Genomic DNA, 56,058 nt, shown 5'->3' with positions numbered 1-56,058 from the left:
CTCCGGAGGAGTCGCGCGCAGACGCCTAGACTGTGACCGCCTCGGCGGCCGCCGGCTCTTGCTGACTGCGGCGCTTCCTGCTGCGGGCTATGCAGACGGCGGCCAGCACCAGGCAGATGGTGGCCGGAACGATCAGGGCGTGGCCCCCGATGCGCGCGCCGGCCAGCAATCCGGCCACCGCGCCCGTCAGGAACAGCAACAGCGTGGCGGACAGGATTGCGGCCTTCCATTTGTCGATGCCCTCTTGGCGGCTGCGGCCGAGCATCAGCCCGAGATCCGTCACGGTGCCGGTGAAGTGCGTGGTGCGCACTGCCATCCCGCGGAAACTCGACGTCAGCCCGTTCTGCAGACCGAGCGCGGAGGCGGCCAGCAGCGCCTGCACTGCGGTCTCCTCGATGCCGGAGCCGAGGATCAGGGATTTGAGGTCGGATTCTTCGATGCCGGCGGCGGCGAGCAGGAGCAAGGTCGCCTGAATTGCCAACACCGCGGCGTGGCGGGTGCCGATCGGGACGCGCTTGGACACCAGCAGTGCTCCGGCCAGGGCCGCGCCGACGAGGAAGCCAACCAGGATGGCCAACAGGACGTGACTTTCGTAGCGCCAGGGGTGTGCCCGGTCCATGCCGATCTGGGTAGTGATGCCCGTGAGATTGCCCACCGGAACGGCCATGATCAGGATGGCCACCGCGTTCACCCATCCGGCATTCATCGCGAGAAGTGAACTGTAGGCGAGCATGCGGCTTTGCGCGGACATGATTGATCGCTTCCCCCAAAGCTGATTCTTCGCCGAAGTCTAACAATCAGGTCACGATGCGAAACGCGGCTTCTAGCCGCTTTCATAGAGAACGCAGGGCCCCCGGGAACAAAGTGGGAGACCGTGCCGTTAGCATGATCGACAAGTTGAGTGAAACAGACTCAAGTCTGGGTTGACATCTTAGGGTCTGCCGGAGCAGTCTTGAGCGGGGTTCACTCAGCATAGTGCAACACAGAAGCTCTACACATTCAGGAGGAATCACTATGGCTCGTGCGGTCGGCATCGACCTCGGGACCACCAACTCCGTCGTCTCGGTTCTGGAGGGTGGCGACCCCGTCGTCGTCGCTAACTCCGAGGGCTCGAGGACGACTCCTTCCGTCGTGGCGTTCGCGCGCAACGGCGAAGTGCTGGTTGGGCAGCCCGCCAAGAACCAGGCGGTCACCAACGTTGACCGCACCATTCGCTCGGTCAAGCGGCACATGGGCACGGACTGGTCCGTGGACATCGACGACAAGAAGTACTCGGCGCCTGAGATCAGCGCCCGGGTGCTGCAGAAGCTGAAGCGCGACGCGGAGGCCTACCTCGGTGAGGACATCGCCGATGCGGTCATCACCGTGCCCGCCTACTTCAATGACGCTCAGCGTCAGGCGACCAAGGACGCCGGTCAGATCGCCGGCCTCAACGTGCTGCGCATCGTCAACGAGCCGACCGCGGCCGCGCTGGCCTACGGTCTGGACAAGGGCGAGAAGGAACAGACCATTCTGGTCTTCGACCTCGGCGGCGGTACCTTCGACGTCTCGCTGCTCGAGATCGGCGAAGGTGTGGTCGAGGTGCGTGCCACCAGCGGTGACAACCACCTCGGTGGCGACGACTGGGACGAGCGCGTTGTGCAGTGGCTGGTCGACAAGTTCAAGGCAACCAGCGGCATCGACCTGACCAAGGACAAGATGGCGATGCAGCGGCTGCGGGAAGCGGCCGAGAAGGCCAAGATCGAACTGTCCTCGTCGGGCAGCACGTCGATCAACCTGCCCTACATCACCGTTGACGCCGACAAGAACCCGCTGTTCCTCGACGAGCAGCTGACCCGCGCGGAGTTCCAGAAAATCACGCAGGACCTCCTGGACCGCACCCGTCAGCCGTTCCAGTCGGTGATCAAGGACGCGGGTATCTCGGTGGGTGACATCGACCACGTGGTGCTCGTCGGCGGTTCGACCCGTATGCCTGCGGTTACCGAGCTGGTCAAGGAGATGACCGGCGGCAAGGAGCCCAACAAGGGCGTCAATCCGGACGAGGTCGTCGCCGTGGGCGCCGCACTGCAGGCCGGTGTCCTCAAGGGCGAGGTGAAAGACGTTCTGCTGCTTGACGTTACGCCGCTGAGCCTGGGTATCGAGACCAAGGGTGGCGTGATGACCAAGCTCATCGAGCGCAACACCACCATTCCGACCAAGCGGTCGGAGACCTTCACCACGGCCGACGACAACCAGCCGTCGGTGCAGATTCAGGTCTACCAGGGTGAGCGCGAGATGGCCTCGGCCAACAAGCTGCTCGGCAGCTTCGAGCTGACCGGTATCGCCCCGGCTCCACGCGGTGTTCCCCAGATCGAGGTCACGTTCGACATCGACGCCAACGGCATCGTGCACGTCACGGCCAAGGACAAGGGCACCGGCAAGGAGAACACGATCCGCATCCAGGAGGGCTCCGGCATCTCCAAGGAAGAGATCGACCGGATGATCAAGGAGGCCGAGGCGCACGCGGACGAGGACCGCAAGCGTCGCGAGGAGGCCGACGTCCGCAACCAGGCCGAGACGCTGGTCTACCAGACGGAGAAGTTCGTCAAGGAACAGCGCGAGGCCGAGGGCGGTTCGAAGGTTCCCGAGGACACCCTGAGCAAGGTGGAAGCCGCGGTGGCCGAAGCCAAGACGGCTCTGGGCGGCGACGACATCAGCGCGATCAAGTCGGCGATGGAGAAGCTGGGCCAAGAGTCCCAGGCGCTCGGACAGGCGATCTACGAGGCCGCACAGGCCGAAGGCGCCGCCGCCGGTGGCGGTCAGCCCGGAGGCGGGTTCGACCAGGGCGGCTCGGATGACGTCGTGGACGCGGAGGTGGTCGACGACGACCGGGAGTCCAAGTGACGGACGAATTCCCACAGGAGCCGGTGACGGTCACCGACAAACGGCGGATCGATCCCGAGACTGGTGAAGTACGGCACGACTCTCCCGGCGCTTCGGCGCCGGGAGAGCCCGGTCGGCCTGCCGGTGGTGCCGGTTCGCCGGATGCCAGTTCGTCTGCCAAAGTGGCGGAGCTGACCGCCGACCTGCAGCGGGTGCAGGCGGACTTCGCCAACTACCGCAAGCGGGCGATGCGCGACCAGCAGGCCGCGGCCGATCGGGCCAGAGCCGCGGTGGTCGGTGAGCTGCTGCATGCGGTGGACGACATCGAGCGGGCACGCAAGCACGGCGATCTGGAATCCGGTCCGCTCAAGGCCGTGGCCGACAAGCTGATGAACGTGTTGACCGGCCTGGGGCTCAAGCCTTTCGGTGAAGAAGGCGAGGACTTCGATCCCGTCCTGCACGAGGCCGTGCAACACGAAGGCGGCGGCGGTCCGGACTCCAAGCCGGTTATCGGCACCGTGATGCGGCAGGGCTACCAGCTCGGCGAGCACGTGCTGCGCAACGCATTGGTGGCGGTTGTCGACACCGTCGGCGACGGATCCGCCGAGCCGGCGCGGGCCGATGCGAACGAAGACACGACCGATAACACCGACGGCTCCGGTGACTAATTCCACTTTCAGGGCACAGAATCAACGAGGAAGGTAAGGAGGTGACGCGGTATGGCTCAGCGTGAGTGGGTTGAAAAAGACTTCTACAAAGAGCTCGGCGTCCCCTCCGATGCCGACGCCAAGCAGATCAAGACCGCCTATCGCAAGCTGGCCTCCGATCTGCACCCGGACAAGAACCCCGCGGGGGCCGAACGGTTCAAGGCCGTCTCTGAGGCGTACAGCGTCTTGTCTGACGAAGCGAAACGCAAAGAGTACGACGAAACCCGCCGGCTTTTCGCCGGCGGCGGCTTTGGCGGCCGTCGGTTCGATGCGGGTAACTTCGGCGGCTTCGGCGGAGGTGGTGATGGCGCCGAGTTCAACCTGAACGACTTGTTCGACGCCGCCGGCCGGTCCGGCGGCGCCAACATCGGCGACCTGTTCGGCGGTCTGTTCGGGCGGGGTGGCACCACCCGGCCCAGCCGGCCGCGCCGCGGCAACGACCTGGAGACCGAGACGGAACTGGATTTCGTCGAGGCCGCCAAGGGCGTCGCGATGCCACTGCGGCTGACCAGCCCGGCGCCGTGCACCAATTGCCATGGCAGCGGTGCGCGTCCGGGCACCAGCCCGAAGGTGTGTCCCAACTGCAACGGCGCGGGTGTGATCAGCCGCAACCAGGGGGCATTCGGATTCTCCGAGCCGTGCACCGAATGCCGGGGCAGCGGCTCGATCATCGAGCATCCGTGCGAGGAGTGCGGTGGCAACGGCGCCACCACCCGTACCCGGACCATCAACGTGCGGATCCCGCCGGGCGTCGAGGACGGCCAGCGGATCAGGCTGGCCGGGCAGGGTGAGGCCGGATTGCGTGGCGCACCCTCGGGTGACCTGTACGTGACCGTCCATGTGCGCCCGGACAAGGTTTTCGGCCGCGACGGCGACGACCTCACCGTGACCGTACCGGTCAGCTTCACCGAATTAGCTTTGGGCTCAACGCTTTCGGTGCCCACGCTGGACGGCAAGGTGGGTGTCCGGGTGCCCAAGGGCACGGCGGACGGCCGCATCCTGCGGGTACGCGGCCGGGGTGTGCCCAAACGCAGCGGTGGCAGCGGCGACCTGCTCGTCACCGTCAAGGTCGCGGTCCCGCCGAACCTTGAGGGTCCTGCCCAGGAGGCGCTGGAAGCCTACGCGGCGGCCGAGCGGGCCAGTGGATTCGACCCCCGGGCGGGATGGGCAGGTAATCGCTGATGGCCTCCAAAAAAGAGGAATCACGGACCTTCCTGATCTCAGTGGCCGCCGAGCTGGCCGGGATGCATGCGCAGACCCTGCGCACGTACGACCGGCTCGGCCTGGTCAGCCCGGAGCGCACCGCCGGAGGTGGCCGCCGGTACTCCGAGCACGACGTGAACCTGCTGCGCGAGGTGCAGCGCCTGTCTCAGGACGAGGGCGTGAACCTCGCCGGCATCAAGCGCATCATCGAGCTGACCAATCAGGTCGAGGCGCTGCAGTCCAGGCTCAAGGAGATGGCCGAGGAACTCGCGGTGCTGCGCGCCAACCAGCGTCGCGAGGTCGCCGTCGTGCCCAAGAGCACGGCGCTGGTCGTGTGGCAGCCGCGCTCGCGCCGCTGAGTCCGGGCTTCAGACCCGGATCGAAAATGCGGTGCCTGCGGCCTCGCCCGGGACCGCTGATCGGTAGCCCCCGCGGCGCAACGCATCGGTCGGTGCGGCCATGGGCTCGAAGCAGATCACGTCCTCACCAGGGGGTGCGAAGATCTGCGCCGCTGGGTAACCCCGTTCGAAACGCACCTCGATGCGCCGGCCGCCGGCGCTGATCGCAAAGACGGCCCCGTCCTCGACCCCGTCGTAGGCGTCGTCGAAGGTGTCCGAGCCCAGTCGCTGCGAACTGGCCGGTTGATCGACGGCCTGCCCGGTCGGCAGGCCGCGTTCGTCGAGAGCCAGATGGCGCAGCGGCGGCGTGTCGATCACCCATTCGGCGCGGTCGGTACCGGGCAACTGCAGGTACGGGTGATAGCCGAAGCACAACGGCACGGCGCGATCCCCCGTCGGCGTCACGGTGGTGCGGACCGTCAGCGTCCGCTCGGCCAGGCGCACCGTCATGGCGAGCAGATGCGGGTAGGGGAAGCTGGCCAGCAGTCGCTCGTCGGCGCCGAAATCCAGCTCGGCGCTGACTTCGTCGGATGACTCTGATGTCACACGCCAACCCGGGTATGCGGCCAGGACGCCGTGGATCGGCAACCCCGCGGGGTCGGTTCGCACCCCATTCTCGCCGGGCCGCAGCGTCACGGACACGCCTTCGGCCTCATAGGTGTTGGCGCTCAACCGGTTCGCCCACGGATACAGCACGGGAATGCCCATCGTCTTGCCATCGGCAAGGTAGGCCTGCAGGCCGCGGCGCTGGCCGAGCAACTCCACGCCCTCGTCGGTCAACGAGGTGCCGATCATCCCGGCGCCGGGCACGAATTGAGCCGCCACCGATGACGATGGGTCGCGCAGCGTGACGACGTGCACCGGGTCCTCCTCGGGAACTAACGCGACAGCGGGTCGTGCTGAATAAGTTCGGGCGGGGCGCCCTTGGCGATGAGCGCGGCCTTCGTCGCGCGGACCATCTGGGGGCCGCCGCAGATCAGAATCTGCCGGTCACCCCAGGCGCCGTACCTGGTGACCACATCCGGCAACCGTCCCGTCTGGCGCACGTGCAGCCCACGCGGTGGCGAGACGTCGGGATAGTCGGCGGCCCAGGCCGGATCGTTGTTGTATTCCGATACCGGCGAGACCGACAACCACGGATTGTGCGCCGCCACCTGCCACAGCGTGCGCAGGTCGTAGAGCTCGCAGCGGTAACGTGCACCGAAGAACAGATGCACCCGCGGGTTCACCCCGAAGCGGCTCAGGTCCATGATCAGCGTCCGCAACGGAGCCAGGCCGGTGCTGCCCGCGACCATCAGCACGTCCCCGCCGTCGCGGTCGACTCGCAGTCCGCCGTGCGGGCCGGACAGCCGCCACCGGTCGCCGGGCCGGGTTTCGCCGACGATCGCGTTACTCACCAGGCCGCCGGGCACGACACGGACGTGGAACTCGATGCCGCCGCTTGGGTCGGCAGGAATGGCGGGGGACAGGTATCGCCAGCGGCGCGGGCATTGCGGAATCTGCACGTTGACGTACTGCCCGGGGTGGTAGTGCAGCGGGCGGTCCAGATGCAGCCGGACAACCGCCAGGTCGCGGGACACCCGGTTGTGTTCGATGACCGTGCCGTCCACCCAGGCGGGCGCGTCGTCGGAGTCGGCGGCGCCGCTCATCACCCCGGCGAACAGGTTCAGCGACTGGTCGGCGGCCTCCTGGACCGCGTCGGTCCAGAAGCTGCCGAGGTGGCTGCGCAACGTGGAATACAGCGCGCGTCGCAGTGTCTGATAGTGCGCCGGCAGTACACCGTACTTGCGGTGATCGCGGCCCAGCTGGGCCAGGAAGGCCACCGGCTCGTCGGCCCGCTGGGCCACGAGCTCGCCGTACAGCCAGTGCATGGCCTGGGCGAAAGCCGCTCGCTGGCCACTCATCTCGGGCGGGAACAGGTCGCGGACCGAGGTGTCCAGGGCGAACCAGTGGTCGTAGAAGCGGTGGACGAGCTCGGTGCCGCCGGGTGCGAAGGCGTCCCGCAGCACCTGCAACGCATCCCGGTCCTCGAGCCCCACGGACGCCGATTCTAAGCCGAGGGCTCGCCTGGTGCGGCCGACTGAATGCGGCCCGGACTGAGTTCCGGCGAGGCTTATGCGGGTCCGCCGTTACCGCCGGCGCCGCCAGAGCCGGGCGTCGGACTGGAGGCAACGGTCCCAGGCTGGCCGTCGGTGCCGGGTCCGCCGGTACCGTTGCCGCCGTTGCCTCCATTGCCGCCGTTGCCACCGTTCTGGGGAAAACTACCCGCCCCGTTGTTACCGCCGTTGCCGCCGCGGCCGCCGTTTCCGCCGGCGCCACTGCCATTGCCGTTGCCGCCGTTGCCACCGGCCCCCGCGTTGCCCCCACGGCCGGAGGCGCCGCCTTGGCCGCCGGCGCCGCCGGCGCCGCCGTTACCGCCGGGTCCACTGTCGGCCTCACCGCCGTTGCCGCCCAGACCACCGTTGCCCCCATTTTCCGCAAGTGGGATCTGGGCGCCGCTGGGCGCAGCCGCCGCCACACCGCCGTAGCCGCCGGTTCCGCCCGCGCCACCCGCGCCGCCCGCAGCGGTGCCTGATCCGCCGGCACCGCCGTTGCCGGCGGCCCCGCCGTGGGCAGCGGTGTTACTTCGGTTGCCGTAGCCACCGTCGCCGCCACGCCCTCCGGTACCGCCGAGGTAACCCGAGCCACCCGACCCGCCATTGCCACCATTGCCGCCGTTAGCTGAGGCGGTGTAGTTGTTCAAGAAAGTGGCGTCGCCGGCGGCTCCGCCCGAGCCCCCGGCTCCCCCGGTTCCCCCTTTACCACTAGTGAGGGGGGCGTTACCGCCCGCGCCACCCGCCCCGCCCGTGCCACCGTTGACATTGCTGTTTCCATTAGTGCCGGCGCCACCAGTGCCTCCGGTACCGCCGGTGCCGGCAGTCCCGGCAGCGCCTCCTGCTCCCGGGGTGCCAACGGCGCCACCAGTTCCGCCGGTGCCGCCGGTGCCGGCCGCGGCCGAGGAGGTTGCCGCTGCACCGGTGCCGCCGGTACCGCCGGTACCGCCGGTACCGGCCGTGCCGCCATCGCCGGCCTTGGCGCCGACGCCGCCCGCCGCACCACCTTGGCCTCCCTGGCCACCCTGCCCGCCTACGCCGCCGAGGCCACCCTGGCCACTGTTTCCGCCGCCGGCGGGTGTAGTTCCGTGCGCGCCGACGCCGCCCGCACCCCCGGTGCCTCCGGTCCCGCCCTGCCCGCCTTGGCCCCCGTCACCATTGACGGCGCCCACCCCTCCCGTGCCGCCTTGACCGCCCAAACCGCCGCCGAGTCCGTTGCCGCCCGTGCCGCCGGGCGTGGTGCCCGTGCTCCCGGTGGCGCCAGTGCCGCCTTGGCCGCCCTGCCCGCCAGTGCCCCCTGCTCCGGCGTTGCCAGGCGCGGCACCGGATCCGGCGGTGCCGGCAATGCCGCCAGATCCACCAGTGCCACCCGTCCCTGGGCCCTCGGTCGTCGTGCCGGTCGCCCCCTGACCCCCGGTTCCGCCTGCTCCTCCGGTGCCGGCGTTGCCGCCGTTGCCGATCTTGCCGGCTCCGCCTGCACCAGTGCCGGCTTGCCCGCCCTGCCCACCTTGCCCGCCGACTCCACCGGTGCCGCCTTGGCCGCCCTGTCCGGAGGTTCCGCCGCCCGCCGGGATTGTCCCGAACGCGCCACCGCCGCCGAAGCCGCCTTGGCCGCCTTGGCCGCCTTGGCCGCCTTGGCCGCCGTCGCCGTTGGTGCCGCCGAGGCCTGCCGAGCCGCCCGTGCCACCGGTGCCGCCCACTCCACCTTGTGACCCTGTGCCGCCCGCGCCGCCCGGGGCGGTGCCGGTGCTTCCGAGGGCGCCCTGGCCGCCTTGGCCGCCCTGGCCTCCGGTGCCGCCGGCGCCTGCATTGCCAATGGTGGATCCGGTACCAGCTGTGCCAGCCGCACCGCCGGTACCGCCCGCGCCACCAACGCCGGGACCCTTGGTGCTGTTCCCGGTGGCTCCCTGGCCGCCGGTACCTCCGGTGCCGCCAGTGCCGGCCGTGCCGCCTTGACCGCTGTTGCCGGTTGTGCCTGCGCCGGCGCCGGATTGGCCACCCTGGCCGCCCTGTCCTCCGATGCCGCCCTCGCCGCCCTGGCCACCTTGACCGGCGCCACCCCCGACGGGGGTGATTGCTTGCGAGCCCTGGCCGCCGGTTCCGCCGGTTCCGCCGGTTCCGCCCTGCCCGCCTTGGCCTCCGTCGCCATTGGTTCCGCCGACGCCCGCGGTGCCTCCGGTGCCACCTATGCCGCCGACGCCGCCTTGGGAGCCGGTGCCTCCGGTGGTGCCGAAGGCGAAGGGACCGGCGTCCACTCCAGCGCTGCCGGCGCCGCCCTGACCACCTTGTCCGCCGGTACCACCCTTGCCCCCACCGCCCGGGGTGGCGCCGACACCGGCTTGGCCGGCGCTGCCCCCGGTGCCGCCGGTGCCGCCAGTACCCGGACCGTCTGTGGCTGTGGCGGCTGCCCCTAGGCCGCCGGCGCCTCCCGTCCCCCCGGTGCCAGCGGTGCCGCCGCCGCCGACGTTGCCCATTGCGCCGGCGCCGGTGCCTGCTTGTCCGCCCTCCCCGCCTTGGCCGCCGCTACCACCCTGACCGCCTTGCCCGCCCTGACCGCTGGCACCACCGGCAGCGGGGGCCGTTCCTTGGAGACCGGCGCCGGCGACGCCGCCGGTGCCGCCCGTTCCGCCCTGGCCGCCCGAGCCGCCGTCACCGTTAGTGCCGCCGAGCCCTGCGGTGCCGCCGGCGCCGCCCTTGCCGCCCTTGCCGCCGTTGTGGCCGGTCCCGCCGGTTGCTGCGGCGGTCGTGGTGTCGGCGCCGCTTGCACCGTCGCCGCCTTGGCCGCCGGTGCCGCCGGTGCCGCCGGTGCCTGCCGCGCCGGTGGTGCCGGTGGCGCCTTGTCCTTGTCCGGCGCTGCCGCCGGCGCCGGCTGCGCCGCCGGTGCCGCCCGTGCCTCCAGTGCCGCCGTCGCTGTTGGTGCCGGTGATGCCGGTGCCGCCCGTGCCGCCGGTGCCGCCGCTGCCGCCTTGGCCGCCGGCGCCGTTGGCGCCGCCCATTCCGGCCGTGCCGCCTTGGCCGCCTTGGCCGCCGGCACCGCCGGAGTAACCGGTGGCGTCGCTGCCGTCGGCCAGAGTGGCGAAGGGGCCGCTTGCACCATCGCCGCCTTGGCCGCCGGTGCCTCCGGTGCCGCCGGTGCCTGCCGCGCCGGTGGTGCCGGCGGCGCCTTGTCCTTGTCCGGCGTTGCCGCCGGCGCCGGCTGCGCCGCCGGCACCCCCGGTGCCGCCGGTGCCGCCGTCGCTGTTGGTGCCGGTGATGCCGGTGCCGCCTTGCCCGCCGTCACCGCCTTTGCCGCCGGTGCCGCCGGTGCCGTTGAGGCCGCCGGGTCCGGCGGTGCCGCCTTGGCCGCCTTGGCCGCCGGCGCCGCCGGCGTAGCCGGTCGCGTCGCTGCCGTCGGCGAGGGTGGCGTTGGGACCGGCGGCGCCGGAGCCCCCGTCACCACCGCGACCCCCGGTGCCACCGGAGCCGGCCGCGCCGGCGGTCCCCGCGGCACCGGCGCCAGTGCCTGCCGCGCCGCCGGCTCCGGCGCCGCCACCGGCCCCGCCCGCGCCACCTTGGCCCCCGACGCCGGTGGTGCTGGCACTGCCGCTGCCGCCGTCACCGCCGAGGCCACCAGTGCCGCCCTGCCCACCGCGTCCATTGGTTCCGCCCGCGAACGCCGAGCCGCCCTGGCCACCCTGCCCGCCTTGGCCGCCGGCGGTTCCCGCGCCGCCCGTACCGCCGTCGCCGGTGGCCGCCGAACCGTTGTGGCCGGCCCCGCCCTCACCCCCCTGGCCGCCGGTCCCGCCGTCGCCGGCGACACCTCTGACACCCGCGTGCCCGCCCGGTCCGCCCGCCGCGCCGCCCGCGCCGGCCGCCCCGCCGTGCCCTCCGTTCCCGCCGACGCCGCCGGCGCCGGCGGCCGAGGTTGCGGTGGCCGCTGCGCCGGCACCACCTGTTCCGCCGATTCCGCCGACACCGCCGGATCCGCCGACGCCGCCGTCGCCCGCGACGCCGAGGAAGAGAGCGCCGGTGCCACCTGTCCCGCCCCTGCCGCCGGTTCCACCGGCAAATCCGGTGTCCCCTTGCTGAGCCGCCAAGCCGTTGGCCCCGGCTGAGCCTGCTCCGCCGGCGCCACCGGCCCCCCCGTGCCCGCCGTTGCCCATCAGTGTCCCGCCGAACCCGCCGGGACCGCCGCCGCCGCCATGCCCCCCGGAGCCGATGCCGGAGGCCCCGCCGGCCAGGCCGGCGCCGCCGGTCCCGCCGGTCCCGCCATTGCCGAAGAGGGCGGCGCCGTGGCCGCCGGCCCCGCCGACACCACCGTTGCCGGTGCCGTTGGCGCCCATTCCACCGGCTCCGCCGTGGCCGCCATTGCCATACAGGAATCCTGCACTTCCGCCGGTGCCCCCGCCGGCGCCAAGGCCGCCCGCTCCGCCGGCACCGCCGCTTCCGATCAGCAGTCCACCGCGGCCGCCATTGCCGCCTGAGGCACCGATTCCGCCGGCCCCGCCCTGGCCGCCGCTGCCCAACAAGCCGGCCGGCCCGCCGGCACCGCCGGCTTGTCCGGCTGCCCCTGGTGCGCCATTGCCGCCATTGCCCAGCAGGATTCCGCCGGCCCCGCCGTTACCACCGGCCGTCGTCGCGTTGGCGCCATCACCTATCAGGGGGCGACCGAACAAGGCCTCGCTGGGGCCGTTCACCATGTCCAAAAGGCCGCGCAGCGGCGCGATGTTGGCCGACTCGGCACTCCCGTAGGCCGCGCCGGCAGCGGTCAGAGCTTGGACGAACTGGTCATGGAACACAGCGGCCTGGGCACTCAGTGCCTGGTACTCCTTGCCGAACGTCCCGAATAACGCCGCGACCGCCGCCGAAACCTCATCGAGACCGGCCGCCGCCACCACCGTGGTGGGTAGCGCCATCAATCCGTGTGCGGTGCGTAGCGAATTTCCGATCCCACTGAGGTCCGACGCGGCGACTGCCAGGCCGTCCGCTGAAAATAACAACGCCATATCGAAAACCCTCCGACGGCAAGGAATCCGGCAAAGCACGGAGCGAAATTAACGGACACGTTACCTATGTCGTGAACCGATGAGTGCAGTTTCCGCAAACACTCATATCGGAGCATGAGCTCCTCGGCCGCGGGCTGTGCGGCGTCGCGTGCCGGGGGCTCGCGCGCACCCCTCAAAAAAGTTAGAGTTGAGCGGAACAGACTCAACCTTGACGGCGTTGACCTACGCGAGAAGATTTTTACCTACGCACGAGAACGGAGGGGTCGTGGACTCTTTTAACCCGACAACTAAGACGCAGGCGGCCCTGACGTCGGCTCTGCAGGCTGCTTCGGCGGCCGGCAACCCCGAAATCAGGCCCGCGCATCTGCTGATGGCTCTGCTGACGCAGAACGACGGGATCGCCGCACCACTGCTGGAGGCTGTCGGGGTCGACCCCGCCGTCATCCGCACGGAGGCACAGCGCCTGCTGGACAAGCTGCCCCAGATCAGCGGTTCCAGTTCGCAGCCGCAACTGTCCCGCGAGTCGCTGGCGGCCATCACCGCCGCTCAGCAACTGGCCACCGAGATGGACGACGAGTTCGTCTCCACTGAGCACCTGATGGTCGGGTTGGCCACGGGCGACTCCGAGGTCGCCAAGGTGCTGACCGGCCACGGCGCGTCGCCGCAGGCACTGCGGGAGGCGTTCGTCAAGGTGCGCGGCAGCGCTCGGGTGACCAGTGCCGACCCGGAAGCCACCTACCAGGCGCTGGAGAAGTACTCCACGGACCTGACCGCGCGCGCCAAGGAAGGCAAGCTCGACCCGGTCATCGGACGTGACAACGAGATCCGCCGAGTGGTGCAGGTACTTTCCCGGCGCACCAAGAACAACCCGGTGCTCATCGGTGAGCCCGGCGTCGGCAAGACGGCGATCGTGGAGGGCCTGGCCCAGCGCATCATTGCCGGGGACGTGCCGGAAAGCCTGCGCGACAAGACGGTCATCTCGCTGGACCTGGGGTCCATGGTGGCCGGCGCCAAATACCGCGGTGAGTTCGAGGAACGGCTCAAGGCCGTGCTCGACGACATCAAGAACTCGGCTGGGCAGATCATCACGTTCATCGACGAGCTGCACACCATCGTGGGCGCCGGCGCGACCGGTGAGTCGGCGATGGACGCGGGCAACATGATCAAGCCGATGCTCGCCCGCGGCGAACTGCGCCTGGTGGGCGCCACCACACTCGACGAGTACCGCAAGTACATCGAGAAGGACGCCGCGCTGGAGCGGCGCTTCCAGCAGGTGTTCGTCGGCGAACCCTCGGTGGAGGACACCGTCGGCATCCTGCGCGGTCTCAAGGACCGCTACGAGGTGCACCACGGTGTGCGCATCACCGACTCCGCCCTGGTGGCCGCGGCCACGTTGAGCGACCGCTACATCACCGCCCGCTTCCTGCCGGACAAGGCCATCGACCTGGTCGACGAGTCCGCGAGCCGGCTGCGGATGGAGATCGACTCGCGTCCCGTCGAGATCGACGAGGTCGAGCGCCTGGTGCGCCGGCTGGAAATCGAGGAGATGGCGCTCGAGAAGGAAGAGGACGCCGCCTCCAAGGAGCGGCTGGAGAAGCTGCGCGCCGAGCTGGCCGACAAGAAGGAAGAGCTGGCCGAGCTGACGACCCGGTGGCAGAACGAGAAGAACGCCATCGACATCGTCCGCGAGCTCAAGGAACAGCTCGAGGAACTGCGCGGGGAGTCCGAGCGCGCCGAGCGCGACGGTGACCTGGCCAAGGCCGCCGAGCTGCGTTACGGCCGCATCCCCGAGGTCGAGAAGAAACTCGACGCCGCGGTTCCGCAGGCCGAGGCCCGCGAGAACGTGATGCTCAAGGAAGAGGTCGGTCCCGACGACATCGCCGACGTGGTGTCGGCGTGGACGGGCATCCCGGCCGGCCGACTGCTGGAAGGCGAGACCGCCAAGCTGTTGCGCATGGAGGACGAGCTCGGTAAACGCGTCGTCGGTCAGAAGAAGGCCGTGCAGGCAGTCTCTGACGCCGTGCGCCGCAGTAGGGCCGGCGTCGCCGACCCGAACCGGCCGACCGGATCGTTCATGTTCCTCGGCCCCACCGGTGTGGGTAAGACGGAGCTGGCAAAGGCGTTGGCGGACTTCCTGTTCGACGACGACCGCGCCATGGTCCGCATCGACATGAGCGAGTACGGCGAGAAGCACTCGGTGGCCCGGCTGGTCGGCGCGCCTCCCGGCTACATCGGTTACGACCAGGGTGGTCAGCTGACCGAGGCGGTGCGGCGTCGCCCGTACACGGTGATCCTGTTCGACGAGATCGAGAAGGCCCACCCGGACGTGTTCGACGTGCTGTTGCAGGTCCTCGACGAGGGCCGGCTCACCGACGGTCAGGGCCGCACGGTGGACTTCCGCAACACCATTTTGATCCTGACCTCCAACCTGGGATCGGGTGGCACCGAGGAGCAGGTGCTGGCCGCCGTGCGGTCGGCGTTCAAGCCGGAGTTCATCAACCGGCTCGACGACGTGATCATCTTCCACGGTCTCGAGCCCGGCGAGCTGGTGCAGATCGTCGACATCCAGCTGGCCCAGCTGGACAAGCGGTTGGCGCAGCGGCGGCTGCAACTCGAGGTGTCACTGCCGGCCAAGCAGTGGCTGGCGCAGCGGGGCTTCGACCCGGTGTACGGCGCCCGGCCGTTGCGCCGGTTGGTGCAGCAGGCGATCGGCGACCAGTTGGCCAAGCTGCTGCTGGCCGGCGAGGTGCACGACGGCGACGTGGTGCCCGTCAACGTCAGCCCGGACGGCGACTCGCTGATCTTGGGCTGATCCAGGGCTAATCAGGTTGTCGGAGGCCGGTGCCCAGCTCGAATTCTCGGGTCTGGGCGCCGGCCTCGATGACTGTCTGCAGCAGTTTGCGCGCCGCCGGTTCCGCCAGGGTCTGGCGGAACAGTTGGTCCTCGACCCGCAGGCCGGCCTCGAAACCGGGGCCGGCCGCATCTATGGCGCGTTTGGCGGCTGCGATCGCCGTTACCGGAGCAGCCGCGATGCGCCGGGCCAATTTATCGACGAACCGCCTGAGCTGGTCAGGGGGCAGCGCGCGGTCGACGTACCCCCAGGCTTCCGCGGTCGCCGCGTCGACGTCCATGCCGCCGAGGATCACCTCGAGGGCCCGGCCGCGGCCGATCAGCCGGGGCAGGCGCTGCGTGCCGCCGCCGCCGGGGATGATTCCGAGCGCGACCTCCGGCTGGCCGAACACCGCTCTGCCGAGCGCGGCGTAGCGCATGTCAAACGCCGCCGCCCACTCGCTGCCGCCGCCGCGGCAGATCCCTTCGATGACGGCGATGGTGGCCTTGGGCAGGGTGCGAAAACCTTCCATGGCGCCGTGGAAGGGGCTGAGCTCGTCGTGCAGTCCGATGTCGTCGGTCGGGAGATCCAGGATCATGCCGACGTCCGCGTGTGCGATGAAGAACTCGGGATCGGCCGAATCGACTATCAGCACCCGCACCTCGTCGTCGGCCGCCACCTCCCGGGTGAGCCGGATGATCTCGTGCATCAACGGGATGTCCAGCAGGTTGATCGGTGGGTTGTCGATGGTGGCGCGGCATATTCCGTCCGCGCTGGCGACCCGGATCAGCCCGTATCCCTGATACGTCATGCTTCTGAGATTTTCACAAAGCCCTGCTGCACCAGTTGGGTGAGTCTCGCCATCGCGTTGCGATTGATCTTGATACCGGGAATCAGATCGGCGTTGCCCCAGCCCATGGCCCGTGCGGTCGCTCCGCACAATTCGATCTGGGCGCCCTTGGCGATAAGTCCCTCGATTACCGCTTTATAGGGATTGCCCGTCGCGACGTGCCGATTTGCGTCGTAGGTCTGGTCGTCCAGGGTGACGTGGCCGGCGTTCGTGTGGAACACGACGACGACGTCCGGTTGGACCTTCCAGGCCGCGGCGTCGGCGACGACGATGCCGGCGTGGAACAGCACGGCCGGCATATCGCCCTCGAATGTCAGCGAGGCCACACTGAACACGACCTTCACCTCGTCGAGCTCGACCGGCACGTCGATGTGCAGCGAATGACCTGAATCGGACACGGGGGCTCCTTTTCGACGCCGTCCTGCGCAAGTGAGAATAGACGTCTGGATTCGAGCCGCGAATTCGATGTGTAGCGTCCTGTGATTCTGTTGTGACCTGGTCGGATTCTCTGTTCGGCTATTCCAGCAGATACTCTGTTGGGGATGGTCCCGCTCTGGTTCACGCTCTCCGCACTGTGCTTCGTCGGTGCGGCGGTGTTGTTGTACGTCGATATCGATCGACGTCGCGGCCGCAGCCGACGGCGCAGGTCGTGGGCACGCTCGCACGGCTTCGACTACGAACGCGAATCGACCGACATCCTGCACCGCTGGAAGCGCGGTGTGATGTCGACGGTGGGCGACGTCCCGGCCCATAACGTCGTGTTGGGCCAGATCCGCGGTGAGGCCGTCTACATCTTCGACCTCGAGGAGGTCGCGACGGTGATCGCGCTGCACCGCAAGGTGGGCACCAACGTCGTCGTGGACCTGCGACTGAAGGGGCTCAAGGAGCCGCGCGAGAGCGACATCTGGCTGCTGGGCGCGATCGGACCCCGCATGGTGTACTCCACCAATCTCGACGCCGCCCGACGGGCCTGCGACCGGCGCATGGTCACCTTCGCACACACCGCGCCCGACTGCGCGGAGATCATGTGGAACGAGCAGAACTGGACGCTGGTCGCCATGCCGATCGCCAGTACGCGCGCGCAGTGGGACGAAGGGCTGCGCACCGTGCGCCAGTTCAACGACCTGCTCCGGGTGCTGCCGCCGCTTCCTGCCGAAACGCCGCAGGAGGAAGGCGAGTCCGAGGGCCGGCGCAACGCCGCGCCGGGGCGTCCGCTGGCCCCGGCGGCCCGCGCCGAGCTGCCGCAACGTCGCTCTCAACCGGACCCGGCCGCCGGGGTGATCCCCGATCCGGCCCGGCGGGCATCCGAGCCCGTTGCTCGCGAAGAGAGCCGCACCGAAGGCGTCCGCCGTCCGCCGCGGTCCGGACGCAATGGCCAGCAGGCCAGCAACTACCAGCACTGAGAGCACATGCCTCGACCTGTTGCGCTGATCACTGGGCCCACGTCCGGCATCGGTGCCGGATACGCCCGCCGCTACGCCCGCGACGGCTATGACCTCGTCCTGGTCGCCCGCGATGCGCAGCGGCTCGAGGAATTGGCCGCCGAGTTGCAGTCCGAGGCCGGCAGTGTCGAGATCCTGCCCGCGGACCTGGCGGACGCCGCGGACCGCGACAAAGTGGCCGACCGGTTGGCCGCCGGCGTCCGGGTGCTGGTCAACAACGCCGGCTTCGGCATGTCCGGTGAGTTCTGGGCGACCGATCCCGCCGACCTGCAGCGCCAACTCGACGTCAACGTCGCCGCGGTGATGCACCTGACCCGCGCCGCGCTGCCGGCCATGATGAACGCGGGTACCGGCACCGTCATCAACATCGCCAGCGTCGCCGGGCTGTTGCCAGGCCGGGGATCGACTTACTCGGCGTCCAAGGCGTGGGTGATTTCGTTCAGCGAAGGACTCGCAAACGGGTTGCAGGGCACCGGAGTTGGCGTGCACGCGGTGTGCCCGGGCTACGTGCACACCGAATTCCACAGCCGCGCTGGTTTGGACATGGCCCAGGTGCCGTCCTTCATGTGGCTCGAGGTCGACGACGTCGTCCGCGAAAGCCTCGCCGACATCGCCCGCGGCAAGGTCGTCATCGTCCCGGGCGCGCAATACAAATTCCTGGTCACCACGGGCCGGGCCATGCCGCGCCGGCTCGCGATGCTGTTCACCAAACGATTCGGTGGTGGTCGTGGCCGGACCTGATCCGCAGGCGAAAGCCGAACTGGCCGAACTCGTGCGCCGACTGTCGGTGGTGCACGGGCGGGTCACCCTGTCCTCCGGCAAGGAGGCCGACTATTACGTCGATCTGCGCCGGGCCACCCTGCACCATCGGGCCTCCGCGTTGATCGGCCGGTTGATGCGGGAGATCACGCAGGACTGGGACTACGCGCTCGTCGGTGGCCTGACGCTGGGGGCGGACCCGGTGGCGACCGCGATCATGCATGCCCCGGGTCGACCGATCGACGCCTTCGTCGTCCGCAAATCGGTGAAAACCCATGGGATGCAACGACTTATCGAGGGGTCCGAGGTGTCCGGCCAGCGCGTGCTGGTAGTCGAGGACACCAGCACCACGGGCGGTTCCGCGCTGACGGCGGTACGCGCCGTCCGCGACGCGGGTGGCGAGGTGATCGGCGTGGCGACCGTGGTGGACCGCGCCACCGGCGCGGCCGAGGCGATCGAAGCCGAGGGCGTGCCCTATCGCAGCGTGCTGGGCCTCGCCGATCTGGGGCTGGGCTAGTCCCCGTGCGCGTTCGGGTTGCGCTGGTCTTTGTGCTGACCGTGTGCGCCCTGGCGGGTTGCTCGGGCTCGGACAGGCCCGGCCCGATCTTCGGGGCCCCGAGCGCCCACGTCGGCGAGTCACTGGCGGTGCTGGGCTGGAACATGTCGGTGTCGAATCTGCGGTGGGCTCAGGACTATGTGCTGGTCGACGTCGACGCTTCGCCCGCCGATCCGAAAGCGCCGCGCACCAAAGCCGAGGACGTCCGCTTCGGTCTCTACGGGGCGCTGTCGCATCCGATGGAAGTCAATGCGCTGGGCAGTTGCGACGACGCGGTGACGAAGGTGCCCGACATCAGCTCGCCTCTCAAGGCGCCCCCGGACCGATTGACCGGCACGGTCTGCTTGGGTCCGCTGAAGGAACGCAGCGCGGTGCGGGGCGTCTATTCCTACTCGCCCCATGATCGGATCGCGGGTACCTCTGCTGCCTATGCGGCCGCTTTTCCGGTGGGGCTGCCGCCGACCAACGTCAACGACACCGGGCTGGTGGTCAAGTCCACCAACGCCTCGGGTTGGCGGGCCGACGGCCAGCCGATCAGCAAGGCGCAGTTGAGCGACCCGACGGCGTTCACTGGCAACGGCTACATGCTGCTGAATCTGGAGGCCGGCGCCATCGGGGCGCAGTACCGTGACGAATCCGCCCGCCGCGGTGGGCCTTTGATGCTGGTCGCCGCCCCCAGCCTGCCGGGCCGCGGGCTCACCCCGGCCTGCGCGGCCTATGGCTCGTCGGTGCTGATCCTGCCGGACGCGTCGCGTGACTCGGTACAGGTCAACGCATCGCTGTGCACGCAGGGCGAGATCAGCCAGGCGCTGCTGTACGCGACGGTCTCGATCGAAGGCACCCACGCCGCGGTGTGGACTTCCAAGTGAGCGGGCCCGAGCCGGGGCCGACCGAGTGGGGTGTCCCGGCCGCCGGCGTCGGGCCCTGGCCCGGCGCGGTGCCCGATGATCCCCGTTATGACCCGGATCTGTTGCGCGACGGCGACACTCGCAACGTCGTCGACGCCTACCGGTACTGGACCCGGGACGCCATCATCGCCGACATCGACCGCCGCCGGCACCCGCTGCACATCGCGATCGAGAACTTCGGGCACGATGCCAACATCGGCTCGGTGGTGCGAACCGCGAACGCGTTCGCCGTGGACACCGTGCACATCGTCGGCCGGCGGCGGTGGAACCGCCGCGGCGCCATGGTGACCGACCGTTACCAGCGGTTGTGCCACCACGACAGCACCGCCGAGTTGATGGAGTTCGCGGCCGGAGCCAAACTGGCGGTGGTCGCCGTCGACAACGTCCCCGGCGCGGCCCGGCTGGAAGAGACTTCGCTGCCGCGGGAATGCCTGCTGGTGTTCGGCCAGGAGGGTCCCGGCATCACCGACGACACCCGCACGGGTGCGTCCATCACCGTGTCGATCGCCCAGTTCGGCTCGACGCGCAGCATCAATGCCGGTGTGGCAGCGGGCATCGCGATGCATGCCTGGATCAGGCAGCACGGCGACCTGACCCGCGCCTGGTGAGCTAGTGCGGCCTGGCCGGTCTCATCTTGAACGAGACCTCGAGCTTGATGCGGTAGGTGATCTTGCCGCTGGCGTCCACGGACAGATCCTGCTCGATGACCCGGGCCACCCGGATGTCATCGACGCTCTCCCGTGCCCGCTCCACCGCCTCGGTTGCCGCCTGCTCCCATGACGTGGGGCTGGTCCCGATGATGTCGATCACCTTGTACACGCTCATGGGGATAGAGCGTATAGCTACTTCCTGCCGTTATAGCTGCATCGGGTGTGCGCGCGCGGAATTGAATGTGCGAAGGCGTCGCGAATTCGGCGATTTCGCCCCGTGGACGCACAGGCGAAGCCGCCACTGCACACTCGACGCGGCTAACTCCACAACGTGACATGCACCTTCGGCCGGAACCGCGTCACGCCCACCCCGCTGCCGCGGATCATCGCCTGGATGCACCTGGGTGTGGTGATGAAACGGACCAGCTCAGAGACGGCGGGCTGGCGGGCCGAGGGCGCCAGCGTCATCGCGCACCACTCGCCGGCCTTGTCCAATCCCGGCCCGGTCACGTGCGTCAACCGGCCGGCGGCCAGGTCTTTGGCCACCGCGAAGCCGATGGTCAGCGTCGCGCCTCCGACACGCAGTACCTCTTCCAGGGCGGCGGCGTCGCTCTGAAAGATGCGTTGTTGTGACTCCGGAATTGCCAAGCTGCCCAACATGTTTGCGATCTCACCGTCCACACTGCCGGCCGACGGCCCGAGCATCCACTGCTGCTGGCGCAACAGCGTGGGGGATGGAATGCCCACCGCGAGAGGGCTTTTGGGCGCCACCACAGTGATGATCTGATACTTCAGGAACGGTCGCACGAACAGATCAGCGCCGGCCGAGCTCTCGCTGGCCGGCCCGATCGCGATGTCCACCGCCCTCGAGCAGATCAGGTCGCGGAACTGGCTCGTCGGATGCACGCTCAACTCCACCGAGAGGTCGTCGGCCCGGGACGAGAACAGCTCGATGAGCCCGGGCGCGGCGTGTTCGGCGAAGGTGCTCGAAGCGGCGATGCGCAGCAGCCGGCGGCCGTGGGCGGCCTCGGTGACCTCGATGGCCGTTTGTTGTTGCAGGCCCAGGATTTCCACCGCCCGGCTCGCCAGCCGCAATCCGCCGGGGGTGAAAGCCAGCCCGGCGCCGGTCCGGGTGAACAACGGGTCGTCCAGTTCCTTGCGCAGCGCGGTGACGTGCATCGAGATTCCGGCGTCGGACATACCCAGTTCGGCGGCCGCGGCTCGCACCGAGCCCAGCCGCACCACGGCCGAATAGGCCCGAAGTTGAGCCGGGGTCATGCGTTGAGCCTACGTTGAGAGCATGCGTGACGTGCTTGCCGATCTGATGTCGACCTGGCGCGCGGGAGACACCGCCGGGTTGGCGACCGTGGTGCGGACCATGCGCTCGGCTCCCAGACAGCCGGGTGCCGCGATGGTGGTGGCACCGGACGGGTCGGTCAGTGGGTCCGTCTCGGGCGGCTGCGTGGAGGGCGCGGTGTACGAACTGGCCAGCGAGGTCGCCGCCACCGGCGAGCCGCGGTTGGAGCGTTACGGGATCAGTGACGACGACGCGTTCGCGGTCGGCCTCACCTGCGGCGGTGTCATCGACATCTTCGTAGAGGCGGTGTCGCAGGCCAGGTTTCCCGAACTCGGCGCGGTGGCCGGGGCCATCGACGCACACCGGCCGGTTGCGGTCGCGACGGTCATCGCCCATCCTGACTCGTCATCGGTGGGCCGGCGGATCGTTGTCACACCCGACGGCACCGCGGGCTCGCTGGGATCGGCAAGGGCGGACGCCGCCGTCACCGACGACGCCCGCGGCCTGCTCGCGCTGAGCCGAACCGGGGTCTTGGAGTACGGGCCGGACGGGCAGCGTCGCGGCGAAGGCATGCAGGTCTTCGTCTCCTGCTTCGCGCCGCGCCCGCGGATGCTGGTCTTCGGCGCGATCGACTTCGCCGCCGCCGTGGCCCGACAGGGCAGTTTCCTCGGCTATCGAGTCACCGTGTGCGACGCGCGCCGAGTCTTCGCCACCCCCGCCCGCTTTCCGACCGCCGACGAGGTCGTCGTCGACTGGCCGCACCGCTATCTCGCCGCGCAGGCCCAGACCGGAACCCTGGACCGGCGGACGGTGATCTGTGTGCTGACCCATGACCCGAAGTTCGATGTGCCGGTGCTGGAGATCGCGCTGCGCCTGGACGTCGGGTACGTGGGGGCGATGGGGTCGCGCCGGACGCACGACGACCGCATGGAACGGTTGCGCGCAGTCGGTCTCACCGAGGCCGAACTGGCGCGGTTGTCCAGTCCCATCGGGCTGGACCTGGGTGCGCGAACCCCGGAGGAGACCGCGGTCTCCATCGCGGCGGACATCATCGCGCGACGGTGGGGCGGCGGTGGGCGGCCGCTGGCCGAGGTCGCCGGCCGGATCCATCACGACACCGCGGACGTGCAGGTCGAGGGCGAGTTAACCGATCACTTAACTCGACATTGACGCCCCTGGGCGGCGGGCAGACACTTTCGGCATGCAAGTACCAGGGCCCTTCGAATACGAGCGTGCGACGAGCGTCGATCACGCCATCGGACTATTGGACCGGCTGGGGGAGGAGGCGCGCGTGGTGGCCGGCGGACACAGCCTGCTGCCGATGATGAAGCTGCGCATCGCCAACCCCGAATACCTCATCGACATCAACGACCTGGCACCCGAGCTGGGCTACGTGATCACCGATCCGACGCTGGTCCGGATCGGCGCGATGACCCGCCACCGCGAGATCCTGGAATCCGACACGCTGGCCGCGGTGTGCCCGATCTTCCGCGACGCCGAACGCGTGATCGCCGACCCGGTGGTACGCAACCGCGGCACCCTGGGTGGCTCGCTGTGCCAGGCGGACCCGGCCGAGGACCTGTCCACCGTATGCGAAGTGCTGGACGCGGTGTGCCTGGTGCGGGGCCCGTCCGGGGAACGCGAGATCGCGATCGACGATTTTCTCGTCGGCCCCTACGAGACCGCGGTGGCGCCCAACGAGATCCTGATCGAGACGCGTATCCCGGTCCGGCACAACACCTCCAGCGCGTACGCCAAGGTGGAACGGCGGGTCGGCGACTGGGCGGTCACGGCCGCCGGGTCGGCCGTGACATTGGACGGGGACTCCATCGCCGCCGCCCGGGTGGGGCTGACCGCGGTGAACCCGGACCGGGCCGCGCTGGCGGAACTGGCGGCGGCGCTGGTGGGCCGGCCGGCCACCGAGGAGACGTTCGCCGAGGCGGCCCGGCTGGCCGGGCAGGCCTGTGAACCGGTGACCGATGTCCGCGGCACCGCCGACTACAAGCGGCACCTGGCCGGCGAACTCACCATCCGGACCCTGCGCAGCGCGGTGCGGCGCGTGCGCAATCAGCCTCAGCCAGAAGGGAACTGACCGTGCAGGTGAACATGATCGTCAACGGCGAGCCGGTCAGCGCCGACGTCGAACCGCGGATGCTGCTGGTGCACTTCCTGCGAGACCAGTTGCGGCTGACCGGAACCCACTGGGGATGCGACACCAGCAACTGCGGAACCTGCGTGGTCGACGTCGACGGTGTGCCGGTCAAGTCGTGCACCATGCTGGCCGTCATGGCGTCCGGACACAGCGTGCGCACCGTAGAGGGGCTGGCAGGACCGGACGGCGCCCTGGACCCCGTGCAGGAAGGCTTCATGCGGTGCCACGGACTCCAATGTGGTTTCTGCACACCGGGCATGATGATCACCGCCCGTGCCCTGCTGGACCGCAACCCCGATCCCGACGAGGAAACCATCCGGGAAGCGATCTCCGGGCAGATCTGCCGCTGCACCGGATACACCACGATCGTGCGGTCCATCCAGTGGGCGGCCGAGCACTCCACGACTGAGGCGACGACATCATGACGACGATCGAATCCCGGCCACCTTCCCCCGAAGACACCGCGGACAACGACCAGAAGCCCTGTGGCTACGGCCGGATGCTGCGCAAGGAAGACCCACGGTTCATCCGGGGCCGGGGCCGGTATGTGGACGACATCGCGCTGCCGGGCATGTTGCACCTGGCGATCCTGCGGTCACCGTTCGCGCACGCGAACATCGTCAGCATCGATGTGACTGCGGCGCAGGCACATCCGAAGGTCAAGGCGGTGGTAACCGGTGCCGACCTGGCCGCGAAGGGCCTGGCCTGGATGCCGACGCTGTCCAACGATGTGCAGGCCGTGCTGGCCACCGACCGAGTGCGGTTCCAGGGTCAGGAGGTGGCGTTCGTCGTCGCCGAGGACCGTTACTCGGCCCGCGACGCGCTGGAATTGATTGACGTCGAGTACGACCCTCTGGACCCCGTCGTCGACGTCCGCAAGGCGCTCGATCCCTCAGCGGAGGTGATCCGCACCGACCTGGAGGGCAAGACCGACAATCACTGCTTCGACTGGGAGACCGGTGACGCGGCCGCCACCGAGGCGGCGTTCGCCAGGGCCGACGTGGTGGTCAAACAGGAGATCGTCTACCCGCGGGTGCACCCGGCACCGATGGAAACCTGTGGCGCCGTAGCCGATCTGGACCCAGTGACCGGGAAGCTGACGCTGTGGACCACCAGCCAGGCGCCGCACGCGCACCGCACGCTGTATGCGTTGGTCGCGGGCCTGCCCGAACACAAGATCCAGGTGATCTCGCCCGACATCGGTGGCGGGTTCGGCAACAAGGTGCCGATCTACCCGGGTTACGTCTGTGCCATCGTCGCCTCGCTGGTGCTGGGCAAGCCGGTGAAGTGGATGGAGGACCGCAGCGAGAACCTGACCTCGACCGGGTTCGCGCGCGACTACATCATGGTCGGCGAGATCGCGGCCACGGGCGACGGCAAGATCCTGGCCATCCGGACCAACGTGCTCGCTGACCACGGAGCGTTCAACGGCACCGCGGCGCCGGTCAAGTACCCGGCCGGCTTCTTCGGGGTCTTCACCGGCAGCTACGACCTCGAAGCCGCCTACTGCCACATGACGGCGGTGTACACCAACAAGGCACCGGGCGGGGTGGCCTATGCGTGCTCGTTCCGCATCACCGAGGCGGTGTACCTGGTGGAGCGGCTGGTGGACTGCCTGGCCTTCGACCTGAAGATGGACCCGGCCGAACTGCGACTGCGAAACCTGTTGCGGCCGAACCAGTTCCCGTACACCAGCAAGACCGGCTGGGTGTACGACTCGGGTGACTATGAGACCACCATGCGCAAGGCCATGGACATGATCGGCTATGACGCGCTTCGCGCCGAGCAGGCCGCCAAGCGGGAGCGCGGCGAACTGATGGGCATCGGCATGTCCTTCTTCACCGAGGCGGTCGGCGCCGGACCGCGCAAGGACATGGACATCCTGGGTCTCGGCATGGCCGACGGCTGCGAATTGCGGGTGCACCCGACCGGCAAAGCGGTGGTGCGTCTTTCGGTGCAGACCCAGGGCCAAGGGCACGAGACGACCTTCGCCCAGATCGTGGCCGAGGAGCTGGGCATCCCGCCCGAGGACATCGACGTGGTGCACGGCGACACCGATCAGACACCGTTCGGGCTGGGCACCTACGGCAGCCGGTCCACGCCGGTGTCCGGAGCGGCGGCGGCGCTGGTGGCGCGCAAGGTCCGGGACAAGGCGAAGATCATCGCGTCGGGCATGCTCGAAGTATCGGTGGCCGACCTGGAATGGGAGAAGGGCAAATTCCATGTCAAGGGCGACCCGGGCGCGGCGGTGACCATCCAGGACATCGCGATGCGCGCGCACGGCGCCGGTGATCTGCCCGAGGGTATCGAGGGTGGCCTGGACGCGCAGATCTGCTACAACCCGTCGAACCTGACCTATCCGTACGGCGCGTATTTCTGTGTGGTGGACGTGGATCCGGGCACCGCCGTGGTGAAGGTGCGGCGCTTCCTGGCGGTCGACGACTGTGGCACCCGCATCAACCCGATGATCATCGAGGGTCAGGTGCACGGCGGGATCGTGGACGGCATCGGGATGGCGCTGATGGAGATGATCGCCTTCGACGAAGACGGGAACTGCCTGGGCGGTTCACTGATGGACTACCTGATTCCCACCGCGCAGGAGGTGCCGCACCTCGAGACCGGTTTCACCGTGACTCCCTCGCCCCATCACCCGATCGGCGCCAAGGGCATCGGCGAATCGGCCACCGTCGGCTCACCGCCGGCCGTCGTCAATGCGGTGGTGGACGCGCTGGCTCCGTTCGGGGTTCGGCATGCCGACATGCCGCTGACGCCGTCGCGGGTGTGGGAGGCCATGCAGGGCCGGGCCAGGCCGCCGATTTAAATGGGAATCCGGGAACGGGCACAACAACTCCGGGCGTCACGAACACCATTCGTGCACGCTACGGTGGTGCGCGCCGAGCAGCCGACCTCGGCAAGCGCGGGTGATGAGGCAATTTTGTTGGCGGACGGCACCATTGAGGGATTCGTCGGCGGCCAGTGCGCGCAGAACTCGGTCCGCAAGGCCGCACTCGGCGTGCTGCAGGCCGGCGAGAGCGTGCTGCTGCGGGTGCTGCCCGACGGAGACGTGCACTTCCCGGAGGCGCCCGGCGCCTGCGTGGTGGTCAACCCGTGTCTGTCCGGAGGATCGCTGGAGATCTTCCTGACGCCGCAACTACCGGCCCCGCTGATCCGGATCTACGGTGAGACACCCATCGCCGACGCACTCACGCAACTCTGCGGTGTCCTTGGCTACGACGCGAGGCGGGAGGCCGATCTGTCCGACGCCAGCGCCGTGGTGATCGCCAGCCACGGCGGTCCGGAGGCCGAAACCATCCGCACCGCACTCGATCACGGAGTCGGCTACATCGGGTTGGTGGCCAGCAAGGTGCGCGGAGCCTCCATCCTGAGCGGGCTCGCGCTCACCGATGACGAACTCGCCCGCGTCCACACCCCGGTCGGGATGCCGATCGGTGCCAAGACACCCCCGGAGATCGCGGTGGCCATCGCCGCGGAACTCATTGCGGCGCTACGTGGCGGCGGCCTGGCGCGGGCTGTGCCGGGACCGCACCTCCCGCTCGCGACGGACGATGGTCACCACGGCTGCCATGCGCATGCCGGTGGGGACGGTGGGTGACCGTGCCCGGTGTCACCGGTGTGGTACTGGCGGCGGGCGGGTCCCGGCGGTTGGGCAGGCCGAAACAGGTTCTGCCGTACCGTGATACGACGGTGCTGGGTGCCACCCTGGAGGTGGCCCGCGCCGTGGGCTTCGGCCAGGTGATCGTCACCCTGGGCGGCGCTGCGCAAGCCGTACGCGATCAGGTGTCGCTGGACGGGCTCGACGTCGTGACTGTCGACGACTTCGGCGCGGGGTGTTCGGCATCGCTGCGGGTGGCGCTGGAAAGGGTGGACCCGCGCTCGGTGGGTGTCGTGCTGATGCTCGGCGATCAGCCGGGGATCGACCCGGCCGATGTAAGGCGCATCATCGACGCGCCACCGGCCGACATCACGGTGTGCCGCTACACCGACGGGGTCGGGCACCCATTCTGGTTCAGCCGCAGCATGTTCGGCGAACTCTCCCGGTTGCACGGCGACAAGGGCGTCTGGAAGCTGATCGAGTCCGGCCGCCACGCGGTCGGCGAACTGCGGGTCGACCGTGCCGTTCCGCTCGACGTGGACACCTGGGAGGACTACCAACGACTTCTGGCGACCGCGACATGACACTGGGCAACCCCGGCGAGGTGGCCCGTCTGTTCGACGAGAAGGACTACCTGCTGGACACCGGCACCGCGTCGGCGATCTACCTGGCGGTCCAGCTCGGCAGGCCGCTGCTGCTGGAGGGAGAACCCGGCGTCGGCAAGACGACGGCGGCGAAAACGCTTGCAGCGGTGTTGAAGACGGAGCTGATCCGACTGCAGTGTTACGAGGGCCTGACCGCGAGCGAGGCGCTCTACGACTGGAACTACCAGCGGCAGCTGCTGTCCATCCGGCTCGCCGAGGCCGGCGGCGCCGGCATGACCGAGGATGAGCTCTATACCGAGGCCTACCTGGTCGACCGGCCCATCCTGCAGGCGGTGCGTCACAGCGGGCCGATTCCGCCGGTACTGCTGATCGACGAAATCGATCGCGCCGACGATGAATTCGAGGCACTGCTGCTGGAGTTTCTCGGGGAGTCCGCGGTCACCGTACCGGAACTGGGCACGTTCGTCGCGGCCCGGCCGCCGATCGCCGTGCTCACCTCCAACCGCAGCCGAGACCTGCACGACGCGCTGCGCCGCCGGTGCCTGTACCACTGGATCGACTACCCCGAACCGGCGCGGGCCGCCGCGATCGTGCGCCGCGCCGTGCCCGGCGCCACCGCTCCCCTGATCGAACATGCCACCCAATTCGTCAGTACCGCAAGAGGACTCGATCTGGACAAACCGCCGGGGGTGGCCGAGACCGTCGACTGGGTCGCCGCCCTGGTAACCCTCGGGGTTGCCGATCTGGTCGACGAGTCGGCGATGATCAGCCTGGGTGCGCTGGCCAAGACACCCGACGACCGCACTGCCATCCGCGATGCGCTGGTGGAATACAGCCGAACATGAGAGGACACACCCGATGAAGATCGCCAACCAGTTCACCGTCAGCGCGCCCATCGAGGAGGCGTGGGACGTGCTCTGCGACCTGGAGAGGGTGATCCCGCTGATGCCGGGGGCGCAACTGGTCGGTCACGAGGGCGAGGACTATCTGGGCAAGGTCAAGGTCAAAGTTGGACCGGTCACCAGTGAATTCACCGGCAAGGTGCACTTCATCGAGCAGGACCGTGACCAGCATCGAGCGGTCTTCGACGCCAAAGGAAAAGAGGCGCGGGGAACGGGGAACGCGGCGGCCACCGTGACCGCCCAGCTACAGGCGGCGGGCGAGCGCACCAACGTCACCGTCGACACCGACCTCAAGATCGTCGGCAAGCTGGCGCAGTTCGGCAGCGGAATGCTGCAACAGGTTTCGGAGAAGCTGCTGGGCCAGTTCGTGGAGTCCCTGGAAGCCGAACTCGGCGCCGGCGCCGAAGAGCCCATTCCGGCGTGGCCGGCCAATCCCGTCCCGGGCACTCGCCAGGAACCCGAACCTGAGCCCATCGACCTGCTCGAACTGGCCGGCGGCGACCAACTCAAGAAGTACGGTGCGGTGGCAGCCGCCGTGCTCGCCGTGCTGGCCCTGATCTGGCTGCTGCGCCGGCGCACCCGCGAGTGAGCACCCGCGCCCCGGCCCTGCTGCCCGGCGTCGACCTGGCGGCGTTCGCGGCCGCCCTGGTGGCGCGGCTGCGCGGTGCGGGAGTCTCGGTATCGGCCGGCGGCCAAACGACTTTCGTGCAGGCCCTGCAGCACCTGACGCCCCACGATCGGTCGTCACTGTACTGGGCCGCGCGGCTGAGCCTGGTCAACCGGATGGACGAGCTGAGCGCCTTCGACGCGGTGTTCGCCGCGGTGTTCGGCACCGGCGCGCCCGACGGACGTGACAGCCCGTCGCTGCCGTTGCCGGGTCCGCGCACTCCGGCGGCCGGGATCGTGCACCGCGGTGGCAGCCGGTCCGGTGCGCCGACGCAGACCCTGCCCTGGGCGACTGGGACCGCCGGTGAGTCCGGCGGCGACGCCGACGTCCGATTGCCCGAGTTCGTGCCCAGCCGCATCGCCGCGCTGACCGACGAACCGTTCGACCGGTTCGACCCCGACGATCTGCGGCTGCTCGGCGACTGGCTGCGGGAAGTGCTGCCGCGCTGGCCCACCAGGCGCAGCCTGCGAACTCAACTCAGCCCGCACGGCAAGCGAATCGACCTGCGGGCGACCATCAACGCGTCACGCTCGACCGGTTGGGAAACGATCACCCTGGCCCGGACCCGGCCACGCCGCCGGCCCCGGCGGGTGGTGCTGGTCTGCGACGTGAGTCGGTCGATGCAACCCTTCGCGACCGTCTACCTGCATCTGATGCGGGCGGTGATGTTGCGCCAGATGGCGATCCGGCCCGAGGTTTTCGCGTTCTCGACGTCGCTGACCCGGCTGACCGCGGTGCTGTCGCACCGATCCGCGGAGGCCGCGCTGGACCGCGCCAATGCCAGGGTGACCGACCGCTACGGCGGCACGTTCATCGGCCGCAGCATCAATGCGCTGCTGACGCCCGCACATGGCAATGCGCTGCGCGGCGCCGTCGTGATCATCGCCTCCGACGGCTGGGACAGCGACCCGCCCGAGGTGCTCGAACACGCGCTGGCCCGGCTGCGCCGTCGCACCCACCGGCTGGTGTGGCTCAATCCCCGTGCCGCACAACCCGATTACCAACCACTGACCGGTTCGATGGCGGCGGCGCTGCCGTTCTGCGACCTGTTCTTGCCGGGGCACACGTTGACCGCGCTGCAAGAGGTTCTGGCGATGCTTACCCGGCCAGTCGCTCGTCCGGCGCGCTGGTGACCAGCCGGTGCCGGCTGTAAAGGCCGAAGTACAACAGGAAGCCGCAGAACACCGCCAGACAACATACGGCCGCCACACCGTCGACCAGAAACGTGGAGATCAGTGCCAGTGCCGCTACCAAAAGGGCGAAGCCGGTGGTGACCCGGCCACCGGGGGTCCGGTACGGACGGTCCAGTTCGGGTGCCCGGCTGCGCAGCACGATGTGGCTCACCATGATCAGCACGTAGCTGAGCGTGGCGCCGAAGACCGCCATGTTCAGCAACAGATCGCCTTTGCCGGTCATCGACAACGCGAAGCCGATCGCGCCGGGGACGACGAGCGCCAGGGTAGGAGCCTTTCGCGAATTGGTCACCGACAGCGCCGTGGGCAGGTAGCCCGCCCGGGACAGCGCGAACAGTTGCCGCGAATAGGCGTAGATGATCGAGAAGAAGCTGGCGACCAGCCCGGCCAGCCCGATGTAGTTGACCGCCCGGGCCGCGCCGGTCGGCCCCAGCGCCGCCACCAGCGGGTTGCCCGACGTCGACATTGCCTGCGCGCCACCGGAACCGGTGGTCAGCAACAGCACCAGCACACACGTCACCAGCAGCACGACGAAGGCCGCGGTGATACCGCGCGGTACGTTGCGGGCCGGATGCGCGGTTTCCTCGGCGGCCAGCGGCACTCCCTCGATCGCCAGGAAGAACCAGATGGCGAACGGCAGCGCCGACCACACCCCGAGGTAGCCATGCGGGAGGAACGAAGATGCGCCGACTGCGTGCGACGGGGTGATCTCGGTCAAATTCGCCAGTTTGAACCGCCCGACGGCGGCGACGGCGAATATCGCGATACCCGCCATCGCCACCGCGGTGATCGCGAACATCACCTTCAGCGCTTCGCCGACGCCGGCCAGATGGATTCCGATGAACAGGGCGTAGATCGCCAGGTAGACGTACCAGCCGTCGCGGATGCCGAACAGTCCCAGCGACTGCACATAGGCGCCGATGAAAGTGGCGATGGCCGCCGGCGCGATCGAGTACTCGATCAGCACCGCAGTACCTGTCGCGAACCCACCCCACGGCCCCAGCGCCCGCCGCGCGAACGTGTACCCACCGCCCGCGGCGGGCAGCGTCGAGGACAACTCGGCCATCCCCAGCACCAGGGCCAGATACATGGCGGCGATCACCGCGGTGGCGATCGCCAGCCCGCCGAAACCGCCGCGCGCCAACCCGAAGTTCCAGCCGGAATAGTCGCCGGAGACCACGTAGCTGACGCCGAGCCCGGCGAGCAGCAACCACCCGGCGGTACCGGTCCGCAACTCCCTCTTCTCCAGGTAGTCCGCTGACTTTGCGTGCCCGTTCAAGGTGCCCTCCCGTCAACGAAAACGGTAGGGCAGGATCGGCAGGTATGGATCAGGTATGGGCGAACCGGGCCGCCACCTCCGAAACCGCCGTCACGCAACGCAACCTGCGTCGGCTCTGGGGATTACCCGGCACCCAGCTGGGTGTGGTCGCCTGGCCGTCGGACCGCAAGGACCGCATGTTCGGCACCTGGCACTACTGGTGGCAGGCCCACCTGCTGGACTGCCTGATCGACGCGCAGCTGCGGGACCCGCAACCGGAGCGCCGCACCCGGATAAACCGGCAAATCCGCTCGCACCGGCTGCGCAACACCCTGCGCTGGACCAACAGCTACTACGACGACATGGCGTGGCTGGCGCTGGCGCTGGAACGCGCCGCCCGCCTGGTCGGCGTCGAGCGCAGCCGGGCCCTGCACACCCTGGCCAAGCAGTTCGTCGACGCTTGGGTGCCCGAGGACGGCGGCGGCATCCCCTGGCGCAAGCAGGATCAGTTCTTCAACGCCCCGGGCAACGGCCCGGCGGGCATCTTCCTGGCTCGTTACGAGGGGCATCTGCGGCGCGCCCAGCAAATGGCCGACTGGATCGACGAGACCCTCATCGACCCCGATACGCACCTGGTGCTCGACGGCATCAAGGACGGCTCGTTGGTGCGGGCCCAATACACCTACTGCCAGGGCGTGGTGCTCGGACTGGAAGTCGAGCTCGCCAAGCGCACCCATGACGACCGGCACCGGCCACGCGTGCACCGGCTTGTTGCGGCGGTCAAGGAACACATGGCGGCCCGCGGCGTCCTGAAAAGTGCCGGCGGCGGTGACGGTGGCCTGTTCGCCGGCATCACCGCCCGCTACCTGGCCCTGGTCGCCACCGACCTGCCCGGTGACTCCGCCGAAGATAAAGCCGCTCGCGACACCGCCCGCGACATCGTGCTGTCGTCGGCGAAGTCGGCGTGGGATTACCGCCAGACGGTGGACGGCCTACCGGTGTTCGGCGCTTTCTGGGACCGCGACGCCGAGATCCCCAGCGCCGGCGGTCAGCAGGCGCAGTTCGTCGAGGGCGCGGTGAACAGTTCGTCGATCCCCGAGCGGGACCTGTCGGTGCAGCTGTCGGGCTGGATGCTGATGGAGGCCGCCCACAACGTCGCAATGGTCAAGTCAGTCGGATAGCGGCAGCTCTTCGGGTTCCTGTGCAGGTGCGTTGCGGCGGGATCGGTAGCCGCGCCAGGCGGCGATGAACGCCGGGATCATCGACACGAACAGTATGCCCAGAATGATCTTTTCCAGATTCTGGTTGACGAACGGCACGGTGCCCAGGAAGTAACCGGCCACGGTGACGCCGCCGCCCCACAGCACGCCGCCGACGATGTCGAACGCGAGATACACCGGGTAGCGCATGTAGGAGACACCGGCGATCACCGGCGTGAAGGTGCGGACGAACGGCATGAACCGGGCCAGGATGATCGCCCACGACCCGTACTTCTCGAAGAACGCGTGCGACTCGGTCACGTAGTGCTTCTTGAAGAACCGGGAGTCTTCCTTTTTGAACAGCGCCGGCCCGATGCGGCGCCCGATGAAGTATCCGGTCTGATCACCCAGGATGGCGACCAGCGCGACCGCGGGCGCGAGGATCCAGATGTCCAGCGTCCCCTTGGCGGCCAGCAGTCCACCGGTGAACAGCAGCGATTCACCGGGCAGCAGTGGGAACAGCAATCCCGTCTCGACGAAGACGATGACGAGGATGGTCGGCAGCACCGCGGAGGCGAACAGACCCTCCGGGCCGATCCAGAACATCGGGTCCAGGATGCTGCCGGACGCGGTCACGGTGGTGCTCATGGTGCTTCAACATACCGGCGTTGCAATACTGAGCAGACCACGTTCCGTACAAGGAGTCCTTCATGCCTATCGCAACGCCCGAGATCTACGCCGAGATGTTGGGACGTGCCAAGGAGAACGCGTACGCGTTCCCGGCCATCAACTGCACCTCCTCGGAGACCATCAACGCAGCCATCAAGGGCTTCGCCGACGCCGGCAGTGACGGCATCATCCAGTTCTCGACCGGCGGCGCGGAGTTCGGCTCCGGCCTCGGTATCAAGGAGATGGTGACGGGTGCGGTGGCTCTGGCCGAGTTCACCCACATCATCGCGGCCAAGTATCCGATCAACGTGGCGCTGCATACCGACCACTGCCCGAAGGACAAGCTGGACACCTACGTCCGTCCCTTGCTGGCGATCTCTTCGGAGCGAGTTCGCACGGGTGACAATCCTTTGTTCCAGTCGCACATGTGGGACGGCTCGGCGGTTCCCATCGACGAGAACCTCGAGATCGCGCAGGAGCTGCTCAAGCAGGCCGCGGCCGCGAAGATCATCCTCGAGATCGAGATCGGCGTCGTCGGCGGCGAAGAAGACGGCGTCGCCAACGAGATCAACGACAAGCTCTACACCACCCCGGAGGACTTCGAGAAGACCATCGAGGCACTGGGCCATGGCGAGCACGGCCACTACCTGCTGGCCGCCACGTTCGGCAACGTGCACGGCGTCTACAAGCCGGGCAACGTCAAGCTGCGCCCCGACATCCTGGACCAGGGCCAGAAGGTGGCGGCGGCCAAGCTCGGCCTGGGCGATGACGCCAAGCCGTTCGACTTCGTCTTCCACGGCGGCTCGGGCTCAGCGAAGTCCGAGATCGAGGAGGCGCTGCGCTACGGCGTGGTGAAGATGAACGTCGACACCGACACCCAGTACGCGTTCACCCGCCCCATCGCGGCGCACATGTTCTCCAACTACGACGGCGTCCTGAAGGTCGACGGGGAAGTCGGCAACAAGAAGGTCTACGACCCGCGCAGCTACCTCAAGAAGGCCGAAGCCGGCATGACGGAGCGCGTCATCGAGGCCTGCAACGACCTGCACTGCGCCGGCAAGTCCCTGGCCGGCTGATCTTAGGCGCCGAGCGTGTTCTCAGGGCGGAATTTTCGCGGAAAACGCGCCCTCAGAACACGTTCGGCGCGGGACGGGAGTTGAGGTCTGTCAGCTGGACTGGCAGATCTTCCACTGGTCGTCGCGGAACTGCAGGTCCAGGCTGCGGGTGGAGCGGGTCTGCGGGTCATAGGCCATGAACGTGGTGATGTTGGCCTCCGCATGCTGGCCGTTGACGACGACCTGGTCGATGCTGGCGATCACCGGGTACTGCTTGGCCGCCGAAACCCGCTGGTAGGTCTCTGACCAGGCCTTTTCGTCGTACTCCACGTACCCGTCGCGGGTGGTGCCGCAGGTGATGGTGCGCAGGGCGGTCAGGTCGCCGCGTTGAACGGCGATGTCGAAGCTCTGAATGGTCTGCTTCACCTGGTCCTCTTGCGAGGCCTTCGCGTGCTTGCTGCGCGTGAGCAGGACGGTGCCGAAGATGGCGATGGCCGCCAGGGCCAGGACGATCACAACGACCGCCAGCACCCAGCCCCAGTTACGCTGCTTGGCTCCCGGCTTGGCCCCGCCACGCGGTGGAATTGATTGGGGGACAGCGGTTTTGGGCGGCAGCGGGGGAGCCGGTGGCGTCGGTGGGGTGCCCGCCGCCGGACGGGTGTGGAAAGCCTCGGTGGCCGCGTCCTGCGAGGTGGCGATCACCTGGGTTTCCTTCGCGTCGAACCCGGGCGCTGTGAAGCGCCGCTCGGGCTCCGGGTGCGCACCCTCCGAACCCTCGGCCGGGTTGCGGGTGGCGATCGCCTGCGTCTCGCTGTCCGAGTCGCCGGCGATCAGAGGTTGCGCCTCGGTGGCGTCGGGGTCGCGCTCAGCGTCCGTCTTGCCGCTGGTGCCGTCGCGGTCAGGCTCGGGTGCGTTGGGCATGCGTGCAGCTTAACCGAGCCGCATTGGCAGAATGGGCGCCATGACGCCCTCTGGTGACCTCCTGGGACCTGATCCGACTCTGCTTCCGGGCGACAGCGAGGCGGAAGCCGAGCTACTGGCAAAGGAGAAGCCGGGGATCGTCGCCGCAGCCCATCCGTCGGCGTCAGTGGCCTGGGCGGCTCTTGCCGAAGAGGCGCTGGCCGAGGACAAGGCGATCACGGCGTACGCCTACGCCCGCACCGGTTACCACCGGGGCTTGGACCAGCTGCGCCGCAACGGCTGGCGGGGTTTCGGCCCGGTGCCCTACGCGCACGAGCCCAACCGCGGATTCCTGCGGTGTGTGGCGGCGCTTGCCCGTGCCGCGGACGCCATCGGGGAGACCGACGAATACAACCGCTGCCTCGATCTGCTCGACGACTGTGACCCCGGGGCCCGCGCGGCGCTCGGCTTCTAGAACGTCTCTTCGCAGTGGCCGTCCGGGCAGTCGATCTGGACGGTGGCATGGTTGAGCCCTCGGGCTGACAGCAGCGCCCGCGCGTCACTGAGCACCTGCGCCGAATCGGCGGTGCTGGTGAGGTGGGCGGTCACCATGTCCTTGCCGGGGGACAGAGTCCAGACGTGCAGATCGTGCACGTCGGTCACACCCTCGAGGTCGCTGAGCGCTGAACGCAGTTCGTCGACGTCGATGTGCGCGGGCGAGGACTCGGACAGGATGCGCAGGGCGGAGCGGGCCAGCGCGATCGCCCTGGGCAGCACCCACAGCGCGACCAGGACGGCGACCACCACGTCGGCGTAGGGCCAGTGCGTCGTTACGGTCACGACGCCGGCGATCAGCACCCCGATGCTGCCGACGGTGTCGGCGACGACCTCCATGTAGGCGCCCTTGACCGCCAGGCTCGCCTCGGAGTGCGATCGCAGCAGCATCGCCACCGCGAAGTTGGCGGCCACGCCGGCCAGGGCGACCACGATCATCGGCACGCCGGGCACCGACGGCTTGCTGCCGAGCCGCTCGACGGCCTCGTAGAGGATGAACAGCGCGACCCCGACCAGCAGCACGGCGTTGGCGACGGCGGTGAACACCTCGGCGCGGTGCCAGCCGTAGGTGCGGTCCGGTGAGGAACTGCCGCGCTGGGCGAGGATGACCGCGACCAGTCCCATGAACACGGCGACCACGTCGGTCAGCATGTGGCCCGCATCGGCCAGCAGCGCGATCGAGTTGATCATCAAAGCGGTAGTCAGTTCGATGACGAAGAAGGTCGCCAGGATCCCCGCGGCACCGATCATCCGCGGGATCATGCGCGACGCGTCCGCCTCAGCGGGGGTGTGACTGTGTCCGGCGCCCATGGTTAGGTAATATATGCGTAATTACGCATATATGGCAAGGCTCAGGTGGTCGCCCGCCGCGACACTTACATCACGCACACGACACGCCGCGGGGGTTGTGCCTGCGTTCAGTCTGGGCGACTCGGGCACCCGCTCAGGTCAGGGCACTCCAGAAGCGGGTCAGCGCACCGCCGGCCATCGACAGCCGCGGCGGCACCCCGGACAGCTCGAAGAGCCAGTAGACGACCTCGAAGAACCACCGGTTCAGTCCCGGCGCCAGCAGCACGACCAGCGGAATGAACAGGCCGAACTGCTTGGCAGGTGCCACCGCGCGTTGCGTCTGCGGGCTCAGGTGCGGCTCGACCGCGTCGTAGCCGTCCAGGCCCGGGACCGGCAGCAGGTTCAGCACCACCGCGGTGACCTGCAGGAAGCCGAGGAAGGCCATCCCGGCCGCCAGCACCGCATGCGCGGGGTCGTAGAAAACGCGAGTTGCGCTCAGCAGCAGCACCGCCAGGATTAGGTTCATCGCCGGCCCGGCCAGGCTCACCAGGGTGCGGCGCACCGGCGTCATGAATGAGGTCTGCAGATAGACGGCCGCGCCGGGCAGGCCGATCCCGCCCAGCGCGATGAACACCATCGGCAGCACCAGCGACAGCCCCAAATGGCTGTAGCGGCGCGGATCCAGGTTCAGGTAGCCGCGCACCGCCGCATCGTGGTCACCGAACCGCCACGCGGTGTAGGCGTGGCCGAACTCGTGCAGGCACAGCGACACCAGCCAGCCCGCGATGACGAAGACGAACACTCCGGCGTAGGCCAGTGGACGTACCACCGAGCCGGCCGCCCACGCCATCGCCGCTCCGGCGCCGGTCACTCCGACCAGGCCAAGAAAGATCGGGCTGGGGCGCACCCGGTCGAAACTACCGAACCAACAGCCAGCCCTCGACGTGGCGGTAGAACGCCGACCGGCGCACCGCCCGCGGCGCCGGGACGCCGTCACGCAGCACCGCGGCACCGGTCGTACCCAACTGCGCGGCGCGCCCGCTCACCCACCGCGGCAAACGCCCACGCACGGCGGCCCGCAGGCCCGGCAACGCCGGCGTCGGCTCGACCCATACCTCAGCCACCTCGCCGTCGAACAGCACCGTGTCGTCGACCACGGCCTCGCCCCGAATCGCGACCGCCCCCTCGGCCGGCAGCCATTCGGCCCGCCCCACCAGCGCCGTCCCTGTCTCGTCGCGGATCAGCGGCACCCGGCTTGCGGTACCCCGCAGCGCGCGCCGGGCCGCCCGCCGTCCCGCCGGCAACCGGTATATCCGGGTGGCCCGGGTACGCCGGCGCGGTGCGTACGCCACCTCGACGTCGAGCCGCTCGGCGCGCAACAGCCGGGTCAGCACGGTCGCCAGATCGGCATCGGAGCCCACCACCACCAGCCGCCGGCAAGCCCCGATTTCGTCGTTGCCGAGGGTGGGCAGGCCGCGCAAGGCCGGAGGCAGGCGCGCGTCGTCAGACACCCACACGACAACACCCGGCGCGTTCTCCGCCGTATTCATGACACTCCTCGGGAACCGCTCGGTAGGGTAGGTCACCGGCTGGACCACAATAAGCGGCCCAACCTGCCAGACGAGTTGGGAGCACGTCATGCCGGCAATCGTCCTCATCGGCGCCCAGTGGGGTGACGAGGGCAAAGGTAAAGCAACGGATCTGCTCGGCGGACGAGTGCAGTGGGTGGTGCGTTACCAGGGGGGTAACAACGCCGGGCACACCGTGGTGCTGCCGACCGGCGAGAACTTCGCCCTGCACCTGATTCCGTCGGGGGTGCTGACGCCCGGCGTCACCAACGTCATCGGCAACGGCGTCGTGATCGATCCCGGAGTGCTGCTCGACGAGCTCAAGGGCCTGGAAGATCGCGGCGTCGACACCTCGAAGCTGTTGATCTCCGCCGACGCGCACCTGCTAATGCCCTACCACGTGGCCATCGACAAGGTGACCGAGCGCTACATGGGCAGCAAGAAGATCGGCACCACCGGGCGCGGCATCGGGCCGTGCTACCAGGACAAGATCGCGCGGATGGGGATCCGGGCCGCCGACGTGCTCGACCACGCCCAGCTGCAGCACAAGATCGAGGCCGCGCTGGAACTGAAGAATCAGATCCTCGTCAAGATCTACAACCGCAAGGCCCTCGAGCCCGACCAGGTCCTCGAGGCGGTGCTGCAGCAGGCCGAGGGGTTCCGCCACCGCATCGCCGACACCCGGCTGCTGCTGAACAACGCCTTGGACGCCGGTGAGACGGTGCTGCTGGAAGGTTCGCAGGGCACCCTGCTCGACGTCGACCACGGCACCTACCCGTACGTGACGTCGTCGAACCCGACGGCGGGCGGCGCGGCCGTGGGCTCGGGGATCGGCCCGACCCGGATCGGCACCGTGTTGGGCATCCTGAAGGCCTACACCACCCGGGTGGGTTCCGGCCCGTTCCCAACGGAACTGTTCGACGAGAACGGCGAGTACCTGTCCAAGACCGGTGGCGAATTCGGTGTCACCACCGGGCGGCGGCGCCGCTGCGGCTGGTTCGACGCCGTCATCGCCCGCTACGCCACCCGCGTCAACGGCATCACCGATTACTTCCTGACCAAGCTCGACGTGCTGTCCAGCCTGGAGACGGTGCCGGTCTGCGTCGGCTACGAGGTCGACGGCAAGCGCACGCCCGAGATGCCGATGACCCAGAGCGACCTGTGCCGCGCCACGCCGGTCTACGAGGAGCTGCCGGGCTGGTGGGAAGACATCTCCGCCGCGCGCGAATTCGACGACCTGCCCGCCAAGGCCCGCGACTACGTGTTGCGGCTGGAAGAGCTTGCCGGAGCCCAAGTTTCGTGCATCGGGGTGGGTCCGGGACGGGATCAGACGATCGTGCGCCGCGACATCCTGGCGGCTCGCGCGTGACGCATTACACGTCACTCGGGCAGCAGGGTGATCCCCGGGACGAAGATCCCGAGTACGAACACCACGGCGGTTTTCCTGAGTACGGCCCAGCCAGCCCGGGGCCCGGGTTCGGGAAGTTTGTGGCGACCATGCGCCGGCTGCAGGACCTCGCGGTGTCCGCCGACCCGGGTGACGACGTGTGGGACGAGGCGGCCGAGCGTGCCGCGGCACTCATGGACCTACTGGAGCCGTTCGAGGCGGATGCGGGCCAGTCGCCGGCCGGCCGCACCCCCGGCCTGCCCGGCATGGGCAGCTTGCTGCTGCCGCCCTGGAAGCTGACCCGCTACGCCGCCGACGGCGTCGAGATGACGGGGCATTTCACCCGGTTTCACGTCGGAGGTAACTGGGCGGTGCACGGCGGAGTGTTGCCGCTGCTGTTCGACCACACCTTCGGCATGGTCAGCCACGCCGCGGGACGCCCGATCAGCCGAACGGCCTTCCTGCATGTCGACTACCGCAAGATCACGCCGATCAACGCGCCGCTGACCATCCGCGGGCGGGTCACCCGGATCGAGGGCCGCAAAGCGTTCGTGTCGGCCGAGCTGGTTGACGCCGAGGAGGCGCTACTGGCCGAGGGCAACGGCCTGATGGTTCGCCTGCTGCCCGGACAGCCCTGATTACTGCTGGTTCGGGTTCGGTGGCACCACGATGATGGTCGCGCCCGGAATCGCCGCCAGCGTCGCCGCCAGGTTAGCCACCACCCCCGGTGGCAGGCCCTGCGGCAGGCCCGGGAAGTGTGCTGCGGTGGCCGCGGCGGGAATGGCGGGAGTGTTGGCGGCGGGCCTGGTGGCCGCGGAACCGGCCGAGCCGCCGGCCTTCGGTGCGGCCTCGGCCGGGGTCGCCGACGACCCGGCCCGCGCCGCCAGCCCGGCCAGGCTGGTTCCGGCCAGCCCGGCCGCCGCCATGCCGGCGTAGCCGCCACCGTCCTCGGCCGTGTACAGCGGAGTGCTGTTGGGGAACATCGCCGTGACCTGCCGCACTGCCGGCGGCATGAACCAGCTCTGCGGCACCGACAGGCCGTTCAGGCTGGCGGAATAGCCCGAAACCGCCGTCGCTCCGGCTCCGACAGGCCCGGGCGCGAACCGCTCCAGACCGACGGACGGTTGCTCGGCTGGAATGAGCACCGCTTCTCCGAGTCCTTCTTTCTGCAGCTCGTTCCCCTGTTCGAGCTCCTCCTCCTCGACCTGGTCGCTGCGGACCTCTTCGCTGTACTGCCCCAACGCGACGATCAGGCTGGCACCCGCGAGGCCCGCGGTGGTGAGGACCAGCAGGTCGAGATCTTGGAAGGGGCTGGGCAGCGGGATCACGGGCGCTGCCGGGGCTACCGCGGCGGCGGAACCTACTGCCCGCGGCATTGCAATGCCTTCCAACTCCTCGGCCAGCGCGCCCTCGGTGGTGGTCGCGGGCGGCAGCGTGAACGGCGGCAACTGGGAGGCGGCTTCCGAACTGCCGGCGTAGCCGTCCATGGCCACGATGTCCTGGGCCCACATCTCGCCGTAGTCCGCTTCGGTGGTCGCGATGGCCGGCGTGTTCTGCCCGAAGATGTTCGTTCGGACCAGCGAGAGGGTGACATGGCGATTGGCCGCGATGGCTGCCGGGGGAACGGTGGCCGCGTAGGCGGCCTCGTAGGCGTTCGCGGCGGCCAGGGCCTGGGTGGCGGCCTGTTCGGCCTGAGCGGCGGTCCCGCGCATCCATGCCACGTAGGGGGTGGCCGCTGCCGCCATCGTCAGCGAGGACGGACCCAGCCATTCCTGACTGGTGAGGCCGGAGAGCACCGAAGCGTAGGACTCGGCCGTCGCGTTCAATTCCTCGGCAAGCCGTTCCCACGCCGCCGCCGCCTGCATCAAGGGAGCCGACCCGGGCCCGGAATAGATTCTGGCCGAATTGATTTCAGGAGGTAGCGCGCCGAAATCCAGATTCAGCGCGTTTCCCTGGGCGGTCACGAACGACATGCACATCTCCTCTCCCCCCGAGACAGTTAATCTTTTTCGCGCAGCGAGATACAAATTCGGGAAATGAGTCCCGGCGCGGTGTTCTGATGGCCGCACCTATTGTTGAGTGCGTGACTGACGGCGTGACCGAACAACAAGAGGGCACGACGACATGGGCCGTCGAGGAACCAGCCGAACCCGAGGCCGGTGCCGGGCCTCGGGTGCTGTTGCTCGGTTCCGATGAGTCCGGCCAAGAGCTGGCGGTGGCGCTGCAGCGACTGGGCGCCGAGGTGATCACCGCGGATGCCGATACGCTGTCCGACGCCGAGGAGCTCACAGCGGTCGTGGCGGCGCTGCAACCGGATTTCGTGGTGACGCTTCCCGGGGCGTTTGACACATCCGCGGCCGTCACGGTCCTCGATGAGCTCGAAGCCCAGGACACCGAACTGGTGCCCGGGGCGCGCGCCGTGCGGTTGACGGCGGACCGGGAGGGTCTGCGCAAGCTGGCCGCCGACGAGCTGGGTCTGCCCACCGCGCCGTTCTGGTTCGTCGATTCATTGGCCGAACTCGAGGCGGTCGCCGCCCACGCCGGTTTCCCCCTGCTGGTCAAGGCCGTCGACGGGTCCGGCCGGTCGGTGGTCCGGGGTGCGGACGAAGTTGCCCGAGCCTGGGAGCTGGCCGGCGCGGGTGGCCGGGTGTGGGCCGAGACCGTGGTCGACGTCGAGTTTTTGGTCACGCTGATCGTGGTGCGCACCGAGGGCCCGTCGGGGCCCGTCATCGAGTTCTGCGCGCCGATCGGTCACGGCGGTGACGACACCGGTGCGCTGGAGTCCTGGCAGCCGCAGCACCTGACCACCGCGGCCGTGGACGCGGCGAAGTCGATTGCCGCACGCATCGTCAAATCGCTGGGCGGACGCGGTGTCTTCAGTGTCGAGTTGATGATCAACGGAGACGAGGTGTACTTCGCTGAAGTGACCGCTGGTCCGAGTGACAGCGCCTGGGTAACGCTGCGTAGCCAGCGGCTTTCGATTTTCGAGCTGCAGGCGCGGGCTGTCCTGGGAGTTGCCGTGGACACCATGATGGTGTCGCCGGGCGCCGCCCGGCTGGTCGATCACGGGCCGGCTGCGCCTGGGGTGGCCCCCAGCGGGGACGTGCTGGCTTCCGCTCTTGCGGTGCCAGAAAGCGATCTGCGGGTGTTCGGTTCGACGGCCGAGGAGCAACCTACCTCGGTGCCGGACAAGTGGGGTGTGACGCTGGCCACCGCGCCGGAGGTCACCGCCGCTCGCGACCGCGCCCGAGAGGTCGCGACCCGGCTGAATGTGCGAGACTCACGCGGGTGAGTTACGCAGGAGACATCACGCCGCTGCAGGCGTGGAAATTGCTCAGCGACAATCCTGAGGCTGTGCTGGTGGATGTGCGCACCGACGCCGAGTGGCGGTTCGTGGGGGTTCCCGATTTGTCGAGTCTGGGCCGCGACGTGGTCTACGTCGAGTGGAACAAATCCAACGGACAGCACAACAACAACTTCCTTGAGGAACTGAAGGACAAGGTCCCCGCCGGCGAGGGCGATCGCCCCGTGGTGTTCCTGTGTCGCTCCGGCAACCGCTCCATCGGAGCCGCCGAAGTCGCGACCGAGGCCGGCTTCACGCCGTCCTACAACGTGCTGGACGGCTTCGAAGGTCAGCTCGACGTCCACGGGCATCGGGGCGAGACGGGGTGGCGCGCGGTCGGACTGCCCTGGAAACAGGGCTAGCCTCAGCGATGAAGGACCTGCCGGACGGCGTGAGCCAGGCGACCATCGGGGTGCGCGGCGGATTGACGCGATCGGGTTTCGAAGAGACTTCCGAGGCGATGTTCCTGTCGTCCGGTTACGTCTATCCCTCCGCGGAGGTGGCCGAGCAGTCGTTCACCGGCGAGGTGGAGCACTACGTCTACTCGCGCTACGGCAACCCCACCGTCAACATGTTCCAGGAACGGCTGCGTCTCATCGAGGGCGCCCCGGCCGCGTTCGCGACGGCCAGCGGCATGGCCGCGGTGTTCGTCTCCCTCGGAGCGCTGCTGGGTGCCGGCGACCGCCTGGTGGCGGCGCGCAGTCTGTTCGGATCCTGTTTCGTGGTGTGCAACGAGATCCTGCCGCGCTGGGGTGTGGAGACCGTGTTCGTCGACGGCGACGACCTCGCCCAGTGGGAAGAGGCGTTGTCGAAGCCCACCCAGGCGGTGTTCTTCGAAACCCCGTCCAACCCCATGCAGTCTCTCGTCGACATTGCGGCGGTCACCGAGCTGGCGCACGCAGCGGGCGCGAAAGTGGTGCTGGACAACGTTTTCGCGACGCCGCTGCTGCAGCAGGGTTTCCCGCTCGGGGTGGACGTGGTGGTGTACTCCGGCACCAAGCACATCGACGGCCAGGGGCGGGTGCTCGGTGGCGCCATCCTCGGCGACAAGGAGTACATCGACGGTCCGGTGCAGAAGCTGATGCGGCACACCGGCCCCGCGATGAGCGCGTTCAATTCCTGGGTGATGCTCAAAGGTCTTGAGACGCTTGCTATTCGGGTCCAATACAGCAACGCTTCCGCGCAACGCATCGCTGAGTTTCTGGAAGGACATCCCGCCGTCAACTGGGTGCGTTATCCATACCTGCCGTCGCATCCGCAGTACGACCTGGCTAAGCGCCAAATGTCCGGCGGCGGAACGGTTGTCACGTTCGAGTTGAACGCGGCGGAAGGTGCTGCCAAGGGGCGGGCCTTCGAGGTGCTGGACAAGCTACGGCTGATAGACATCTCCAACAATCTGGGCGACACGAAATCCCTTGTCACGCATCCGGCTACGACGACGCACCGCGCGATGGGGCCGGAAGGCCGCGCCGCCATCGGGCTCGGTGACGGCGTGGTCCGGATCTCGGTAGGCCTGGAAGGCACCGACGATCTGATCGCCGACATCGACCAGGCCCTGAGTTAGCCCGCTGCCCGCTGTTCGGCCGCTTCCGCGCGTTCCGCAGCGGCCAGCGTGCCCTCTTCCGAGTATTCCTTGACCCAGTTGACCGCCACCCGGGCGTAGATCATCTGGCTGGTGATCGCCATCTGGCCCCGGGTGCGGCCGAGGAAGGCGAGGCCCCAGGAGAAGGCGGCGGAGATCCGGTTTCGGTGGCCCACCAGATATAACAGGTGCAGGAACAGCCACGCCAACCAGGCGATCAAGCCGGCGAACTCCACCTTGCCGACCTTCGCGACGGCGCTGTAGTGGGAGATCAGCGCCATGCTGCCCTTGTTGAAATACTGGAACGGCTCTCTCGCGGTCGGGTCGTCCTTGCCTTTGACGACGTTCTTGATCACGCCGGTGGCGTACTTCGCACCCTGGATCGCGCCCTGCGCCATTCCCGGGACATCGGGCACCGCCATCAGGTCGCCGATGACGAAGACATTCGGGTGTCCCTTGACGGTGAGGTCGGGCTCCACGACAACCCTTCCGGCACGGTCGATTTCGGTGCCGTCAGACTGCTCGGCGATCATCTTGCCGAGCGAACTGGCCTGCACCCCGGCCGCCCACACCTTGCAGGCGCATTCGATGCGGCGTTCGGTGCCGTCCTTGTCCTTGACAGTGATGCCCTTGTAGTCGACCGCGGTCACCATTGCATTGAGTTGGACCTCGACGTCCATCTTTTCCAGCTTGTGCTGTGCCTTAGCGCCCAGCTTCGGGCCCATCGGCGGTAAGACCGCGGGGGCGGCGTCCAGCAGAATCACCCGGCACTCGCTGGGTGTGATGGTTCGGAACGCTCCGGCCAGCGTGCGCTCGGCGAGTTGAACGATCTCGCCGGCGAGTTCGACGCCGGTGGGCCCCGCCCCGACCACGACGAAGGTCAGCCGGCGTTCGCGCTCGGCGTGGTCGGTGGCGACTTCGGCCGCCTCGAACGCGCCGAGAATGCGGCCGCGCAACTCCAGCGCGTCGTCGATGGTCTTCATCCCGGGCGCGAAGGTGGCGAAGTGGTCGTTGCCGAAGTAGGACTGCTGGGCGCCGGCGGCAACGATCAGGCTGTCGTAGTGCGTCACCGTCTCCATGTTGATCAGCTTCGAGGTGACGGTCTGGGATGCGAGGTCGATCCCGCTGACCTCACCCAGGATCACCCGGACGTTCTTCTGCTTGCGCAGGATCAGCCGGGTGGTTGGGGCGATGTCGCCCTCGGACAGGATGCCGGTCGCCACTTGGTACAGCAGCGGCTGAAACAGGTGGGTCGTCGTCTTCGAAATCAGGGTGATGTCCACATTGGCTCGCTTGAGCGACTTGGCCGCATTGAGGCCGCCGAACCCGCTGCCGATGATGACGACGTGGTGGCGCTTCTCGGCGGTCGAGGCTTCGGCGGGTGGGGGCGTCATGGTCCTCCTTCAGTCTGGTCACTGCAGCGCATCTACCGTACGACTCAACCAGCCGAAAGTCGCACCTTTCATCGTCTCGTTATCGCACCGGGAAACCTGAGATCGGGATTTGGCGGAACGGGATGACGGCCGTGTCGATCTCCCGGCTCGATGATTTGGAGCGTAGATCCTGAAAAATGTTGCGCGAAAATCGAATTGGTATCTGAGACGGTATTGTCACACGATGAACCGGCCTCGGTCAGGAGGACGGCTGACGGTGCACGCGTGCGTACGCGCGAGAACGTTTGTCACTGCCGCGTTTAGCCGAGGCCCCGCGCGTAAACTCCTGCGGTGCGTGATCGCAGACACGCAGCAACCGGCACGGAATCTGACCGTCCGGTGATTCCAGAGAAAGGCAGCATCATGGCGCTCGACGATGACGACATCACCACCGCTGGTGGCGACGGCGGTGAAGGCACGGCCGACGGCGGCTCCAACCCCGAGGGTCACGACGGCGGAGCTGACGGAACGGCAAGCGAAGGATCGAAGGGCGAAGGTCCCGCCGACGGCGGCTCCAACCCCGAAGGTCACGATGGCGGGGCCGACGGAACCGCGTGACCGCCGCTAGATGTTGAGTCGCTGTACGGCCACCGATGCTGGGTTGTTCGCAACCCGGCATTGGGGCCGCACGCCCCTACTCAGCCGCGCTGAGGCGCTGCCGCGCGACTTCAGCGATTTGCTGTCGCCGTCGGCGGTGGATGAACTGATCGCCCGGCGTGGTGTGCGCACACCGTTCCTCCGGATGGCCAGGGCCGGCGACATCCTGGCCCGGGACTGCTACGCCGGCCCGGCCGGCTTCGGCGCTGAAGTGCCGGATCAAGTGGATTCAGCCAAGGTCCTGGCCGAGTTCTCCGCCGGCGCGACCATCGTCTTGCAGGGATTGCATCGGTTGTGGCCGCCCCTGATCGACTTCGTGCGAGCCATGGTCGACGATCTGGGGTATCCGGTGCAGGCGAACGCCTATGTGACCCCGCCGGGCAGCCAAGGATTCGATCCGCACTATGACGTGCACGACGTATTCATCCTGCAAGCGTCGGGCGAGAAGAACTGGACGGTGCACGAGCCCGTGCATCCGCACCCGTTGCCCTCGCAACCATGGACACAGCACCGCGAGGCCATCGCCGCGCGAATCGAGGACGACCCGGTCATCGATACGGTTCTAAAAGCCGGAGATGCGCTGTATCTGCCGCGCGGTTGGGTGCACTCGGCGCGCTCCTTGGAGACGACCTCGATCCACCTCACCATCGGGGTCTCCGCATTGACGTCTCTGGACGTCGTCCATGCGTTCGTCGACACGCTGGCCTCGGATGCCGAGTTCAGACGGCCGCTGCCGATGGGCATCGATGCCACCAACCGCGACGAGATGGCGGCGACGACGAGCAAGATCATGGCCCAGGTCGTCGACGCCGTGCGCGATCGAGCCGTCGATCTGAGTCTCGGGGCGGCCGCGCGGCTGTCGGACCGTCACGCCCAGACCACCAGGCCCGTCCCGGTTCCGGTGCTGGCCACGCTGGCGGCCGCCGAACGGGCCGGCGAGATACCGGTTCGATGGCGTCACGGACTGATCGGGACACCGCAGATTGTCGGCGACCGTGTTGTGCTGCGGCTACCGGACCGGACCATCACGTTCCCCGGGTACTGCGCACCCGCCATCGAGGCGCTTCATCGCGGAGTGGTTGCCGATGCCGACACCCTGCCCGACCTCGACCACGCCGACTCGACAGTGCTGATCCGCCGACTGCTGCGCGAGGCCGTGCTGGTGCCGGCCGAAGACGGGCTTGCTACCGGGCCAGACCACGGATGAACGCGCCGCGGCGTACTCCGTGCAGCGACCAGTCGCTGTCGCGAGACGACCCGTTGTACGGAACCGCGTCGGCCGGGCACGCGTGGGCAATGCTCGAACTCGGTGGGGCATGGGGACAGTCGGCATTCCTGGACTCACCGGCGATCATCGACCGTGAGCTGGGACGTCAGGTCTGCCGCCGCATCGAGGCTGCGGGCATGCGGGTCACCGCGATCCGTCGCCCTGGGCGCCGTCCGGTGAAGCCGCGCTGGCGGTGGTTCATCGCGCGGTGCGATGAGGGCAGCGAGGCGCTCCACCACGGGGAGGTCGATGAAGCTGGCGACTATTTGGATATCGCTTTAGATGGCTCCGACGGTGAATTGACCAGCGGCCCGCTCGTCGCGGTGTGTGCGCATGGCAAGCACGATCAGTGCTGCGCGGTGCGGGGCCGAAGCGCGGCGGCCGCCATCGCGGCTGAGTATCCCGAATTCGTTTGGGAATGCTCACATTTAGGCGGTGATCGATTCGCGGCAACGATGCTGGTGCTGCCCGAAGGCCTGTGCTACGGACGGGTCGATTCCACCGACTCCGCCGAACTCGTGCGGCTGTATCTAGACGGGCGGCTCGACCACCGGTACCTGCGCGGGCGCACATGCCTGCCGCATGTGGTCCAAGCCGCGCAGCATTTCGCCCGGGAAGCGTCGGGAGAGGATCGGATCGGCGCGTTGTCCCCCCTGAGGGTCGAGCACAAGGGCGGCGGGATTCACCACGTCGAGCTCGCTGCTGACCCCGGTCCGGTGGAAGTCGTTGTCGCAGAAGAGATGTCCGAACCGCTGCTTTCCATGTGCCGGGCTTCGGTCCGCGGTCGGGTACGGACCTATGCCCTGGTGTCGGTGAAGTCGGACTGAGCAAGGTCTTCTTCGGTCGCGACGGAACGAACCCGTCTCGCGATTGCGCAAACCACCTCCGGAACATTTGCGCTCGCCGGAGTCACCACCGGCAGCGGCTGCCGTGACCATCATCGACGAGGCCGCTTTATCAGAATCACTGTCGGGGGTAAGGGGTAGACTCGAACACATGTTCGATAGATTGCCGTGCCTTCCGTGTGGGTTGGCGGATTACGACGGCTACCTCGCGGAGGTGGTGGCCCATCGGCGGGCGCTGCTGGAACAGACCGAGGAGTCGGTGGGGTGGGTGGCGCGCATTGGTGGGGCGGCGCGGGTGGTCAATCAGGGTGCGGCGGCGGAGTTGGTGGCGGTGGGGGAGTTGTTCGCCTACCGACTGTCTCGGGGTGAAGAGACCGAGGATTGGGCGATCGACACGATGAAGGCCGTCGCCGGGGAGGTGGCGGCGGGGCTGCGGATCAGCCAGGGCCGCGCGGAGACCAAGGTGCGTTATGCCCGGGCGATGCGGGAGCGCCTGCCGGAGGTCGCGGCGGTGTTCTGCGCCGGGGACATCGACTATGAGGCATTCACGACGATCGTGTTCCGCACCGATCTGATCGAAGACCGTGACGTGCTGGCGGCGGTGGATGCCACGGTCGCGGCGCGGGTGACGCGCTGGCCCTCGTTAAGCCGGGGGCGGCTTTCGGCGAAGGTGGATGCGATCGTGGCCCGCGCCGATGCCGATGCGCTGCGCCGCCGCACCGAGGCCCGGGCCGAGCGGGAGGTGTGGATCAGCCCGCCCCTGAACGGGCTGGCGCAGATCGAGGGACGCCTGCGCGCCACCGATGCCCAGGCCATCGATGCGCGGCTCTCGGCGCTGGCGGCCACCGTGTGCCCCAACGATCCACGCACCACCGCCCAGCGCCGCGCCGATGCCCTGGGGGCCTTGGCCGCCGGCGCCACCCGGCTGGGCTGTGAATGCGCGCGCCCGGACTGCACCGCCGCCGGGAAAAAGCCGGCCAGCCCGGTGGTGATCCATGTGATCGCCGAAGCCGCCACCCTGGCCGGGCGCAGCGACAGCCCCGCCTGCCTGCTCGGTGGGCAGGACCTGATCACCCCCGAGGTGCTGGCCGAGTTGGCGTTGACGGCCAAACAGGTGCCGCTGATCCACCCCGGCTACACCGCACCCGAACCCCACTACCACCCCTCGCCGGCGCTGGCCGATTTCGTGCGGGCCCGGGACCTGACGTGCCGCTGGCCCGGCTGCGACGTGCCGGCCACCCACTGCGACCTCGACCACACCACCCCCTGGGCCCAGGGCGGGCCCACCCACGCCGGCAACATGAAGTGCTACTGCCGCACCCATCATCTGATGAAAACCTTCTGGGGCTGGACCGAGAAACAACTCGCCGACGGCACCCTGATCCTCACCAGCCCCGGCGGGGACACCCACGTCACCACCCCCGGCAGCGCGCTGCTGTTTCCCAGCCTGTGTCACGCCGTGGGCGGCATGCCCGCCCCCGAAGCCCACACCCCACCCACCGACCACTGCGCCGAGCGCACCGCAATGATGCCCACCCGCCGCCGCACCCGCGCCCAGGCCCGCGCCGCCCGCGTGGCCGCCGAACGCCGCGCCAACCACCAAGCCCGCACCACCGCCACCGGCCCACCCGACAACGAACCCCCACCCTTCTAGGTGGGCCAGGAGCTTGCGGTGCTCCGGAAGTTGTTGTTCGGAGGATTGCAGAAGTCCGAGTTCGTCCCGGCCAGCAGGACGAAATAGCCCTCACCCTTGTGGGTGAAACTGTATGGCGGATAACTCCATCCGCTGTTGCACATCGACGTCGGCGTGCCGATCGTCGCCCGACGCCAACTGGACTTGGCGCATGCGGTAAGGGCATCGAGGTCGGAAACGCCGCTCTTGGCGATCACCAGCATGCCGCCGCCCCATTGCCCGTCCGCCCGACGATAGGCGCGCGCCCCGAAGCCGGCTCCATTGGACTGGCATCCCAGCGCCCGCTGCAGCGGCTGGAAGACAGTGGCCAGGTCGCGATTGGTGATGGCGGCTGCGGCACTGATGAATTGCGCGGCGTCGGACCCGTCGACCTCCTGCACGTTCGGGTCGTGGAAGCTGAACAGCTGCTGCGCGATCGCACTCGAATTACCGCCGCCGCCCACGACAGGCCCGCTGCCGGTGGAGGTCATCGGAGGCAGCCCGTCGGCGGGGTCGGCCGCTGCTGTCGGCGCCAGGGACAGCGACAGGGTGGCGATCAACGCAAGGCGTGCAAGAACTTTCATTGCTCGATGGCATCCTGTTCCACAGTGCGTTTAGCGCGCACAGCGGTCCGCGTTGACCGCCGCCGCGGAATGCGTTCCGTGATGCCGCTCAGCGAGTTGATCATCCTGTTGAGGCTGTCCACCGCCGATTCGAGGGTGTCGGCAGTGGGCGTCAACGTCTCCACGGCGGGCGCCAGCCGACTCAGGATCTCGGCGGCCTCGGTGAATTGCTCGAGCGGTCCATTCTTGACCAGGAGCTTGTCGATGATGCCGTCCTGGGCGAACATCCGCTCGATGATCCCGTCCTCGGCGAGAATCCGCTCGAGCGGCCCGTCCTTGGCGAGTAGCCGATCAGCGAGCCCACCGGGCTCCAGGATCCGTTCAAGCGCGCTGCCTTCAACGGACACCCGATCGAGCAACCCACCGGGCGCCGTCAACAGGTCGACAACCCCACCCGGGCGCATCAGCTTGTCCGCCGGCCCGCCGCGGACCAGTGCGCGTCCCATCGCCCGGTCGTTCTCGGTAAGCTCGGCGACCCTGTTTGCGCCAATGAGCGCCCCGCGCAACGGAAATAGATCGGTAATTGGGTCTACCGTCTTCGGGCCTTCCTCGCCCAGAGACTGCTTCACACTCCCGAGCGCGATGGCCGCAACGGCGAGTCCGGCGTCGGCCACCGCGACGCCGGCCCGGACAGGGGCTGTCGCCAGACCGACAATGGCTTTGCTGAGGTTCACGCGGCAAGTGTATGTGGGCCGATGCGTCGTATCACCGAAATGCGGCTATGCCGGTGAAAGCCTGACCGAGGACCAGCTGGTGCATTTCCGGGGTGCCTTCATAAGTCAGTACCGACTCCAGGTTGACCATGTGCCGAATCACCGGGTATTCCAGCGATATGCCGTTGCCGCCCAATATCGTTCGCGCGGTCCGGCAGATCTCGATGGCCTCCCGGGTGTTGTTGAGCTTGCCGAAGCTCACCTGGTCCGGGCGCAGCCCCACGGTGTCCTTGAGGCGGCCCAGGTGCAGCGACAGCAACTGACCCTTGTGCAGTTCGACCGCCATGTCGACCAGCTTGGCCTGGGTCAACTGGAAACCGGCGATCGGGCGTCCGAACTGGGTGCGCTGGCTCGCGTACTCCAGCGCGGACTGCCAGGCCGAGCGCGCCGCACCCATGGAGCCCCAGACAATGCCGTAGCGAGCCTCGGAGAGGCAGGCCAGCGGCCCCTTGAGACCCACGGCGCCCGGCAACAGCGCCTCGTCGGGCAACCGGACGTCGTCCAGCACCAACTCGCTGGTGATAGACGCCCGTAGCGACAGTTTGTGGTGAATGGTGTTGGCGGAGAACCCCGGTGCGTCGGTCGGGACGATGAAGCCGCGAACCCCCTCGTCGGTCGCGGCCCACACCACCGCCAGGTCTGCGATCGAGCCGTTGGTGATCCACATCTTGCGCCCGTTGAGTACCCAATCCGACCCGTCGCGCCGTGCCCGCGTTTTCATCGCGGCCGGATCCGATCCCGCGTCCGGTTCGGTCAACCCGAAGCAACCGATCAGCTCACCGGCCGCCATTCCGGGCAACCACCGCTGCTTCTGCTCTTCCGAGCCGTTGTTCCAGATCGCGAACATCGCCAGCGACCCTTGCACCGACACCAACGACCGGATGCCGGAGTCGGCGGCCTCCAGCTCGAGGCAGGCCAGGCCGTAATGAACCGCGGACGCACCGCCGCAGCCGTAGCCCTCCAGATGCATACCCAGCAGGCCCAGTTCGCCGAACTGCTTGGCCAGTTCGCGGGCCACCGGCAGGTCGCCGTCCTCGAACCACTGGCCGACGTGCGGAATCACCTGCTCAGCGCAGAACGCGCGCACCGTGTCCCGCACGGCGATCTCGTCGCTGGACAGCGAAGCGTCCAGTCCCAGCGGGTCGAAAGGATCGAATGCAGGCGCAGGGGTATCGGTGCTCATGGGTCAATCCTGCCCCCGCCCGGTAGTCTCGCTGCATGCAACCGCGGCGGGGGCTGGCGTGGCTCGGGATGGACGTGGTGGCGGTGCTGGTGTTCTGTGCCCTGGGGCGGCGCAGCCACGACGAAGGCATCAGCGTCAGCGGGGTGGCGACCACGGCGTGGCCGTTTCTGAGCGGCACGGCGCTGGGCTGGCTCATATCGCGCGGCTGGCGTCGCCCGACTGCCGTGGTACCCACCGGGGTGATCGTCTGGGTATCGACGGTGGTGGTCGGCATGCTGCTGCGCAAGGTCAGTTCGGCCAGTGTGGCGGGGGCCTTCGTGGTGGTGGCCTCGACGGTGACCGCCGCGTTCCTGCTCGGCTGGCGTGCCGCCGTCACAGCCCTCGCAGCACGCACGGGCCGGCACGGTTCGGACGGCTGACGGCCGGACGAGATGGTACGCACGGACGGCGACACCTGGGACCCGGCCACCGGTGTCGGCATGACGGCGACGTTCGGTGCGGTCGCTAGGGCGGTGGGAACCAACAAGGGGCTGATCAACGATCCGTTCGCCGAACCACTGGTGCGCGCCGCGGGGGTGGAGTACTTCACCCGCGTGATCGAGGACGAGCAGTACGCAGCCGACGGCGGTGGCGACCCCGTGATGTACGGGATGCTCAATATCCTTGCCGTGCACGGCCGGTTTTTGGACGAGTACCTCACCAGAGCCGCGCGAGCGGGTATCCGCCAAGCGGTCAATCTCGGCTGCGGATTGGACACCAGGGCTTACCGGTTGTGGTGGCCGCCCGGGACGACGGTGTACGAGTGCGACCAGCCCGGGGTGATGGATTTCAAGGCGCAGGTGCTGCGGCAGCTGGGCGGAAAGCTGACCGCGCATCGCTGCGCCGTGGGAGTCGACCTTCGCGACGATTGGATGACCGCGCTGCGAAGGGTCGGCTTCGACCCCGCCCAACCTACTGTCTGGATCGCGGAGAACCTGTTGGTCGGTTACCTGCCGCCGGACGCGCAGGATCGGCTGCTGCATCAGCTCAGCGTGTCCAGCGCAGCGGGCAGCTGGTTTGCCGCCGATCACATGCCGTGGACTGATGTGCAGTTGCACGAGGGCCGGGCCTTCATCGAAGGCTGGCGCCAGGAGGGTCTGGACGTCGACCTGGCGAAATTGACCTATTCCGCCGAATTCGGTTCTCTCCCCGAGAATCTCGAGGCCCACGGCTGGCGGACGGCCGAGCGGACCCTGGTCGAGCTGCTGTCCACCGTCGGTCTGGCGGGGCGCCGGCGGATCAGCCGGCACGACCTGGCCGTCACCCCCCGCTACGTCACCGCGACGTTAGGCGACCGGTGACGGGTGAGCTGCGCTTCGTGCCGACCGCCCTGGACGACCCGCTGGCCGCGCCGCTGCTGGCCGAGCTTGCCCAGGAGTACGCGCAACGCTACGGCGCGGATCCCCAACGGATCGCCGAGTGGCTCGTCGATGGCCCAGAGGGCGAATTCTCGCCTCCGGACGGCGGGATGCTGATCGGCGTTCTGGACGGCGAACCGGTGACCGGGGGCGCGTTCTGCCGCTTCGACGCCGAGACCGCCGAGCTGAAACGAGTCTGGACACACCGCGAGCACCGCCGCCGCGGCTATGCCAGGGCACTGCTGGCCACGCTGGAATCGGAGATCGCCGACCGCGGTTACACCAGGGTGTACCTCATCACCGGAGACCGTCAGCCCGAAGCCGAAGAGCTTTACGAAGCGACCGGATACACCCGGTTGTCGGAGCCGCTGCCGTCGCAGGGCCCCGTGTTCCCGATCGCGTTTCTGAAGGCGCTCAGATGAAACTCGGGGTCGCGCTGGACGGATACGGCTGGCACACCCAGGCCTGGACGCTGGCGGAGGAAACCCGCTCGGTGCTCAGCGGAAAGTACTGGGCGGAGCTGGCGGTCATGGCCGAACGCGGCCTACTGGATTTCCTGACCATCGACGACTCGCTCATGCCGCAACCCGGGCGCCGCGAACGCATCGATCCGAAGCGGCTGGCCGGGCGTGCAGACGCCGTGCTGGTTGCCGCCCGCATCGCCCCGGCCACCCGGTACATCGGGCTGATCCCGGTGGCCACGGTCACTCACACCGAGCCGTTTCACATCTCCAAAGCCATTGCCACCCTTGACTATGTCTCGCACGGCCGAGCCGGCTGGCAACCGCGGGTCAGCGTCACCACGCACGAAGCGGCGCTGTTCGGCAGGCGTACCGTGCGGCCCGAGGAGTTGTTCCCCGAGGCCCGGGACTACGTCGAGGTGGTGCGCAGGTTGTGGGACAGCTGGGAGGACGACGCGGTGATCCGCGACGTCGCCACCGGCCGCTTCATCGACCGCGACAAGCTGCACTACATCGATTTCACCGGGCCGTTCTTCTCCGTCAAAGGGCCGTCGATCACACCCCGGCCGCCACAGGGTCAGCCGGTGATCGCGGTGCTGGCCCACGCCACGCCGGTGTACGAGTTCGCGGCCGCTACCGCCGACATCGTGTTCGTCACTCCCACCGATACGTCTGTGGACAATCTCGTGGACGAGGTGCGCGGGGCGGGCGAGCATCTGAAAGTCTTTGCCGACATCGTGGTTTCGTTCCACGGTGAAACCGATTTCACCTCCGACACGCTGGTCTGGGGCGGCACTGCGGCCGACCTGGTGGACATGCTGCTGCACTGGCAGCGCGCGGGCGCCGATGGGGTCCGGCTGCGCCCCGCCGTGCACGCCACCGACCTGCCG

At 68.6% G+C, this 56,058-nt stretch carries 55 protein-coding genes (2 of these 55 cut by a window edge); 36 read left to right on the top strand and 19 right to left on the bottom strand.

Going from position 1 to position 56,058, the window contains the following annotated elements; translation table 11 throughout:
- Positions 1-29, top strand: the end of a protein-coding gene (gene ngg / locus ACNQS7_RS16620; RefSeq protein WP_418013387.1) for an N-acetylglutaminylglutamine synthetase. It extends 1,759 nt beyond the left edge of the window; only the last 29 of its 1,788 coding nucleotides appear in the window; its start codon lies beyond the left edge, outside the window; the stop codon is at positions 27-29.
- Here ngg and ACNQS7_RS16615 read toward each other — a convergent pair.
- Positions 26-751 carry a YoaK family protein gene (locus ACNQS7_RS16615; RefSeq protein WP_418013385.1) on the bottom strand — a complete coding sequence of 242 codons (726 nt, stop codon included), beginning with the start codon at positions 749-751 and terminating at the stop codon, positions 26-28. The two genes, ngg and ACNQS7_RS16615, sit on opposite strands and share 4 nt — an antisense overlap.
- Before the next feature lie 263 nt (positions 752-1,014).
- Between ACNQS7_RS16615 and dnaK the strand changes: the two genes are divergently transcribed.
- Genes dnaK through ACNQS7_RS16595 form a run of 4 tightly spaced genes read left to right on the top strand, consistent with a single transcriptional unit; the run spans position 1,015 to position 5,131 of the window.
- Positions 1,015-2,883 carry a molecular chaperone DnaK gene (gene dnaK, locus ACNQS7_RS16610; protein WP_055581563.1) on the top strand — a complete coding sequence of 623 codons (1,869 nt, stop codon included), beginning with the start codon at positions 1,015-1,017 and terminating at the stop codon, positions 2,881-2,883.
- Positions 2,880-3,530, top strand: a complete 651-nt coding sequence (gene grpE, locus ACNQS7_RS16605) for a nucleotide exchange factor GrpE (protein WP_418013384.1) — start codon at positions 2,880-2,882, stop codon at positions 3,528-3,530. The genes dnaK and grpE overlap by 4 nt, the downstream gene beginning before the upstream one ends.
- Before the next feature lie 51 nt (positions 3,531-3,581).
- Complete coding sequence (gene dnaJ, locus ACNQS7_RS16600) at positions 3,582-4,751, top strand: molecular chaperone DnaJ (protein WP_278802220.1); 1,170 nt, start codon at positions 3,582-3,584, stop codon at positions 4,749-4,751.
- Complete coding sequence (locus ACNQS7_RS16595; RefSeq protein WP_055581560.1) at positions 4,751-5,131, top strand: heat shock protein transcriptional repressor HspR; 381 nt, start codon at positions 4,751-4,753, stop codon at positions 5,129-5,131. The genes dnaJ and ACNQS7_RS16595 overlap by 1 nt, the downstream gene beginning before the upstream one ends.
- Positions 5,132-5,140: 9 nt before the next feature.
- Here ACNQS7_RS16595 and ACNQS7_RS16590 read toward each other — a convergent pair whose 3' ends face one another.
- From ACNQS7_RS16590 to ACNQS7_RS16580, 3 genes are all read right to left on the bottom strand, one after another.
- Positions 5,141-6,031, bottom strand: a complete 891-nt coding sequence (locus tag ACNQS7_RS16590; protein WP_418013383.1) for an aldose 1-epimerase — start codon at positions 6,029-6,031, stop codon at positions 5,141-5,143.
- Between the two features lie 17 nt (positions 6,032-6,048).
- Positions 6,049-7,209: an FAD-binding oxidoreductase gene (locus ACNQS7_RS16585; RefSeq protein WP_418013382.1), complete on the bottom strand. Its 1,161-nt coding sequence runs from the start codon at positions 7,207-7,209 to the stop codon at positions 6,049-6,051.
- A gap of 74 nt (positions 7,210-7,283) precedes the next feature.
- A complete protein-coding gene (locus tag ACNQS7_RS16580; RefSeq protein WP_418013381.1) occupies positions 7,284-12,248 on the bottom strand; it encodes a PE family protein in 4,965 nt (1,654 codons plus the stop codon).
- Between the two features lie 265 nt (positions 12,249-12,513).
- On the opposite strand from ACNQS7_RS16580, the gene clpB reads away from it, so the two are divergent.
- On the top strand, positions 12,514-15,060 hold the full coding sequence (gene clpB / locus ACNQS7_RS16575) for an ATP-dependent chaperone ClpB (protein WP_055580394.1): 2,547 nt from the start codon (positions 12,514-12,516) through the stop codon (positions 15,058-15,060).
- Positions 15,061-15,067: 7 nt separating this feature from the next.
- Here the strand turns inward: clpB and ACNQS7_RS16570 are convergent, their stop codons facing one another.
- Positions 15,068-15,889, bottom strand: a complete 822-nt coding sequence (locus ACNQS7_RS16570) for an enoyl-CoA hydratase/isomerase family protein (RefSeq protein WP_418013380.1) — start codon at positions 15,887-15,889, stop codon at positions 15,068-15,070.
- Positions 15,886-16,326, bottom strand: coding sequence for a DsrE family protein (locus ACNQS7_RS16565; RefSeq protein WP_418013379.1), 441 nt, complete (start codon positions 16,324-16,326; stop codon positions 15,886-15,888). The genes ACNQS7_RS16570 and ACNQS7_RS16565 overlap by 4 nt, the downstream gene beginning before the upstream one ends.
- A 144-nt stretch (positions 16,327-16,470) precedes the next feature.
- Between ACNQS7_RS16565 and ttfA the strand changes: the two genes are divergently transcribed.
- The 5 genes from ttfA to ACNQS7_RS16540 are packed head-to-tail and all read left to right on the top strand — an operon-like array spanning position 16,471 to position 20,201.
- Positions 16,471-17,331, top strand: coding sequence for a trehalose monomycolate transport factor TtfA (ttfA, locus tag ACNQS7_RS16560; protein WP_418013378.1), 861 nt, complete (start codon positions 16,471-16,473; stop codon positions 17,329-17,331).
- 6 nt (positions 17,332-17,337) lie between these two features.
- A complete protein-coding gene (locus ACNQS7_RS16555) occupies positions 17,338-18,111 on the top strand; it encodes an SDR family NAD(P)-dependent oxidoreductase (RefSeq protein WP_418013377.1) in 774 nt (257 codons plus the stop codon).
- A complete protein-coding gene (gene pyrE / locus ACNQS7_RS16550; RefSeq protein ID WP_055580398.1) occupies positions 18,098-18,646 on the top strand; it encodes an orotate phosphoribosyltransferase in 549 nt (182 codons plus the stop codon). Before ACNQS7_RS16555 ends, pyrE begins: the two co-directional genes overlap by 14 nt.
- Before the next feature lie 5 nt (positions 18,647-18,651).
- On the top strand, positions 18,652-19,554 hold the full coding sequence (locus ACNQS7_RS16545) for a hypothetical protein (protein WP_418013376.1): 903 nt from the start codon (positions 18,652-18,654) through the stop codon (positions 19,552-19,554).
- Positions 19,551-20,201 (top strand): TrmH family RNA methyltransferase, encoded by a 651-nt coding sequence (locus tag ACNQS7_RS16540; RefSeq protein WP_418013375.1) that lies wholly within the window; start codon positions 19,551-19,553, stop codon positions 20,199-20,201. Before ACNQS7_RS16545 ends, ACNQS7_RS16540 begins: the two co-directional genes overlap by 4 nt.
- A 1-nt stretch (position 20,202) precedes the next feature.
- Here ACNQS7_RS16540 and ACNQS7_RS16535 read toward each other — a convergent pair whose 3' ends face one another.
- Entirely contained in the window at positions 20,203-20,418 is a 216-nt protein-coding gene (locus ACNQS7_RS16535) for a dodecin family protein (RefSeq protein WP_418013374.1), read from the bottom strand.
- A 143-nt stretch (positions 20,419-20,561) separates the two neighbouring features.
- Positions 20,562-21,521, bottom strand: coding sequence for a LysR family transcriptional regulator (locus tag ACNQS7_RS16530; protein ID WP_418013373.1), 960 nt, complete (start codon positions 21,519-21,521; stop codon positions 20,562-20,564).
- Positions 21,522-21,543: 22 nt separating this feature from the next.
- Here ACNQS7_RS16530 and ACNQS7_RS16525 point away from each other — a divergent pair, with 22 nt between their 5' ends.
- From ACNQS7_RS16525 to ACNQS7_RS16485, 9 genes are read left to right on the top strand one after another with little or no spacing between them, the layout of a single operon-like run.
- Positions 21,544-22,710 carry an XdhC family protein gene (locus ACNQS7_RS16525; protein WP_418013372.1) on the top strand — a complete coding sequence of 389 codons (1,167 nt, stop codon included), beginning with the start codon at positions 21,544-21,546 and terminating at the stop codon, positions 22,708-22,710.
- A gap of 31 nt (positions 22,711-22,741) precedes the next feature.
- Positions 22,742-23,632, top strand: a complete 891-nt coding sequence (locus ACNQS7_RS16520; protein WP_418013371.1) for an FAD binding domain-containing protein — start codon at positions 22,742-22,744, stop codon at positions 23,630-23,632.
- Positions 23,633-23,634: 2 nt separating this feature from the next.
- The gene (locus tag ACNQS7_RS16515) at positions 23,635-24,117 is read left to right on the top strand and encodes a (2Fe-2S)-binding protein (protein WP_418013370.1); all 483 of its coding nucleotides are present in this window, start codon (positions 23,635-23,637) and stop codon (positions 24,115-24,117) included.
- Complete coding sequence (locus ACNQS7_RS16510; protein WP_418013369.1) at positions 24,114-26,513, top strand: aerobic carbon-monoxide dehydrogenase large subunit; 2,400 nt, start codon at positions 24,114-24,116, stop codon at positions 26,511-26,513. Before ACNQS7_RS16515 ends, ACNQS7_RS16510 begins: the two co-directional genes overlap by 4 nt.
- Positions 26,514-27,305 carry an XdhC family protein gene (locus ACNQS7_RS16505; RefSeq protein ID WP_418013368.1) on the top strand — a complete coding sequence of 264 codons (792 nt, stop codon included), beginning with the start codon at positions 26,514-26,516 and terminating at the stop codon, positions 27,303-27,305.
- Complete coding sequence (locus ACNQS7_RS16500) at positions 27,302-27,889, top strand: nucleotidyltransferase family protein (RefSeq protein WP_418013367.1); 588 nt, start codon at positions 27,302-27,304, stop codon at positions 27,887-27,889. Before ACNQS7_RS16505 ends, ACNQS7_RS16500 begins: the two co-directional genes overlap by 4 nt.
- Positions 27,886-28,755 (top strand): AAA family ATPase, encoded by an 870-nt coding sequence (locus tag ACNQS7_RS16495; RefSeq protein WP_418013366.1) that lies wholly within the window; start codon positions 27,886-27,888, stop codon positions 28,753-28,755. Before ACNQS7_RS16500 ends, ACNQS7_RS16495 begins: the two co-directional genes overlap by 4 nt.
- Positions 28,756-28,768: 13 nt before the next feature.
- Positions 28,769-29,401: an SRPBCC family protein gene (locus ACNQS7_RS16490; RefSeq protein ID WP_418013365.1), complete on the top strand. Its 633-nt coding sequence runs from the start codon at positions 28,769-28,771 to the stop codon at positions 29,399-29,401.
- Positions 29,398-30,612: a vWA domain-containing protein gene (locus tag ACNQS7_RS16485; RefSeq protein ID WP_418013364.1), complete on the top strand. Its 1,215-nt coding sequence runs from the start codon at positions 29,398-29,400 to the stop codon at positions 30,610-30,612. Before ACNQS7_RS16490 ends, ACNQS7_RS16485 begins: the two co-directional genes overlap by 4 nt.
- On the opposite strand, the gene eat is transcribed toward ACNQS7_RS16485, so the two are convergent.
- Positions 30,578-31,951 (bottom strand): ethanolamine permease, encoded by a 1,374-nt coding sequence (gene eat / locus ACNQS7_RS16480; protein WP_418013363.1) that lies wholly within the window; start codon positions 31,949-31,951, stop codon positions 30,578-30,580. The genes ACNQS7_RS16485 and eat overlap by 35 nt on opposite strands.
- Positions 31,952-31,995: 44 nt before the next feature.
- On the opposite strand from eat, the gene ACNQS7_RS16475 reads away from it, so the two are divergent.
- The gene (locus tag ACNQS7_RS16475) at positions 31,996-33,111 is read left to right on the top strand and encodes a glycoside hydrolase family 76 protein (protein ID WP_418013362.1); all 1,116 of its coding nucleotides are present in this window, start codon (positions 31,996-31,998) and stop codon (positions 33,109-33,111) included.
- On the opposite strand, the gene ACNQS7_RS16470 is transcribed toward ACNQS7_RS16475, so the two are convergent.
- On the bottom strand, positions 33,100-33,777 hold the full coding sequence (locus ACNQS7_RS16470; protein ID WP_418013361.1) for a DedA family protein: 678 nt from the start codon (positions 33,775-33,777) through the stop codon (positions 33,100-33,102). The genes ACNQS7_RS16475 and ACNQS7_RS16470 overlap by 12 nt on opposite strands.
- 62 nt (positions 33,778-33,839) lie before the next feature.
- On the opposite strand from ACNQS7_RS16470, the gene fbaA reads away from it, so the two are divergent.
- Complete coding sequence (gene fbaA, locus ACNQS7_RS16465; protein ID WP_418013360.1) at positions 33,840-34,874, top strand: class II fructose-bisphosphate aldolase; 1,035 nt, start codon at positions 33,840-33,842, stop codon at positions 34,872-34,874.
- A gap of 90 nt (positions 34,875-34,964) precedes the next feature.
- On the opposite strand, the gene ACNQS7_RS16460 is transcribed toward fbaA, so the two are convergent.
- The gene (locus ACNQS7_RS16460) at positions 34,965-35,774 is read right to left on the bottom strand and encodes a hypothetical protein (protein WP_418013359.1); all 810 of its coding nucleotides are present in this window, start codon (positions 35,772-35,774) and stop codon (positions 34,965-34,967) included.
- 40 nt (positions 35,775-35,814) lie between these two features.
- Between ACNQS7_RS16460 and ACNQS7_RS16455 the strand changes: the two genes are divergently transcribed.
- Positions 35,815-36,228 (top strand): DUF3151 domain-containing protein, encoded by a 414-nt coding sequence (locus ACNQS7_RS16455; protein WP_418013358.1) that lies wholly within the window; start codon positions 35,815-35,817, stop codon positions 36,226-36,228.
- On the opposite strand, the gene ACNQS7_RS16450 is transcribed toward ACNQS7_RS16455, so the two are convergent.
- From ACNQS7_RS16450 to ACNQS7_RS16440, 3 genes are all read right to left on the bottom strand, one after another.
- Entirely contained in the window at positions 36,225-37,118 is an 894-nt protein-coding gene (locus ACNQS7_RS16450) for a cation diffusion facilitator family transporter (protein ID WP_418013357.1), read from the bottom strand. The genes ACNQS7_RS16455 and ACNQS7_RS16450 overlap by 4 nt on opposite strands.
- Before the next feature lie 133 nt (positions 37,119-37,251).
- Positions 37,252-38,004 (bottom strand): site-2 protease family protein, encoded by a 753-nt coding sequence (locus ACNQS7_RS16445; RefSeq protein ID WP_418013356.1) that lies wholly within the window; start codon positions 38,002-38,004, stop codon positions 37,252-37,254.
- A gap of 10 nt (positions 38,005-38,014) precedes the next feature.
- Entirely contained in the window at positions 38,015-38,647 is a 633-nt protein-coding gene (locus ACNQS7_RS16440; protein WP_418013355.1) for a peptidase M50, read from the bottom strand.
- An 88-nt stretch (positions 38,648-38,735) separates the two neighbouring features.
- Between ACNQS7_RS16440 and ACNQS7_RS16435 the strand changes: the two genes are divergently transcribed.
- Complete coding sequence (locus ACNQS7_RS16435) at positions 38,736-40,034, top strand: adenylosuccinate synthase (protein ID WP_418013354.1); 1,299 nt, start codon at positions 38,736-38,738, stop codon at positions 40,032-40,034.
- The gene (locus tag ACNQS7_RS16430; protein WP_055580368.1) at positions 40,031-40,690 is read left to right on the top strand and encodes a PaaI family thioesterase; all 660 of its coding nucleotides are present in this window, start codon (positions 40,031-40,033) and stop codon (positions 40,688-40,690) included. Before ACNQS7_RS16435 ends, ACNQS7_RS16430 begins: the two co-directional genes overlap by 4 nt.
- Here the strand turns inward: ACNQS7_RS16430 and ACNQS7_RS16425 are convergent, their stop codons facing one another.
- On the bottom strand, positions 40,691-41,989 hold the full coding sequence (locus ACNQS7_RS16425) for a PPE family protein (protein ID WP_418016023.1): 1,299 nt from the start codon (positions 41,987-41,989) through the stop codon (positions 40,691-40,693). It abuts the gene before it with no gap.
- A gap of 146 nt (positions 41,990-42,135) precedes the next feature.
- Between ACNQS7_RS16425 and purT the strand changes: the two genes are divergently transcribed.
- From purT to ACNQS7_RS16410, 3 genes are read left to right on the top strand one after another with little or no spacing between them, the layout of a single operon-like run.
- Positions 42,136-43,344 (top strand): formate-dependent phosphoribosylglycinamide formyltransferase, encoded by a 1,209-nt coding sequence (gene purT / locus ACNQS7_RS16420; protein WP_418013353.1) that lies wholly within the window; start codon positions 42,136-42,138, stop codon positions 43,342-43,344.
- Positions 43,341-43,757: a rhodanese-like domain-containing protein gene (locus ACNQS7_RS16415; protein WP_418013352.1), complete on the top strand. Its 417-nt coding sequence runs from the start codon at positions 43,341-43,343 to the stop codon at positions 43,755-43,757. The genes purT and ACNQS7_RS16415 overlap by 4 nt, the downstream gene beginning before the upstream one ends.
- A gap of 8 nt (positions 43,758-43,765) precedes the next feature.
- Positions 43,766-44,959, top strand: coding sequence for an O-succinylhomoserine sulfhydrylase (locus ACNQS7_RS16410; RefSeq protein ID WP_418013351.1), 1,194 nt, complete (start codon positions 43,766-43,768; stop codon positions 44,957-44,959).
- Here ACNQS7_RS16410 and ACNQS7_RS16405 read toward each other — a convergent pair.
- Complete coding sequence (locus ACNQS7_RS16405) at positions 44,956-46,371, bottom strand: NAD(P)/FAD-dependent oxidoreductase (RefSeq protein ID WP_418013350.1); 1,416 nt, start codon at positions 46,369-46,371, stop codon at positions 44,956-44,958. The two genes, ACNQS7_RS16410 and ACNQS7_RS16405, sit on opposite strands and share 4 nt — an antisense overlap.
- A 330-nt stretch (positions 46,372-46,701) precedes the next feature.
- Between ACNQS7_RS16405 and ACNQS7_RS16400 the strand changes: the two genes are divergently transcribed.
- The 4 genes from ACNQS7_RS16400 (at position 46,702) to ACNQS7_RS16385 (ending at position 50,773) form a co-directional block, all read left to right on the top strand.
- Positions 46,702-46,968: a hypothetical protein gene (locus ACNQS7_RS16400; RefSeq protein ID WP_371934976.1), complete on the top strand. Its 267-nt coding sequence runs from the start codon at positions 46,702-46,704 to the stop codon at positions 46,966-46,968.
- A gap of 10 nt (positions 46,969-46,978) precedes the next feature.
- Positions 46,979-48,214, top strand: coding sequence for a cupin domain-containing protein (locus tag ACNQS7_RS16395; RefSeq protein WP_418013349.1), 1,236 nt, complete (start codon positions 46,979-46,981; stop codon positions 48,212-48,214).
- Complete coding sequence (locus tag ACNQS7_RS16390) at positions 48,211-49,101, top strand: sucrase ferredoxin (RefSeq protein ID WP_418013348.1); 891 nt, start codon at positions 48,211-48,213, stop codon at positions 49,099-49,101. Before ACNQS7_RS16395 ends, ACNQS7_RS16390 begins: the two co-directional genes overlap by 4 nt.
- Before the next feature lie 169 nt (positions 49,102-49,270).
- Positions 49,271-50,773 (top strand): HNH endonuclease signature motif containing protein, encoded by a 1,503-nt coding sequence (locus tag ACNQS7_RS16385; protein ID WP_418013346.1) that lies wholly within the window; start codon positions 49,271-49,273, stop codon positions 50,771-50,773.
- On the opposite strand, the gene ACNQS7_RS16380 is transcribed toward ACNQS7_RS16385, so the two are convergent.
- The 3 genes from ACNQS7_RS16380 to ACNQS7_RS16370 are packed head-to-tail and all read right to left on the bottom strand — an operon-like array spanning position 50,770 to position 53,310.
- Positions 50,770-51,375, bottom strand: a complete 606-nt coding sequence (locus ACNQS7_RS16380; protein WP_418013345.1) for a hypothetical protein — start codon at positions 51,373-51,375, stop codon at positions 50,770-50,772. The genes ACNQS7_RS16385 and ACNQS7_RS16380 overlap by 4 nt on opposite strands.
- Positions 51,372-52,088: a hypothetical protein gene (locus ACNQS7_RS16375; protein WP_310779346.1), complete on the bottom strand. Its 717-nt coding sequence runs from the start codon at positions 52,086-52,088 to the stop codon at positions 51,372-51,374. The genes ACNQS7_RS16380 and ACNQS7_RS16375 overlap by 4 nt, the downstream gene beginning before the upstream one ends.
- A 31-nt stretch (positions 52,089-52,119) precedes the next feature.
- Positions 52,120-53,310, bottom strand: coding sequence for an acyl-CoA dehydrogenase (locus ACNQS7_RS16370; RefSeq protein WP_418013344.1), 1,191 nt, complete (start codon positions 53,308-53,310; stop codon positions 52,120-52,122).
- A 35-nt stretch (positions 53,311-53,345) separates the two neighbouring features.
- Here ACNQS7_RS16370 and ACNQS7_RS16365 point away from each other — a divergent pair, with 35 nt between their 5' ends.
- The 4 genes in view from ACNQS7_RS16365 to ACNQS7_RS16350 are tightly spaced (at most 12 nt apart) and all read left to right on the top strand, a layout consistent with a single transcriptional unit that may run on beyond the window.
- Positions 53,346-53,729, top strand: a complete 384-nt coding sequence (locus tag ACNQS7_RS16365; protein ID WP_418013343.1) for a DUF3054 domain-containing protein — start codon at positions 53,346-53,348, stop codon at positions 53,727-53,729.
- Positions 53,730-53,741: 12 nt separating this feature from the next.
- Positions 53,742-54,650: an SAM-dependent methyltransferase gene (locus ACNQS7_RS16360; RefSeq protein ID WP_418013342.1), complete on the top strand. Its 909-nt coding sequence runs from the start codon at positions 53,742-53,744 to the stop codon at positions 54,648-54,650.
- A complete protein-coding gene (locus ACNQS7_RS16355) occupies positions 54,647-55,129 on the top strand; it encodes a GNAT family N-acetyltransferase (RefSeq protein WP_418013341.1) in 483 nt (160 codons plus the stop codon). The genes ACNQS7_RS16360 and ACNQS7_RS16355 overlap by 4 nt, the downstream gene beginning before the upstream one ends.
- On the top strand, positions 55,126-56,058 hold the 5' portion of the coding sequence (locus ACNQS7_RS16350; protein ID WP_418013340.1) for an LLM class flavin-dependent oxidoreductase. The gene runs 135 nt beyond the window's last position; 933 of the gene's 1,068 nt are visible here — the first part of the coding sequence; its start codon is at positions 55,126-55,128; the stop codon falls past the right edge of the window. The genes ACNQS7_RS16355 and ACNQS7_RS16350 overlap by 4 nt, the downstream gene beginning before the upstream one ends.

Origin of the sequence: Mycobacterium sp. 23 (genome assembly GCF_048287075.1) — a bacterium.
Classification (GTDB): Bacteria; Actinomycetota; Actinomycetes; order Mycobacteriales; family Mycobacteriaceae; genus Mycobacterium; species Mycobacterium gordonae_B.
This window is presented reverse-complemented; position numbering and strand designations above follow the sequence as displayed.

What these genes read in the sequence shown, in the direction of transcription:
- ACNQS7_RS16525 (WP_418013372.1), top strand. Translation starts at nt 21,544, where the DNA reads ATGCGTGACGTGCTTGCCGATCTGATGTCGACCTGGCGCGCGGGAGAC.
- ACNQS7_RS16490 (WP_418013365.1), top strand. Translation starts at nt 28,769, where the DNA reads ATGAAGATCGCCAACCAGTTCACCGTCAGCGCGCCCATCGAGGAGGCG.
- ACNQS7_RS16595 (WP_055581560.1), top strand. Translation starts at nt 4,751, where the DNA reads ATGGCCTCCAAAAAAGAGGAATCACGGACCTTCCTGATCTCAGTGGCC.
- ACNQS7_RS16570 (WP_418013380.1), bottom strand. Translation starts at nt 15,889, where the DNA reads ATGACGTATCAGGGATACGGGCTGATCCGGGTCGCCAGCGCGGACGGA.
- ACNQS7_RS16460 (WP_418013359.1), bottom strand. Translation starts at nt 35,774, where the DNA reads ATGCCCAACGCACCCGAGCCTGACCGCGACGGCACCAGCGGCAAGACG.
- dnaJ (WP_278802220.1), top strand. Translation starts at nt 3,582, where the DNA reads ATGGCTCAGCGTGAGTGGGTTGAAAAAGACTTCTACAAAGAGCTCGGC.
- ACNQS7_RS16380 (WP_418013345.1), bottom strand. Translation starts at nt 51,375, where the DNA reads ATGAAAGTTCTTGCACGCCTTGCGTTGATCGCCACCCTGTCGCTGTCC.
- ACNQS7_RS16370 (WP_418013344.1), bottom strand. Translation starts at nt 53,310, where the DNA reads ATGAGCACCGATACCCCTGCGCCTGCATTCGATCCTTTCGACCCGCTG.
- ACNQS7_RS16455 (WP_418013358.1), top strand. Translation starts at nt 35,815, where the DNA reads ATGACGCCCTCTGGTGACCTCCTGGGACCTGATCCGACTCTGCTTCCG.
- ACNQS7_RS16450 (WP_418013357.1), bottom strand. Translation starts at nt 37,118, where the DNA reads ATGGGCGCCGGACACAGTCACACCCCCGCTGAGGCGGACGCGTCGCGC.
- ACNQS7_RS16435 (WP_418013354.1), top strand. Translation starts at nt 38,736, where the DNA reads ATGCCGGCAATCGTCCTCATCGGCGCCCAGTGGGGTGACGAGGGCAAA.
- ACNQS7_RS16520 (WP_418013371.1), top strand. Translation starts at nt 22,742, where the DNA reads ATGCAAGTACCAGGGCCCTTCGAATACGAGCGTGCGACGAGCGTCGAT.
- ACNQS7_RS16365 (WP_418013343.1), top strand. Translation starts at nt 53,346, where the DNA reads ATGCAACCGCGGCGGGGGCTGGCGTGGCTCGGGATGGACGTGGTGGCG.
- dnaK (WP_055581563.1), top strand. Translation starts at nt 1,015, where the DNA reads ATGGCTCGTGCGGTCGGCATCGACCTCGGGACCACCAACTCCGTCGTC.
- ACNQS7_RS16410 (WP_418013351.1), top strand. Translation starts at nt 43,766, where the DNA reads ATGAAGGACCTGCCGGACGGCGTGAGCCAGGCGACCATCGGGGTGCGC.
- ACNQS7_RS16440 (WP_418013355.1), bottom strand. Translation starts at nt 38,647, where the DNA reads ATGAATACGGCGGAGAACGCGCCGGGTGTTGTCGTGTGGGTGTCTGAC.
- ACNQS7_RS16385 (WP_418013346.1), top strand. Translation starts at nt 49,271, where the DNA reads ATGTTCGATAGATTGCCGTGCCTTCCGTGTGGGTTGGCGGATTACGAC.
- ttfA (WP_418013378.1), top strand. Translation starts at nt 16,471, where the DNA reads ATGGTCCCGCTCTGGTTCACGCTCTCCGCACTGTGCTTCGTCGGTGCG.
- ACNQS7_RS16615 (WP_418013385.1), bottom strand. Translation starts at nt 751, where the DNA reads ATGTCCGCGCAAAGCCGCATGCTCGCCTACAGTTCACTTCTCGCGATG.
- ACNQS7_RS16510 (WP_418013369.1), top strand. Translation starts at nt 24,114, where the DNA reads ATGACGACGATCGAATCCCGGCCACCTTCCCCCGAAGACACCGCGGAC.
- fbaA (WP_418013360.1), top strand. Translation starts at nt 33,840, where the DNA reads ATGCCTATCGCAACGCCCGAGATCTACGCCGAGATGTTGGGACGTGCC.
- ACNQS7_RS16475 (WP_418013362.1), top strand. Translation starts at nt 31,996, where the DNA reads ATGGATCAGGTATGGGCGAACCGGGCCGCCACCTCCGAAACCGCCGTC.
- ACNQS7_RS16555 (WP_418013377.1), top strand. Translation starts at nt 17,338, where the DNA reads ATGCCTCGACCTGTTGCGCTGATCACTGGGCCCACGTCCGGCATCGGT.
- ACNQS7_RS16530 (WP_418013373.1), bottom strand. Translation starts at nt 21,521, where the DNA reads ATGACCCCGGCTCAACTTCGGGCCTATTCGGCCGTGGTGCGGCTGGGC.
- ACNQS7_RS16535 (WP_418013374.1), bottom strand. Translation starts at nt 20,418, where the DNA reads ATGAGCGTGTACAAGGTGATCGACATCATCGGGACCAGCCCCACGTCA.
- ACNQS7_RS16390 (WP_418013348.1), top strand. Translation starts at nt 48,211, where the DNA reads ATGAACGCGCCGCGGCGTACTCCGTGCAGCGACCAGTCGCTGTCGCGA.
- ACNQS7_RS16470 (WP_418013361.1), bottom strand. Translation starts at nt 33,777, where the DNA reads ATGAGCACCACCGTGACCGCGTCCGGCAGCATCCTGGACCCGATGTTC.
- ACNQS7_RS16580 (WP_418013381.1), bottom strand. Translation starts at nt 12,248, where the DNA reads ATGGCGTTGTTATTTTCAGCGGACGGCCTGGCAGTCGCCGCGTCGGAC.
- ACNQS7_RS16405 (WP_418013350.1), bottom strand. Translation starts at nt 46,371, where the DNA reads ATGACGCCCCCACCCGCCGAAGCCTCGACCGCCGAGAAGCGCCACCAC.
- ACNQS7_RS16360 (WP_418013342.1), top strand. Translation starts at nt 53,742, where the DNA reads ATGGTACGCACGGACGGCGACACCTGGGACCCGGCCACCGGTGTCGGC.
- ACNQS7_RS16495 (WP_418013366.1), top strand. Translation starts at nt 27,886, where the DNA reads ATGACACTGGGCAACCCCGGCGAGGTGGCCCGTCTGTTCGACGAGAAG.
- ACNQS7_RS16505 (WP_418013368.1), top strand. Translation starts at nt 26,514, where the DNA reads ATGGGAATCCGGGAACGGGCACAACAACTCCGGGCGTCACGAACACCA.
- ACNQS7_RS16395 (WP_418013349.1), top strand. Translation starts at nt 46,979, where the DNA reads ATGTTGAGTCGCTGTACGGCCACCGATGCTGGGTTGTTCGCAACCCGG.